56 protein-coding genes and 1 riboswitch (1 of these 57 only partly in view) are annotated in these 54,930 nt (G+C 63.5%); of the genes, 29 read left to right on the forward strand and 27 right to left on the reverse strand.

Annotated elements, in window-relative coordinates:
• Window positions 1-148 precede the first annotated feature (148 nt).
• Entirely contained in the window at window positions 149-679 is a 531-nt protein-coding gene (gene uraD / locus AC1DJW_RS10865) for a 2-oxo-4-hydroxy-4-carboxy-5-ureidoimidazoline decarboxylase (RefSeq protein WP_284752953.1), read from the forward strand.
• Window positions 676-1,017 (forward strand): hydroxyisourate hydrolase, encoded by a 342-nt coding sequence (gene uraH, locus AC1DJW_RS10870; protein WP_459342094.1) that lies wholly within the window; start codon window positions 676-678, stop codon window positions 1,015-1,017. Before uraD ends, uraH begins: the two co-directional genes overlap by 4 nt.
• A gap of 53 nt (window positions 1,018-1,070) precedes the next feature.
• Here uraH and AC1DJW_RS10875 read toward each other — a convergent pair whose 3' ends face one another.
• Genes AC1DJW_RS10875 through AC1DJW_RS10900 form a run of 6 tightly spaced genes read right to left on the reverse strand, consistent with a single transcriptional unit; the run spans window position 1,071 to window position 7,827 of the window.
• On the reverse strand, window positions 1,071-1,853 hold the full coding sequence (locus AC1DJW_RS10875; RefSeq protein WP_265979871.1) for a 3-oxoacyl-ACP reductase: 783 nt from the start codon (window positions 1,851-1,853) through the stop codon (window positions 1,071-1,073).
• Between the two features lie 43 nt (window positions 1,854-1,896).
• Window positions 1,897-3,261 (reverse strand): aldehyde dehydrogenase family protein, encoded by a 1,365-nt coding sequence (locus AC1DJW_RS10880; protein ID WP_476901413.1) that lies wholly within the window; start codon window positions 3,259-3,261, stop codon window positions 1,897-1,899.
• Entirely contained in the window at window positions 3,258-4,064 is an 807-nt protein-coding gene (locus AC1DJW_RS10885; RefSeq protein ID WP_390280121.1) for a gamma-glutamyl-gamma-aminobutyrate hydrolase family protein, read from the reverse strand. Before AC1DJW_RS10885 ends, AC1DJW_RS10880 begins: the two co-directional genes overlap by 4 nt.
• A gap of 3 nt (window positions 4,065-4,067) precedes the next feature.
• Window positions 4,068-5,492, reverse strand: a complete 1,425-nt coding sequence (locus AC1DJW_RS10890; protein ID WP_476901414.1) for a glutamine synthetase family protein — start codon at window positions 5,490-5,492, stop codon at window positions 4,068-4,070.
• Window positions 5,489-6,223: a FadR/GntR family transcriptional regulator gene (locus AC1DJW_RS10895; RefSeq protein ID WP_284752949.1), complete on the reverse strand. Its 735-nt coding sequence runs from the start codon at window positions 6,221-6,223 to the stop codon at window positions 5,489-5,491. The genes AC1DJW_RS10890 and AC1DJW_RS10895 overlap by 4 nt, the downstream gene beginning before the upstream one ends.
• A 59-nt stretch (window positions 6,224-6,282) precedes the next feature.
• Window positions 6,283-7,827 carry an amino acid permease gene (locus AC1DJW_RS10900; protein WP_459342090.1) on the reverse strand — a complete coding sequence of 515 codons (1,545 nt, stop codon included), beginning with the start codon at window positions 7,825-7,827 and terminating at the stop codon, window positions 6,283-6,285.
• A gap of 136 nt (window positions 7,828-7,963) precedes the next feature.
• Between AC1DJW_RS10900 and AC1DJW_RS10905 the strand changes: the two genes are divergently transcribed.
• The 3 genes from AC1DJW_RS10905 (at window position 7,964) to purM (ending at window position 11,183) form a co-directional block, all read left to right on the forward strand.
• Window positions 7,964-8,347, forward strand: coding sequence for a hypothetical protein (locus AC1DJW_RS10905; protein WP_284752947.1), 384 nt, complete (start codon window positions 7,964-7,966; stop codon window positions 8,345-8,347).
• A gap of 62 nt (window positions 8,348-8,409) precedes the next feature.
• Window positions 8,410-10,029, forward strand: a complete 1,620-nt coding sequence (gene purF, locus AC1DJW_RS10910; RefSeq protein ID WP_284752946.1) for an amidophosphoribosyltransferase — start codon at window positions 8,410-8,412, stop codon at window positions 10,027-10,029.
• Window positions 10,026-11,183 carry a phosphoribosylformylglycinamidine cyclo-ligase gene (purM, locus tag AC1DJW_RS10915; protein WP_390280114.1) on the forward strand — a complete coding sequence of 386 codons (1,158 nt, stop codon included), beginning with the start codon at window positions 10,026-10,028 and terminating at the stop codon, window positions 11,181-11,183. The genes purF and purM overlap by 4 nt, the downstream gene beginning before the upstream one ends.
• A gap of 67 nt (window positions 11,184-11,250) precedes the next feature.
• Here the strand turns inward: purM and AC1DJW_RS10920 are convergent, their stop codons facing one another.
• The 7 genes from AC1DJW_RS10920 to AC1DJW_RS10950 all read right to left on the reverse strand — a co-directional run bounded on the left by AC1DJW_RS10920 (window position 11,251) and on the right by AC1DJW_RS10950 (window position 17,182).
• Window positions 11,251-12,036 carry a VOC family protein gene (locus AC1DJW_RS10920; RefSeq protein ID WP_476901415.1) on the reverse strand — a complete coding sequence of 262 codons (786 nt, stop codon included), beginning with the start codon at window positions 12,034-12,036 and terminating at the stop codon, window positions 11,251-11,253.
• 29 nt (window positions 12,037-12,065) lie between these two features.
• Complete coding sequence (locus AC1DJW_RS10925; protein WP_476901416.1) at window positions 12,066-13,046, reverse strand: TIGR03086 family metal-binding protein; 981 nt, start codon at window positions 13,044-13,046, stop codon at window positions 12,066-12,068.
• Window positions 13,043-13,372: an ArsR/SmtB family transcription factor gene (locus tag AC1DJW_RS10930; RefSeq protein WP_390280108.1), complete on the reverse strand. Its 330-nt coding sequence runs from the start codon at window positions 13,370-13,372 to the stop codon at window positions 13,043-13,045. Before AC1DJW_RS10930 ends, AC1DJW_RS10925 begins: the two co-directional genes overlap by 4 nt.
• 64 nt (window positions 13,373-13,436) lie before the next feature.
• Window positions 13,437-14,237 (reverse strand): amino acid ABC transporter ATP-binding protein, encoded by an 801-nt coding sequence (locus tag AC1DJW_RS10935; protein WP_476901417.1) that lies wholly within the window; start codon window positions 14,235-14,237, stop codon window positions 13,437-13,439.
• Window positions 14,234-15,220: an amino acid ABC transporter permease gene (locus AC1DJW_RS10940; protein WP_476901418.1), complete on the reverse strand. Its 987-nt coding sequence runs from the start codon at window positions 15,218-15,220 to the stop codon at window positions 14,234-14,236. The genes AC1DJW_RS10935 and AC1DJW_RS10940 overlap by 4 nt, the downstream gene beginning before the upstream one ends.
• A complete protein-coding gene (locus AC1DJW_RS10945) occupies window positions 15,217-16,161 on the reverse strand; it encodes an ABC transporter substrate-binding protein (protein ID WP_476901419.1) in 945 nt (314 codons plus the stop codon). The genes AC1DJW_RS10940 and AC1DJW_RS10945 overlap by 4 nt, the downstream gene beginning before the upstream one ends.
• Window positions 16,148-17,182 carry a succinylglutamate desuccinylase/aspartoacylase family protein gene (locus tag AC1DJW_RS10950; RefSeq protein ID WP_476901420.1) on the reverse strand — a complete coding sequence of 345 codons (1,035 nt, stop codon included), beginning with the start codon at window positions 17,180-17,182 and terminating at the stop codon, window positions 16,148-16,150. Before AC1DJW_RS10950 ends, AC1DJW_RS10945 begins: the two co-directional genes overlap by 14 nt.
• A gap of 112 nt (window positions 17,183-17,294) precedes the next feature.
• Here AC1DJW_RS10950 and AC1DJW_RS10955 point away from each other — a divergent pair, with 112 nt between their 5' ends.
• A complete protein-coding gene (locus tag AC1DJW_RS10955; protein ID WP_284752937.1) occupies window positions 17,295-17,921 on the forward strand; it encodes a GntR family transcriptional regulator in 627 nt (208 codons plus the stop codon).
• A 156-nt stretch (window positions 17,922-18,077) separates the two neighbouring features.
• Here AC1DJW_RS10955 and AC1DJW_RS10960 read toward each other — a convergent pair whose 3' ends face one another.
• Window positions 18,078-18,311 carry a DUF3073 domain-containing protein gene (locus AC1DJW_RS10960; protein WP_028265518.1) on the reverse strand — a complete coding sequence of 78 codons (234 nt, stop codon included), beginning with the start codon at window positions 18,309-18,311 and terminating at the stop codon, window positions 18,078-18,080.
• 221 nt (window positions 18,312-18,532) lie between these two features.
• Here AC1DJW_RS10960 and AC1DJW_RS10965 point away from each other — a divergent pair, with 221 nt between their 5' ends.
• Window positions 18,533-19,153, forward strand: coding sequence for a septum formation family protein (locus tag AC1DJW_RS10965; protein WP_476901421.1), 621 nt, complete (start codon window positions 18,533-18,535; stop codon window positions 19,151-19,153).
• On the opposite strand, the gene clpB is transcribed toward AC1DJW_RS10965, so the two are convergent.
• Complete coding sequence (gene clpB / locus AC1DJW_RS10970; RefSeq protein ID WP_459342081.1) at window positions 19,154-21,823, reverse strand: ATP-dependent chaperone ClpB; 2,670 nt, start codon at window positions 21,821-21,823, stop codon at window positions 19,154-19,156. It lies immediately after the preceding gene.
• 225 nt (window positions 21,824-22,048) lie between these two features.
• On the opposite strand from clpB, the gene AC1DJW_RS10975 reads away from it, so the two are divergent.
• From AC1DJW_RS10975 to AC1DJW_RS11010, 8 genes are all read left to right on the forward strand, one after another.
• Window positions 22,049-22,387, forward strand: a complete 339-nt coding sequence (locus AC1DJW_RS10975; RefSeq protein WP_284752934.1) for a YciI family protein — start codon at window positions 22,049-22,051, stop codon at window positions 22,385-22,387.
• Between the two features lie 104 nt (window positions 22,388-22,491).
• Window positions 22,492-22,959: an SRPBCC family protein gene (locus AC1DJW_RS10980; protein ID WP_459342079.1), complete on the forward strand. Its 468-nt coding sequence runs from the start codon at window positions 22,492-22,494 to the stop codon at window positions 22,957-22,959.
• A 16-nt stretch (window positions 22,960-22,975) separates the two neighbouring features.
• On the forward strand, window positions 22,976-23,845 hold the full coding sequence (locus tag AC1DJW_RS10985) for a DUF4031 domain-containing protein (RefSeq protein WP_459342078.1): 870 nt from the start codon (window positions 22,976-22,978) through the stop codon (window positions 23,843-23,845).
• Window positions 23,842-24,621 (forward strand): 2-phosphosulfolactate phosphatase, encoded by a 780-nt coding sequence (locus AC1DJW_RS10990; RefSeq protein WP_476901422.1) that lies wholly within the window; start codon window positions 23,842-23,844, stop codon window positions 24,619-24,621. Before AC1DJW_RS10985 ends, AC1DJW_RS10990 begins: the two co-directional genes overlap by 4 nt.
• Window positions 24,622-24,721: 100 nt before the next feature.
• On the forward strand, window positions 24,722-25,051 hold the full coding sequence (locus tag AC1DJW_RS10995; RefSeq protein WP_459342075.1) for a PadR family transcriptional regulator: 330 nt from the start codon (window positions 24,722-24,724) through the stop codon (window positions 25,049-25,051).
• A gap of 2 nt (window positions 25,052-25,053) precedes the next feature.
• Window positions 25,054-25,434 carry a DUF1048 domain-containing protein gene (locus tag AC1DJW_RS11000; RefSeq protein ID WP_476901448.1) on the forward strand — a complete coding sequence of 127 codons (381 nt, stop codon included), beginning with the start codon at window positions 25,054-25,056 and terminating at the stop codon, window positions 25,432-25,434.
• Window positions 25,431-26,231 (forward strand): ABC transporter ATP-binding protein, encoded by an 801-nt coding sequence (locus AC1DJW_RS11005; protein WP_476901423.1) that lies wholly within the window; start codon window positions 25,431-25,433, stop codon window positions 26,229-26,231. The genes AC1DJW_RS11000 and AC1DJW_RS11005 overlap by 4 nt, the downstream gene beginning before the upstream one ends.
• Window positions 26,228-26,989 carry an ABC transporter permease gene (locus AC1DJW_RS11010; RefSeq protein ID WP_476901424.1) on the forward strand — a complete coding sequence of 254 codons (762 nt, stop codon included), beginning with the start codon at window positions 26,228-26,230 and terminating at the stop codon, window positions 26,987-26,989. Before AC1DJW_RS11005 ends, AC1DJW_RS11010 begins: the two co-directional genes overlap by 4 nt.
• A gap of 66 nt (window positions 26,990-27,055) precedes the next feature.
• On the opposite strand, the gene poxB is transcribed toward AC1DJW_RS11010, so the two are convergent.
• The 7 genes from poxB to AC1DJW_RS11045 all read right to left on the reverse strand — a co-directional run bounded on the left by poxB (window position 27,056) and on the right by AC1DJW_RS11045 (window position 32,693).
• Entirely contained in the window at window positions 27,056-28,792 is a 1,737-nt protein-coding gene (gene poxB / locus AC1DJW_RS11015; RefSeq protein ID WP_476901425.1) for a ubiquinone-dependent pyruvate dehydrogenase, read from the reverse strand.
• Between the two features lie 109 nt (window positions 28,793-28,901).
• Window positions 28,902-29,303 carry a YccF domain-containing protein gene (locus tag AC1DJW_RS11020; protein ID WP_390280083.1) on the reverse strand — a complete coding sequence of 134 codons (402 nt, stop codon included), beginning with the start codon at window positions 29,301-29,303 and terminating at the stop codon, window positions 28,902-28,904.
• Window positions 29,304-29,367: 64 nt separating this feature from the next.
• On the reverse strand, window positions 29,368-30,444 hold the full coding sequence (locus AC1DJW_RS11025; RefSeq protein WP_476901426.1) for an ATP-dependent DNA ligase: 1,077 nt from the start codon (window positions 30,442-30,444) through the stop codon (window positions 29,368-29,370).
• A 64-nt stretch (window positions 30,445-30,508) separates the two neighbouring features.
• Window positions 30,509-30,724 (reverse strand): hypothetical protein, encoded by a 216-nt coding sequence (locus AC1DJW_RS11030; protein ID WP_284752923.1) that lies wholly within the window; start codon window positions 30,722-30,724, stop codon window positions 30,509-30,511.
• Between the two features lie 400 nt (window positions 30,725-31,124).
• Window positions 31,125-31,586 carry an SRPBCC family protein gene (locus tag AC1DJW_RS11035; protein ID WP_476901427.1) on the reverse strand — a complete coding sequence of 154 codons (462 nt, stop codon included), beginning with the start codon at window positions 31,584-31,586 and terminating at the stop codon, window positions 31,125-31,127.
• On the reverse strand, window positions 31,583-31,933 hold the full coding sequence (locus tag AC1DJW_RS11040) for an ArsR/SmtB family transcription factor (RefSeq protein WP_284752921.1): 351 nt from the start codon (window positions 31,931-31,933) through the stop codon (window positions 31,583-31,585). Before AC1DJW_RS11040 ends, AC1DJW_RS11035 begins: the two co-directional genes overlap by 4 nt.
• Window positions 31,934-32,096: 163 nt before the next feature.
• The gene (locus tag AC1DJW_RS11045; protein WP_476901428.1) at window positions 32,097-32,693 is read right to left on the reverse strand and encodes a phosphoribosylanthranilate isomerase; all 597 of its coding nucleotides are present in this window, start codon (window positions 32,691-32,693) and stop codon (window positions 32,097-32,099) included.
• Window positions 32,694-32,826: 133 nt separating this feature from the next.
• Here AC1DJW_RS11045 and AC1DJW_RS11050 point away from each other — a divergent pair, with 133 nt between their 5' ends.
• From AC1DJW_RS11050 to AC1DJW_RS11070, 5 genes are all read left to right on the forward strand, one after another.
• Entirely contained in the window at window positions 32,827-33,483 is a 657-nt protein-coding gene (locus AC1DJW_RS11050; protein ID WP_476901429.1) for a HutD/Ves family protein, read from the forward strand.
• A 78-nt stretch (window positions 33,484-33,561) separates the two neighbouring features.
• Window positions 33,562-33,627: riboswitch (guanidine-III (ykkC-III) riboswitch) on the forward strand.
• Between the two features lie 9 nt (window positions 33,628-33,636).
• Complete coding sequence (locus tag AC1DJW_RS11055) at window positions 33,637-33,951, forward strand: DMT family transporter (protein WP_284752918.1); 315 nt, start codon at window positions 33,637-33,639, stop codon at window positions 33,949-33,951.
• Window positions 33,952-33,953: 2 nt separating this feature from the next.
• Window positions 33,954-34,319 carry a DMT family transporter gene (locus AC1DJW_RS11060; protein ID WP_390280071.1) on the forward strand — a complete coding sequence of 122 codons (366 nt, stop codon included), beginning with the start codon at window positions 33,954-33,956 and terminating at the stop codon, window positions 34,317-34,319.
• A 69-nt stretch (window positions 34,320-34,388) separates the two neighbouring features.
• Window positions 34,389-35,408: an aldo/keto reductase gene (locus AC1DJW_RS11065; protein WP_476901430.1), complete on the forward strand. Its 1,020-nt coding sequence runs from the start codon at window positions 34,389-34,391 to the stop codon at window positions 35,406-35,408.
• Window positions 35,409-35,444: 36 nt separating this feature from the next.
• Complete coding sequence (locus AC1DJW_RS11070) at window positions 35,445-36,095, forward strand: MBL fold metallo-hydrolase (protein ID WP_476901431.1); 651 nt, start codon at window positions 35,445-35,447, stop codon at window positions 36,093-36,095.
• A 2-nt stretch (window positions 36,096-36,097) separates the two neighbouring features.
• Here AC1DJW_RS11070 and AC1DJW_RS11075 read toward each other — a convergent pair whose 3' ends face one another.
• Window positions 36,098-37,831 carry a DEAD/DEAH box helicase gene (locus tag AC1DJW_RS11075; RefSeq protein ID WP_284752914.1) on the reverse strand — a complete coding sequence of 578 codons (1,734 nt, stop codon included), beginning with the start codon at window positions 37,829-37,831 and terminating at the stop codon, window positions 36,098-36,100.
• Window positions 37,832-38,160: 329 nt separating this feature from the next.
• Here AC1DJW_RS11075 and AC1DJW_RS11080 point away from each other — a divergent pair, with 329 nt between their 5' ends.
• Window positions 38,161-38,883 (forward strand): SAM-dependent methyltransferase, encoded by a 723-nt coding sequence (locus AC1DJW_RS11080; RefSeq protein WP_476901432.1) that lies wholly within the window; start codon window positions 38,161-38,163, stop codon window positions 38,881-38,883.
• Here the strand turns inward: AC1DJW_RS11080 and AC1DJW_RS11085 are convergent.
• Complete coding sequence (locus tag AC1DJW_RS11085; RefSeq protein ID WP_476901449.1) at window positions 38,880-40,361, reverse strand: MFS transporter; 1,482 nt, start codon at window positions 40,359-40,361, stop codon at window positions 38,880-38,882. The genes AC1DJW_RS11080 and AC1DJW_RS11085 overlap by 4 nt on opposite strands.
• 507 nt (window positions 40,362-40,868) lie before the next feature.
• On the opposite strand from AC1DJW_RS11085, the gene AC1DJW_RS11090 reads away from it, so the two are divergent.
• Together AC1DJW_RS11090 and mgrA are read left to right on the forward strand one after the other, a co-directional pair.
• Window positions 40,869-41,771, forward strand: a complete 903-nt coding sequence (locus tag AC1DJW_RS11090; RefSeq protein ID WP_390280063.1) for a helix-turn-helix transcriptional regulator — start codon at window positions 40,869-40,871, stop codon at window positions 41,769-41,771.
• A gap of 85 nt (window positions 41,772-41,856) precedes the next feature.
• A complete protein-coding gene (gene mgrA / locus AC1DJW_RS11095) occupies window positions 41,857-42,903 on the forward strand; it encodes an L-glyceraldehyde 3-phosphate reductase (protein WP_476901433.1) in 1,047 nt (348 codons plus the stop codon).
• A 190-nt stretch (window positions 42,904-43,093) separates the two neighbouring features.
• Here the strand turns inward: mgrA and AC1DJW_RS11100 are convergent, their stop codons facing one another.
• Window positions 43,094-43,996 carry a LysR family transcriptional regulator gene (locus AC1DJW_RS11100; protein ID WP_476901434.1) on the reverse strand — a complete coding sequence of 301 codons (903 nt, stop codon included), beginning with the start codon at window positions 43,994-43,996 and terminating at the stop codon, window positions 43,094-43,096.
• A gap of 133 nt (window positions 43,997-44,129) precedes the next feature.
• Here AC1DJW_RS11100 and AC1DJW_RS11105 point away from each other — a divergent pair, with 133 nt between their 5' ends.
• From AC1DJW_RS11105 to AC1DJW_RS11120, 4 genes are read left to right on the forward strand one after another with little or no spacing between them, the layout of a single operon-like run.
• A complete protein-coding gene (locus tag AC1DJW_RS11105) occupies window positions 44,130-45,542 on the forward strand; it encodes an MFS transporter (protein WP_476901435.1) in 1,413 nt (470 codons plus the stop codon).
• 40 nt (window positions 45,543-45,582) lie between these two features.
• On the forward strand, window positions 45,583-47,214 hold the full coding sequence (locus AC1DJW_RS11110) for an amidase (RefSeq protein ID WP_476901436.1): 1,632 nt from the start codon (window positions 45,583-45,585) through the stop codon (window positions 47,212-47,214).
• An 8-nt stretch (window positions 47,215-47,222) separates the two neighbouring features.
• Window positions 47,223-48,629 carry a dihydroorotase gene (locus tag AC1DJW_RS11115; RefSeq protein ID WP_476901437.1) on the forward strand — a complete coding sequence of 469 codons (1,407 nt, stop codon included), beginning with the start codon at window positions 47,223-47,225 and terminating at the stop codon, window positions 48,627-48,629.
• Window positions 48,626-50,056: an amidase gene (locus AC1DJW_RS11120; protein WP_476901438.1), complete on the forward strand. Its 1,431-nt coding sequence runs from the start codon at window positions 48,626-48,628 to the stop codon at window positions 50,054-50,056. Before AC1DJW_RS11115 ends, AC1DJW_RS11120 begins: the two co-directional genes overlap by 4 nt.
• A gap of 31 nt (window positions 50,057-50,087) precedes the next feature.
• On the opposite strand, the gene AC1DJW_RS11125 is transcribed toward AC1DJW_RS11120, so the two are convergent.
• Entirely contained in the window at window positions 50,088-51,143 is a 1,056-nt protein-coding gene (locus AC1DJW_RS11125; RefSeq protein ID WP_476901439.1) for an Lrp/AsnC family transcriptional regulator, read from the reverse strand.
• A gap of 143 nt (window positions 51,144-51,286) precedes the next feature.
• Between AC1DJW_RS11125 and AC1DJW_RS11130 the strand changes: the two genes are divergently transcribed.
• Together AC1DJW_RS11130 and AC1DJW_RS11135 are read left to right on the forward strand one after the other, a co-directional pair.
• A complete protein-coding gene (locus AC1DJW_RS11130; RefSeq protein WP_390280061.1) occupies window positions 51,287-52,507 on the forward strand; it encodes a M20 metallopeptidase family protein in 1,221 nt (406 codons plus the stop codon).
• A 27-nt stretch (window positions 52,508-52,534) separates the two neighbouring features.
• Window positions 52,535-53,827, forward strand: coding sequence for an MFS transporter (locus tag AC1DJW_RS11135; protein ID WP_476901440.1), 1,293 nt, complete (start codon window positions 52,535-52,537; stop codon window positions 53,825-53,827).
• Window positions 53,828-53,922: 95 nt separating this feature from the next.
• Here the strand turns inward: AC1DJW_RS11135 and AC1DJW_RS11140 are convergent, their stop codons facing one another.
• Window positions 53,923-54,930 carry the 3' portion of a carboxyl transferase domain-containing protein gene (locus AC1DJW_RS11140; protein ID WP_476901441.1) on the reverse strand. Its footprint extends 480 nt past the window's final position, so only the last 1,008 of its 1,488 coding nucleotides appear in the window; the start codon falls outside the window, past its right edge; the stop codon is at window positions 53,923-53,925.

A 54,930-nucleotide genomic window follows, 5' to 3' on the forward strand; every position in this document is an offset into this window, starting at 1 on the left:
GGATTCACTATTACGTATGCTGAAATAACAGTTCCATGATGTGGAAGGCCTGGAGTGCGGAGGCGCGCAGGTCCATCCGGCAGGAATCGCCGGAGTTCCGCATAGCCAACACCATGGATGCCAGCACTCGCACGAGGAATGAACAAGCATGCAGCTTGAAGTATTCAACAGCGTGGACCGTGCGGACGCCATCGACGTCCTCCGCCCATGCCTCGACATCCAGCGTTGGGTGGAGCACGTAGCAGATGCGCGCCCGTTCAGCGGCTTGGACTCCTTGCTCGATTTCGCCCGGGAAACCGCCGAGCCGTTCACGTCGGACGAAGTGGCGGCCGCGATGGCCCACCACCCTCGGATCGGCGAACGGCCCAAGGCACAGACCACCGAAGCCGCGATGTCCCGCTCCGAACAGGCCGGCGTCGACCCCGGCGATGACGGCGTCGTCACCGCCCTGGCCGAAGGCAACCGCGAGTACGAGGCCAAGTTCGGCCGCGTCTTCCTCATCCGCGCAGCAGGACGGACAGCCAACGACATCCTGGCCTCCCTCCACGAGCGCCTGAGCCATACCGCGGAAGAAGAAGACGTGATCGTGGCCGGACAATTGCGCGAAATCGCATTGCTGCGCCTTGCCGGCGTCATCAGCGAAGCCAGCGCGAGCAGCGAAGGAGTGCCCAGCAAATGAGCGTTTCCCAGATCACCACCCATATCCTGGACACCGGTTCCGGTCGCCCGGCGGCCGGCGTCGCCGTCGTTCTCTCCGTGCGCGACGGCGACAACTGGAGGCACGTGGCTAGCGGCACCACTGACGCGGACGGCCGGATCAAGGATCTGGGCCCTGAGCGGGTCGACGGCGGCAGTTACCGCCTGAGCTTCGCGACCGGTCCGTATTACAAAGCACAGGGCGTGGACACCTTTTTCCCGGAAGTGGACTTGAGCTTCACGGTGTCCGACGCCGGCGAGCACTACCACGTGCCGCTCCTGCTCAGCCCCTTCGCGTTCTCCACGTACCGGGGCAGTTAACCCATCGGTTCCCCACCCACCACTGGAGTGGGGAACCGACCTGGAAGCTTCCGCTAGTCGATCGGGGTGACGTACGCTCCCGAGATTCCGCCGTCAACCATGAAGGTCGAAGCGGTAATGAACGAGGCGTCGTCGCTCGCCAGGAAGGCGACCGCAGCGGCCAGTTCCTCGGGCTCCGCGAAACGGCCCAAGGGCACGTGGACCAAGCGCCGCGCGGCCCGCTCCGGATCGGAGGCGAAGAGTTCCTTCAGCAACGGGGTGTTGACCGGTCCTGGGCACAGCGCGTTGATTCGCACCCCCTTGCGCGCGAATTCGACGCCGAGCTCACGGGTCATGGCCAGCACGCCGCCTTTGGACGCGCTGTAGGAGATCTGCGAGGTTGCCGCACCCATCACAGCCACGAAGGACGCGGTGTTGATGATCGAGCCCTTGCCCTGCTCCAACATGTACGGCAGCGCGTATTTGCAGCAGTAATAGACGCTCGTCAGGTTGACCTCCTGGACCCGGCGCCAGGCATCGATGCCGGTGTCGAGGATGGATGCATCGTCCGGCGGCGAAATGCCCGCGTTGTTGAACGCGATATCCACGCTGCCGTAATGGCTCTTGGCGGCGGCGAAGAGGTCGATGACTTCCTGCTCGTCTGTGACGTTGACCTTCACGAAGATGCCATCGACAGCAGCCGCGGCTGCTTCTCCGGCAGCCGGATCGATATCGGCGATGACCACGTTGGCACCCTCCGAGGCGAAACGCTTTGCCGTGGCCAAACCGATCCCGCTGCCTCCGCCGGTGATGACGGCTGTGCGGTCCTTGAGTCGGTTTGAAATGAATTCGGTCATGGTGATCTCTCCTTGAATCATGGGGCTTCCAAAGTTGGTGGGTTCAGTGCGCGATGAAGACGTTCTTTACTTCGCTGAAGGAATCGAGGGCATCGGGACCCAGTTCGCGGCCCAGGCCCGATTGCTTGAAGCCGCCGAACGGCGTCGAATACCGGACTGAAGAGTGGGAGTTCACCGAGAGGTTTCCGGCATCCACTCCGCGGGCCACGCGCAAGGCCCGCCCAATGTCTTGGGTCCAGATCGATCCAGAAAGGCCGTATTCGGTGTCATTGGCAATCCGTACCGCGTCCGCCTCGTCGTTGAAGGGAACGACGACGACGACAGGTCCGAAGATCTCCTCACGCACCGCCGGATCGTCGAAGGAGTCGGGTGCCAGGACGGTGGGCGGGAACCAGAATCCCGGCCCTTCGGGCACCTCGCCTTGGAAGGCTATGGGCGCTCCCGAAGGCACAAAGCCTGCGACGGTTTCCCGTTGCCGGGCGGAAATCAAGGGCCCCATGACCGTGCTCTCATCCGCCGGGTCGCCGACTTTGACAGCCCGGACAGCAGGCTCCAGGAGCTCGAGGAAGGCATCGTAGGCCGATTTTTCCACCAGTATCCGGGATCTGGCGCAGCAGTCCTGGCCGGCGTTGTCGAACGCGCCGCCGGGTGCTGCGGCAGCAGCGGCGGGAAGGTCGGCGTCGGCGAACACGATGTTCGCGCTCTTCCCACCCAGTTCGAGGGTCACGCGCTTCACTTGGTCGGCACAACCGGCCATGATCTGCTTGCCGAGTCCGGTGGACCCGGTAAAGGCGACCTTTCGCACCGCGGGGTGGGTGACGAAGCGCGCCCCCACCACGGAGCCCTTCCCGGGGATGATCGTGAGCACGCCGTCGGGCAGGCCGGCCTCGCGCGCCAACTCGCCGAGCCTCATCGCGGTCAGCGGCGTAAGTTCCGCGGGTTTGAGTACCACCGTGTTGCCTGCCGCGAGTGCCGGAGCGAAGCCCCACGCCGCGATCGGCATGGGGAAATTCCACGGCACAATGATGCCGACCACGCCCAGCGGCTCGTGGAACGTCACATCGAGGCCTCCGGCAACGGGGATCTGCCGCCCGAAGTGCCGCTCGGGAGCCGCCGAGTAGTAGCTGATGACGTCGCGCGCATTGCCCGCTTCCCAGCGGGCGTTGCCGACCGTATGCCCCGCGTTGCGGACTTCCAGTTGCGCGAGGTTCTCCAGATCGGCGTCGACGGCGGCCGCGAACCGGCGCAGGAGCAGTGCACGGTCCGACGGCGACACTTTCCGCCAGGTCTCAAAGGCGGCGGCCGCGCGGGCAATCAGCGCGTCCGTTTCGGCGAGGGATGCCAGTTCAACGGTTTGAAGGAACTCTTCGGTTGCCGGATTGATGATGTCAAAAGTTGTGGCACTCACGCCCAGCTCTTTTCTGTCGCTTTGAATTCCGTCGATGGGTCGAGGCGCTCAGCGTAGAGTTCCCCGTCCCGGTACCTTCTGGCGGCCTCAATGAATCCTTCGAAGAGGCGCACGTCGGAAGGATTTTGTTCCGGATGAAACTGAACGCCCAACGCCCAACTTCCCTGGGTCGATTCGACGGCCTCGACCGTTCCATCCGCCGCACGCGCGGTGACGCAAAGGCCTTCGGCAACCCGGTCAAGAATCTGGTGGTGATAGACCGGAGCCGATGCCTTTTCGCCTAGTAGTTGCGCGCTGATGCTGCCCGGCTGCGTGCGGAACTCCACCTCCCCGTAGACTCCGGGAGCAGGTTGGTAGTTCGCCTCGGGCAGCACGTCCGGCACGTGCTGGATGAGGTTTCCGCCCAAGGCCACGTTGAGGATTTGCGCGCCGCGGCAGATCGCAAAGAGCGGAATGCCCTTCTCCAAGGCCGCCAACGTCAAGGCGATATCGTGCTCGTCCCGCTCGGGCTGGCTGCGAGTGCTCGGGTGGGGCTCGGCGTCGTAGTTTCCGGGGTCGACGTCGGCGCCCCCCACGACGATGAGGCCATCCACGAGGTCAAGGACCGAAGTGTCGGTGCCGATAGGCGGCAGCAGGAGAGGCGTTCCGCCGGCCGCTACGACGGCCTCCAAATATGTTGCCGGCAGCACGGCTGCCTGCGCGTCCCAAACCCCCCATTTCGCGTTCTGAAGATAGGTGGTCAACGCGATGCGGGGAGGCCGGTGTGAATCCGGTGCAGGAGCAGGTGTTTCGGTCTGAGTCATCGCCTACAGCCTTTCGAAGCCGCGGCGGAGCTCCCAGTCCGTGATGGCGGACTCAAAAGCTGCCAGTTCGACGTCGGCGTAGTTCACGTAGTGCCGCACCACTTCCTCACCGAAGACTTCCTTGGCGATCACGGAGTTGGCGAACAGATCCCGGGCTTCCCGCATCGTCGTCGGAACGGTGGGAGCGCCCGAAATGTAGGCGTTGCCGGTGGTTGCCGGTTCGAGTTCGAGCTCATTTTCGATTCCGTAAAGGCCGCCGGCAAGCATGGCCGACAGTGCCAAGTACGGGTTGACATCGCCACCCGGCAGCCGGTTTTCCAGCCGTGCGCTCTGCCCATGCCCCACGAGGCGCACGGAACAGGTGCGGTTGTCGAGGCCCCAGGCCACCGCCGTCGGAGCGAACGAGCCTTTGACGAACCGTTTGTAGGAGTTGATGTTGGGAGCGTAGAAGAGCGTGAATTCCCGCATCGTGGCAAGCACGCCGGCGATGAAGTGGTCGTAGGTCTTGGTGCGGGCGCCGGTGGCCTTGTCCCAGAAGACCAGCTCGTCGTCGAGCCCGCGAAGGGACAGGTGGATGTGGCAGGAATTGCCCTCACGCTCGTTGGGCTTGGCCATGAAGGTAATGGATTGGCCCATGTCATGGGCGATGTCCTTGGCCGCGGTCTTGTAGACGGAATGGTTGTCCGCCGTGGTGACCACCTCGTCGTACTTGAAGGCGATCTCGTGCTGGCCGAAGTTGCATTCACCCTTTGCGGACTCCACTGTCATGCCGGCCGCGTACATCTCGTTCCGGATCCGGCGAAGCAGGGGTTCAACACGGCCGGATCCCAGGAGCGAGTAGTCCACGTTGTATTGGTTGGCAGGCGTGAGGTGCTTGTAGTCCAGGTCCCACGCTTGCTCGTAGGAGTCGTTGTAGACCACAAACTCAAGCTCGGTTCCTGCAAGTGCCTTCCAACCGCGCTCAGCCGCCTTGGCCGTCTGGCGCTTGAGCATGGCGCGCGGTGAAACGGAGACCGGAGTGCCGTCGGTCGTGGACAGATCGCACTGGATCAGCGCACTCCCCTCGCGGTAGGGAAGGACACGGATGGTGTCCAAATCCATGTCGAAGAGCATGTCTCCATAGCCCTTTTCCCACGAGGAAATGTCATAGCCATCCACGGTGTTCATTTCGGTGTCAACGGCGAGGAGGTAATTGCAGCCCTCGGTGCCATGCTCCAGGACGGAATCCAGGAAGAATTGCGCGTGGAGGAGCTTGCCCTGGAGCCTGCCCTGCATGTCGGTGAAGCCGAGAATCACGGTGTCTATGGCGCCCTCGCCAATCTGCGCCTTGAGTTGCTCAACGGTGAGCATACGGTCATTGCGAGGGTGAACTGTGGTATCTACAGTTTTCGAAATGTCGTTCGGATTGTCGTTCATCGTGGTGCTCATTTCAGTAGTCCCTTGAGTAGTGCGGCGGTGGATTCGCAATGCAATTCCATGACGCTTCGGGCCGCTGCAGGCTCGCCGTCGAGGATGGCCTGCACTATCAATCGATGTTCTTGGTTTGAATGTTCGATGTTCCGTTGCAGGAAGGGGATTTCCGCCAGGAATTCGTGGATCTTGGTCTGGATGGTGGTGCTGGCTTTGTTCAGTTCGGACGACCCCGCAACAGCTGAAAAGGCCAGGTGAAGGCGGGCGTCCGCTTGCCTGTATTCCACCGGTGAACCCGCGTTTTCAACCTCGGCCAGGGAATCAATCAGGAGCTGGCGCTGATCCTCGCTGAGCCGCATCGAGGCCGCCCGCTGGCAGGCCCCGGGTTCAATCACGGAACGGAAGATGAGGATGTCGCTGATTTCCCCCTGCCGGTCCTTGTTGTCGAGGCGCTCCGGCGGCCGCGCGTTGCCAACCGGTTCCACGATGGTTCCGCCGCCCCTCCCCCGGACAGTCGTGACAAAGCCCGCTGCGCGCAACGCACTGATCGCTTCCCGCAGGGTGGCCCTGGAGACCTGCATGCGCTCGGCCAAGTCGCGCTCGGGCGGGAGGCGCTCGCCGGTTTTGAAGATCCCCAACTGGATTGCCGATCCCAAGTGCTCGACACACGATTCGAAGGCCATGTGTCCGCGTACGGGAAGCAAGACCGTCTCCAGCAGGGGGGATTCAATCGGTTCGGCGAACAACATGGTGGCCTTCCTTGTTGGGAGGCCACCGGCGGAGAACCGCCGGCGGCCCGCGAGTGTTGCTAGTTGAGCAGCTTATCCGCGTCGATCGTCAGGTGCTCCTGCTCGGCACTCGTCATGAACGTCCGACGCCCCGTGGTGTACCACAGCACGGTGGCAAGGAGGAAGACGACCACGACGGCGATCGGCGCGTAGTTGAAGGTGTCGATGGTGATATCTGCGACGGGCGGAAGAACGAAAAGAATCACAATGATGGCGACCCACACAATCGCTACCCAGTTGATGATGGGACTCCATTTCCCGAGGTGCCACGGGCCCGGTACGAAGTTCTTGTTGAGCCTGCGGAGCAACACCGGGGTGATGTACGCGATGTAGAGGCCAATGACGGCCACGCTCGTCACGGCAAAATACGCGGTTGTATTGAAAAGGGCGGGTGAAGCGAGCACAATCGCGCAGCCAACGCAGAGCCAGATTGAATTTGTCGGGGTGCCACTCCGGGCGTTGACTTTGGCCCAGATGCGGGAGCCTGGCAATGCATTGTCGCGGGAGAAAGCGTAGGTCATGCGTGAGTTGGCGGTCACTGACGCCATGCCGCAGAAGAACTGTGCTCCCACCACGATGGCGAGGAGGAACTTCGCTACGCCGGGGTTGCCCAGCGCATCCAGGAAAATCTGTGCGGGCGGCAAGCCGGTCGGCGTAGCGCCAAGGGTGGTCAGGCCGTCCTCTGAGCCGTTCGGGATCGCCGCGACGAGTGAGTAGAGCAGAATCCAGCCACCAATGATGGAGATGACGACGCTCATGACAATCCCCTTCGGGGCCGCAATGGCTGCGTTCTTGGTCTCTTCGGCAACGTGGGCCGAGGCATCGTAGCCGGTGTAGGTGTACTGCGACATGAGCAGGCCCATGAGGAAGACGTACGGCCCGAAGGTGAAGCCGGTTTCGTTGTGCCACGCGGTCATCGTCCAGTCGAAGGACTGGTGGCTCGTAGGCATGATCCACAGCGCCGCCACGATGATCGCGACGCCCACGATGTGCCACCAGGCCGAGACATTGGACAGGAAACTGACAATCTTGACGCCGAAACTGTTGAGCAGGGCGTGGATGACCATGAGGACGACGAACAGCGCGAACGTACCGCCAGGGGTGGGCTCGACGCCGAAAGTCAGGGCCGCGAAAGCCATCATTGTGGTGGCGCAGCCGAAGTCGATCGCAGCCGTGACGGCCACTTCACCGAGGAAGTTGAACCAGCCGACGTACCAGGCCCAGGCCCTCTTGTTACGTTTGGCGAGCCTGCCCGCCCAGAAATACAGGCCACCGGCTGTGGGGTACCGGGAGCAAACCTCGGCCATGGAAAGGGCCACGCACAGGACCAAGAGACCGACGATGGGCCAACCCAGGTTGATGGCAGCCGGGCCGCCGGACTTGAGCGCAATGCTGAAGGAGGTGATGCAGCCAGCCAAAATCGAAATGATGGAAAACGAGACTGCGAAGTTGGAGAAGCCGGACATGCCGCGATGTAGCTCTTGCTTGTAGCCAAGCTCGGCGAGGGCCGCAGCATCTGCGTCTTGCACAGCCTGCACCTTCGCTGCCGTAGAACGATCACTCATGATTATTCTCTTTCTAAACGGAAGGGGGGAACGGGCCGACACCGCTCGCATCGATAGTGACCCACTTCACACCAATCTGTCAATGGTCTGACTTCAGACCACAAACCAACCTTCTCGAAACGGTAAGCTGGAAGGCATGGTTTCTGAGGGTTCGAACGCCGACGGCACGTCACAAAACAGCACGTCACACAGCAGCACGGCACACAACGCCGCGCCACAGGACAGCGCCACCGCGGAACGCCGCGGGATCACGGTCCGCCGTGCGCCGAAGTTTGTTCCATTCATGGGACTGGGCGGGGTCCTCGGCATCATCGTCGCCGCATTCGTGGCCTACGGGATCCCGGGCGACGAGAGTTTCGACACCGGGGCGGTGTTCGGGTTCTTCCTTGTGAGCTTCGCCGCGGGCGGCGTGCTGCTGGGCGCCATCGCGGCCCTCGTCCTCGACAAGCTCAGCGTGCAGCGCTCCCGGCGTGCCGTCGTCGAGTCTGTACCCAACCCGACAGACGACGCCGAGGCATAGGATCCCGGTCACAATGTCGCGTGAGGGAAAGTACCACGCCAACATCATGCGACAATTGACCAGTGGCACGTGGCGACGGAAAACTTTCTCATGATCTTCTCCCCGACGAAAAAGGACCTCAGGACGCTTGTGGCGTCTTCGGGGTCTGGGCGCCGGGCGAAGAAGTAGCAAAACTCACCTATTACGGGCTGTATGCGTTGCAGCACCGCGGACAAGAATCGGCTGGTATTGCTACCAGTGACGGCAAACGCATCAATGTCTACAAGGACATGGGCCTCGTGTCCCAGGTCTTCGACGAGACAACCCTGAACACCCTCACCGGGCACCTTGCCGTCGGCCACTGCCGCTACTCCACCACCGGAGCAAGCCACTGGGCCAACGCACAGCCCACCTTGGGAGCAACGGCCACAGGCACTGTTGCCCTCGCGCACAACGGCAACCTGACCAACACCGCTGAGCTCCGGGAAATGATCCTCGAACTCAACGGCGGTCAGCTGACCGGAGAAATGAAGCAGGGCAACACCTCGGACACGGCCCTGGTCACCGCGCTCCTCGAAGGCGAAGAGGGCAAGACCCTCGAACAAACCGCGCTTGAACTGCTTCCCAAGATCCGGGGCGGCTTCTGCTTCGTGTTCATGGACGAAGGCACCCTCTACGCCGCCCGCGATACCTTCGGCATCCGCCCCTTGTGCCTTGGCCGCCTCGAGCGCGGCTGGGTTGTCGCCTCGGAGCAGTCCGCCCTCGCAACCGTCGGCGCGAGCTTCATCCGCGAGATCGAGCCCGGCGAGTTCATCGCCATTGACGAGAACGGCGTCCGTTCCCAGCGTTTCGCGGAAGCGACGCCGGCCGGTTGCGTATTCGAGTACGTCTACCTTGCGCGCCCCGACGCTGCGATTGCCGGGCGCTCCGTGTACGAGTCCCGCGTGGAGATGGGCCGCCAGCTGGCCCGCGAAAACACCCAGGTAGCGGACATCGTCATCCCGGTCCCCGAGTCCGGAACCCCGGCAGCGGTCGGCTACGCCGAGGAATCCGGCATCCCGTTCGCGCACGGCTTCGTCAAGAACTCCTACGTGGGCCGCACGTTCATCCAGCCCTCGCAGACCCTGCGCCAGCTCGGCATCCGGCTCAAGCTCAACGCCCTCGAATCCGTGATCCGCGGCAAGCGGGTGGTGGTGGTGGATGACTCGATCGTCCGCGGCAACACCCAGCGCGCCATCGTCAGGATGCTCCGCGAGGCCGGCGCCGCTGCCGTCCACGTCAAGATCTCCTCCCCGCCCGTCCAGTGGCCCTGCTTCTACGGCATCGACTTCGCGTCCCGCGCTGAACTGATCGCCAACGGTGCCACCATCGAGGAAATCTCCCAGGCCATCGGAGCCGATTCGCTGGCTTACATTTCCGAAGACGGCATGATCGGCGCCACCCAGCAGCCGCGCGAACGCCTCTGTACCGCCTGTTTCACCGGCCAGTACCCCATCGCACTTCCGGGTTCGGACAAACTAGGCAAGAACCTCCTGGAGCGCACCGACCTCGGCGGGCTGCCGACGTCGGGCATCTCCGCCGAAGCCGTAACCGCGGACTCGGACGACCCGGCCAACAAGCCCGGTGCCACGGGCTGTGATCCCGGACCCGACGCCGAGTTTGAGAACCTGCTGACCGACGCCGATAAGAAAGAGTCTGTATGACCTCCGCATCCTCCGCCGCTGAGAACACAACCGGCATCACCTACGCGTCCGCCGGCGTCGACGTCGAAGCGGGCGACCGCGCCGTCGAACTCATGAAGGACGCCGTCAAGGCGACCCACAACAGCTCGGTGCTCGGCGGCGTCGGCGGCTTCGCCGGCCTGTACGACGTCTCGAAGCTGCTCACGTACAAGAGGCCGCTGCTGGCCACGTCCACGGACGGCGTCGGCACTAAGGTTGCCATCGCCCAGGCCATGGACATCCACGACACCATCGGCTTCGACCTGGTCGGCATGGTGGTGGACGACATCGTGGTGGTGGGTGCAGAGCCGCTCTTCATGACCGACTACATCGCGTGCGGCAAGGTTGTCCCCGAGCGCATCGCGGACATCGTCCGCGGCATCGCCGCCGCTTGCTCCGTGGCGGGCACTGCTCTGGTGGGTGGCGAAACCGCTGAACACCCGGGCCTGCTAGGTGAGCACGAGTACGACGTCGCCGGTGCGGCTACCGGTGTTGTCGAAGCCGACGCCCTGCTTGGCCCGGACCGCGTCCGCGCCGGCGACGTCGTGATCGGCATGGCTTCCTCGGGCCTGCACTCCAACGGCTACTCCCTGGTCCGCCGCGTGATCAACCACGCCGGCTGGGCCCTGGACCGCCAGGTCTCCGAACTCGGCCGCACCCTGGGCGAAGAACTGCTGGAGCCCACCCGCGTCTACGCCGCCGACTGCCTGGACCTCGCCCGCGCGTTCCCGGTCAGCGGCCTGGCTACTGCGCCGGCCGTCCACGGCTTCAGCCACGTCACCGGCGGTGGCCTCGCAGCCAACCTGGCCCGCGTCCTGCCGCAGGGCCTCGTGGCCACGGTTGACCGCGCCACGTGGGAACTGCCGGCCATCTTCAAGCTGGTCTCCGAGCTCGGCAATGTGCCGCTGGCCGACCTTGAGCGCACGCTCAACCTCGGTGTCGGCATGGTGGCCATCGTGTCCCCCGAAATCGCCGACGCCGCCGTGGCCCGCCTCAACGAGCGCGGTTTGCCGTCGTGGATCATGGGTACCGTCGAAGCGGACTCCGACTCGATCATCAAGAGCGGCCCGGACTACGTCCAGGGCGCCAAGGGTGTCGACGGCGGGGCCGTGCGCCTCGTGAACGCCTACGCCTAAAGGTTCTTAAGCCAAAGAGTGCCCATTCAATTGCCGATCCGGCAGTTGGGTGGGCACTCGCTTTTGCTTAGGAGCTTTCGCCGGCCATCACGCTGAAGGCCGCTCCGGCAGGATCGCCGAGAACTGCCATGCGGCCGATGCCGGGCACATCGAAGGCAGGTGCGAAGACCTGGGCTCCGAGTTCAACAGCCTTCGCCACGGACTCGTTGACGTCAGCCACATTGAAGTAGGTCATCCAGAACGGCGGCATACCCTCCACGGGCTGCTTCATGGCGCCGGCCACGGACTTCCCGTCCACAACAAGCTGGGTGTATTCCTGCAGGTCGCCGGCCGCGGCCGTCTCGCTGGAGCACCCCGTCACGGATTCGTAGAACGCCACGGCCTTGGCGACGTCGTTTGTTTGCAGCTCGCTCCAGACCACCGTGCCCGGTTCATTGACCAACCCGGCGCCGTGGTGGTTTCCTGCCTCCCAAAAACCAATCTGAGCACCCGTCGGATCGGCGGCGAAGAACATCCGCCCGCTCCCGTTGGGGACACTGTCCGGCGGGAAGAGGATGTTGCCGCCTGCCGCCGTCGCGCGCTCAGCGGCCTCATCCACCGAATCGACGGCGAGGTAGTTGGCCCAGAAGGACGGCGCCCCGACCGCAGCCATGTCCGGCATCTGCTGCATCAGGCCCGCCACATAGCGGTCCTGCAGCTTGGCCATGTAGTAGGTCATGCCGTTGCCGGCATCCATCGCGTCCAATTCCCAGCCGAACAGATCACGGTAGAAGGCCTTGGAAGCCTCGATGTCCGACGACGACAGGTCCACCCAACACGGAGTTCCCTGCTTGTAGCTATCAACCTGCGGCATTGCTATCCCTTCGTTGAGTAGCCTTGAGCTTAGGCGTGAACTGCCCGGCCCGTGAAAGCGACCAAGCGCTCCAGGCTGGACGCCATCTCGGCGACTTCCTGGGCCGGGGCGAAGCTCCCGCTGGCGCGGACCTGCTCGCTGATGGTGTTCTGCGCGAGGACCTCGACGTAGTCGGTGAGCTCATCCGCCACCGACACCTCGAGGCCCAAGGCCTTGGAGAAGTCCCAAGCGTGCACCAGGAACTCGAGGTTGAGGATGGAGGCGACTATCGTGGCCGGCAGTTGTGCGAAGCCCATGTCGACCGTGCCTTCGAGCCCGCGGCGGTAGAAGGCTTCCAGCGTGGGCTGGGCGAGGTCGGCGATGCGCACCTCAGGCGACTTTCCGGCGTCGTCGGCTACTTCGGCGCCCAAGGCCTTGGCGATGTTGGCAATTGAGCCGGCAAGGTGGTCGAGCAACTGCGAGACGTTGAAATCGGCGCACGGAGTCTGGGTCCGCGCGTCGGCTTCCGTGACGCGCGCCAGCACTCGCTGCACGATGGCAAGCGTGGCGTCCGCGGAGGTGAGCTCATTGAGATCGGCAGGGGCAGCTGCCCATTCGTCGGCACCGGCGTCGCCCGTGGAGGCCTCGGCGAGGAGACGGTCGAGGTAGTGGTTCCAGCCCTCGGCGTGGCCTGCAAGAGCTTCCGGAGTCGGAAGGCCTTCGTGCACCAAGCGCACGGAGGTGCCGCCGTCGGCCGGCTCAAGGGTGATGGCTACCGTGGAGATGTTGTCCGCCGGCGCTTCGGGCTGCTCCCAGCCCCAGGTGAAGACGACGCGCTTGCCCGGCTCGATTTCGGTGAACGTTCCAGCCGCGTGGTGACCCGGGGTGATGGTCCAGCGGTACTCGCCGCCAACCTTCAGGTCGACGCGGGCGGCAACGGCCTGCCAGCGGCGGAGGCGTGCGGGCTGGGTGATGAGTTCGAACGCCTGGTCGACGTTGAGGGGAAGAAGAACGGTCTTGTCGTAAATCATGGTGATTCCTCTGTTGTTTGAAGGCGGTCGGTGGTGAAGTTTTGTGCGTCAGCGAGGAGCATGTCCAGCTCAGCGGTCCAGAACTGCTCAAAAAGCAGCCGGAGTTCCCTCATCCCGGCATTGTCCAAGCGGTAGAAGCGGTTGCGTCCCTCTTTGCGGGCAGCAACGAGGCCTACCTGCTCCAGCAACAACAAGTGCTGCGAGACGGCGGATCTGCTCACCGTGAATTCGCCGGCCAGCTCGGTCACGGTGCGCTCGCCCGCCGCAAGCAGGTGCAACAGACGCCGCCTATTCGGCTCCGCGGCAACTTCCAGTCGGTCGAGCATGATTAATACGTTAGCCATCACTAACGCATATTGTCAATCTTTTCCGAGAGCGCACTATCAACAACTACAGAACCGCGGACAAGAACGCCTTGGTCCGCTCGTGCTGCGGGTTGCCGATGACCTCTTCGGCGGGACCTTCCTCAATGATCCGGCCGCCGTGCATGAACACCACGCGGTCCGCCACGTCGCGGGCAAACCCCATTTCGTGCGTCACAACAATCATGGTCATTCCCGTCCGGGCCAGGTCCTTCATCACCCTGAGGACTTCGCCCACCAGCTCCGGATCCAGCGCCGACGTCGGCTCGTCAAACAGCATCAGCTTCGGCTGCATGCACAGGGCCCGGGCGATCGCCACCCGCTGCTGCTGCCCGCCCGAGAGGTGCCGCGGATAGGCCTCCGCCTTCTCCGACAGACCCACCTTCTCCAACAAATCCAACGCCCGACGGCGGACATCCGCCTTGCGCTGCTTGAGCACCCTGAGCGGGGCTTCCATGAGGTTCTCCAGCACAGTCATGTGCGGGAAGAGGTTGAAGTGCTGGAAGACCATCCCGATATCGGTGCGGTCCGCGCAGATTTCGTTGTGGGACTGTTCGTGGAGCTTGTCGCCTTTGATCCGGTAGCCCACGGCCCTGTCCGCTACCCACAACAGCCCGCCGTCGATCTTCTCCAGGTGGTTCACGCACCGCAGGAAGGTGCTCTTCCCGGAGCCCGAGGCTCCAATCAGGCAGACCACCTCGCCGCGTTGGACGTGGAGATCGATTCCCTTGAGGACCTCGTTGTCGCCGAAACTCTTGCGCACGCCTTCCGCGCGCACCAGCGGAAGCGCTTCCGGCGCCTTCCGGCTTTCCTTCGTCTCGATGGTCATGACTGGCCGCCCTTTCCTGAGCGTTGTTTTCCTGAACCCTGTTTTCCTGCGTCCTGCTTTCCGGTGCCCTGCGCGGAGTGGACCCTGAAGAATTTCCGCAACCGCTCGGCGGCGGTCGGCGGGACGGAACGGGACGTTCCTCGCGCGAAGTGCCGCTCCAGGTAGCCTTGGCCCACCGTGAACACCGTGGTGACGATGATGTACCAGATGCTGGCAACCAAGAGCAGGGGGACAACCTGGAGGTTCTTCGAGTAGATGATCTGGGCGGAGTACAGGAGCTCGGGGACAGCCAGGACACTGACCAGCGACGTCATCTTGAGCATGCCAATGAACTCGTTGCCCGTGGGCGGGATGATGACCCGCATGGCCTGGGGCAGGATCACCCTGGTGAGGGTCTGGATGCGGGACATGCCGAGGGCACCGGCCGCCTCGCCTTGGCCTTGGTCGATGGACTGGATTCCAGCCCGGACGATCTCCGACATGTAGGCGGCCTCGTTAAGGCCCAGGCCAAGGATCGCTGCGGCGAGGGGGGTGATGATTTGGTTGGCGTCCAAGCTGACGCCCGGGATACCAAAGGTGATCTCCGGGTACAGCGCCGACAAGTTGAACCAGAACAACAGCTGGACCAAGACGGGCGTGCCACGGAAGATCGTCACGTAGGCGCTTGCCGAGGCCTTGACCACGGGGTTTGCCGAAAGCTGCATGACCGCAAGCACCACGCCAAGCCCCACCCCGACAGCCATGCAGACAACCGTGAGGAACAGGGTGATGCCGATCCCATTGACGATGGCGACATCGCGGAAATACAGGGCAACCTTGTCCCAGCCGAAACGGGGATTGCTCACGGCGGAAACAAGCAGCAGGATCACGACGGCGCCTACCGCAATGCCAGCGACCCATCGCCAGGGGTGCCTGGCCGAAACCACAGTGAACTGGCCACGGTCTGTTGTTCCACTCTTGGGGACAGTGATCACGTTGCTCATTTCGCACCACTCTCGTCCACGGCATCAGCGCTGATGGTCACCGAGTCCGGGATTCCGTACTTCGCGTTGATCGCCTTGTACGTGTCGCCAGCGATCAGCGCCCTGACGGCCGCGACGATCGCCTTGGTCAGTGGCGAGCCCTTGGGCATGGCGATACCCACCGGCGTCGGTTCGAAGTCCTGGTTGCCGGCCAGCTCGAAAGCACCGCCGGAAAGCTTGCTTGCGTAGCCCATGCCAACAAGGCCTGAGAGGACGCTGTCCACGCGGCCGGAGATGAGTGCCAGGTTGGCTTCGTTCTGGGAGGGAAACAACTGGATGTCGATCGGCGCTTTGCCAGCGTCGACGCACTGCTTCGAAAACGCCGGAAGGGTCTCGATCCCTTGCGTGGTTCCCTTTTCGCCACCCACCTTCGTGCCGCACAGCTTCATCGCGTCGAGGGCCAGCTTCTTGGGGTTGCCGGCCTTGACGGCAAGGCCCGAGCCGCTGCTTTGGTAGGAGGCGAAATCGGCATTCAACTTGCGCTCGGCCGTGACGTTGAAACCCGAGATGCCTACGTCATACTTGTTCGAACTCACGCCCGGGAGGATGGTGTCGAAGGTCGCAGGAACCATCTTCACTTCGAGGCCCAAGGTCTCGCCGACGGCTCTCGCAAAATCCGCGTCCCAGCCGACAACCGTCTTGCTGTCAGCCGCGTAGAACTCATAAGGCGCGAAAGTGGGGTCGGTGCCAACCACTAGCATGCCTTTGGCCTTGACGTCCGGGGGCAAGAGATTCGCGGCGGACTGGTTGAACGGCGCCGCCGGAATCGCGGCGTCTTTACCGGGAATCGAACTGACCGCGGCTTCCTTGCCGGCGTCGAGTGAAGCCGTGGTGCAGCCGCTGAGCCCGACGGCGACGGCCAGCAGCAGGGCGCCTGTGGAGATGTAACTAGGACGGTTCATGATTGCCTTTCTCATAGCTTGTTCCGTGGTCAACGGCGATGTTGACCACGGTGGTGCCAACATTGACGAGGGCGGGATGCCGAACGATTGCGACCACCCCGTCAATGGGTGCAAAGAAGTCTTTTGGTGGACGCTCGAGTTCTTCCACTGAGTGAACGCGGGCCACGAGCTCTCCGGCCGCGACCTTCTGGCCAAGTTCGACCACCGGCTCGAGGATGCCTGCCATGGTGGAATGGACAGCGGACTGGGCAGTGAGTTCGACCCACTGGATCGGGGCTCCGGTCTCCGGAAGCCCGGCGTCCTTGAGCACGCCCCAGTGGCCAAGCAGCGAACGTAGCCCCTTCCGGGCCCTGTTGAGGATCGCCAGGGACACGGTTCCCCTGCCGCCGAGTTCGGTCGAGATCATCGGCACGCCCGCCTGATCGGCCGCGCCGCTGATGGAGCCCGCCTTGAGCATGGGTTTCACCGCGACGGAATAAGGGGCATTGAACGCGGCCACCGCCGCCGTCTTCTCAGCCCACAGCTCCGGCGTCGGTCCTTGGTAGACGAACGCGGACGGAACATACTCCGAGGCAATTCCACCGGAGTGGATGTCCATCACAAAGTCAGCCATGGGGATGAGTTCTTCGGCCACAATCGAGGCGATCTGCAGGGCCGGTCCGCCGTCGGCACGGCCCGGGAGGGCACGGTTCAGATTGACCCGGTCCACGCTGGAAACACGTCTTCCTTCGCGGACAGCAGCGATGTTGAGGGCAGGCAGGATCATCAACCTCCCGGTCACCTCATCCGGGTTCAAGGTGCGGATGAGTTCCTGGAGCAGGATCTGGCCTTCATATTCGTCGCCATGCGTACCGGCGATCAAGAGGACCGTGGGGCCGTCCCCACCGCTCAGGACCGCGATCGGCGAGGGGATGACAGCGGCGTCGTTCTCGTTGTCCGAGTGTTCGATCTCCAGGTAACCCAACTGCTTGCCGACGGCGGCAAAATCAATGCCGGGTATGCGTGGAATGTGCAGGCTCATAGGGCAACTTTCATCGGGGCTGGTAGGATTGGATTCACTGTATACAGTGAATCCTGTGATGTAAAGCACGTAGGATTGAGCAAGTTTTGATACCGAAAAGGGGATGAGGCGAATGGCCGCGCAAGCTGCCAAGGGGATGCGGCCACTGAGCGAGCACGTCTACGACAGGATCAGCAATGAGATCGTCAACGGCGTGGTCGAGCCTGGCGCTCCCCTGGTCCAGGAACAACTGGCCGAAGAATACGGCGTTTCCCGGACGCCCGTCCGTGACGCCCTGAACCGCTTGGTGCACGAAGGACTCGCCACTTTGGTCCCGGGCGCAGGGTATTTTGCGACGACGCTGACCCGCTCAGCTGTCGAGGAAGTCTACGAGGTGCGCAAGGCCCTTGAGATCATGGCCATCAGGCAGTGCGGGGCCAAGTACACAAACCTGCAGCTTGCCCGGCTTGAGCTGCTTATCGCCGAGGGCGCGGCAAGCGCTGACCCCGAGGAACTCTTTACCGCTACGCGGGCGTTCCATTTGGGCCTGGCGGCGCCTGCGCCCAACGGATTCCTGCTGAAAACGCTCGAATCCGTCTGGGACAACCCCGTTCAACGGCTCATCAGCCGCTCGTATCCCCTAGACGACGCCAAGCTTGAGCGCGTGGCGGATGCCCACCGGAAGATCCTGGCCGCAGCCCGCGCCAACGACCTCGAAACACTGATCCCCTTGCTGGATCTGTGCCACGAGAAGGACTGACCGGCAGAAGGAGACGAAAAAGGCCCGTAGCGCACGCCGATTATGGCGCGCCCTACGGGCTAGATCGTTTTGGGTGGCATCCGGGGATGCCAAATGACTTCGTGTACGACGGCGGTACGCAACTCGATGCCGAAAGGCACCTGATTGTTGCTACAGCTATCCGATGCGGCGGGTGTCTACCTCGTCGTCATCGTCTTCCAAGTCCTGTGCGTACTTGTCCTCGTAAGCCGAGTAGTCCGGCTCCGGCGGATCATCCGCGAATCGGCTCGTCGCACGACTTGATGGCCCGGTCAGCTCGCGCTGAAGGGCCGAATAGTCAGTGTTCGGGGAGTAGTACTTGATGTCCCGAGCCTGCTTGGTAGCTTTTGCCTTTTGACGGCCGCGCCCCATGGCGTGACCCCCTTTTGTACTTGGACCGGAGGTGGTCACCTTGGCTATCGGTGAGGCCCCGGAATGTTTGGTCAATTTGTCGTATGTCTAGATTACATGCTTTCTGGAGCAACTGCTTGCCACGACCTTCGCGAAAGCGGCGTCACAGTTCCACCTGGCAGCATCACCGTTCATTGGCATGGAAAACTTGGGTAGAGTCGCCCTAATATCGGGCCGCACGCATGAAAGGCGCAATCTCAGACATGGGCCAGGACAACACCATCCCGGGCAACAACGGTACAGGCGACAACGAGTCGCCGGTAGACGCTGGTTCCCCCCTGCGGAGCGCCCTGGACGCCATAACGCGGTATCGGCTCATCATTGGCGGAATTGTGCTGGCCGTGCTGATCCTCATCGGCGTAGTGATCTGGATCCTCGTCGGGGCCTTGGCCAACCGCCCGGCGGCCGCGCCCGTCCCGGCACCGTCCACGTCCACCAGCCGCGGCCCCCTCCCGGCTGACATCGAGGCAAGGGATTACCAACTGGGCGATTGCTTCGCCGATTTCGACTCCAATGCCACCAAGTCCAGGGCGGTGGACTGCACTACCGACCATTCGGCCCAGCTTGGCGCCATTTTCCGGTACAAGGCAGAGGACACCTTCCCCGGTGCCACTGCCTTGCGGGACAAAGGCCGCGAAATCTGCCGCGATGTGATGCTCAACGAGGCCTCCACCAAGTACGCACTCCTGCAGCAGAACGTGTACCCGAGCGCCACCAGCTGGGACAACGGCGACCGCCGCGTGGACTGCTTCATCGTGGTGAACTCGGGAAACACACTCAAGGAATCCGTGCTGCAGAAGTAGCTAGTCCTTCCGCCTCACCGTCAGGCCGCTACCCGCCGGAGCCCCGCCGTCGGGACCCGTCAAAGCTTCGAGCCCCTCGATGGTGAGTTCGTCGACGTCGGCCGCGGTGTCCACCATGACCGTGTCGCCGTCGGCGATCTGTCCGGCGAGGATCTCCTTGGCCAAGCGGTCGCCGATCTCGCGTTGAACCAGCCGGCGCAGCGGACGGGCACCGTAGGCCGGATCGTAACCGGACATCGCGAGCCAGGCCCGTGCGCCGTCGCTGACCTCAAGGGTGAGCCGACGGTCGTGCAGCCGCTTGGTCAGCTCGTCCACGTGCAGCTCGACGATCCTCGCGAGCTCGTCCACGGTGAGTGCATCAAACAGGACAATCTCATCGAGCCTATTGAGGAACTCGGGCTTGAAGGACGCGTTGACCACGGCCATGACCGCATTTCGCTTCGCCGTGGCGTCCAGGGTTGGATCCACGAGGAACTGGCTACCGTGGTTCGACGTCAGAACCAGGATGGTGTTCCGGAAGTCCACGGTGCGGCCCTGCCCGTCGGTGAGGCGACCGTCGTCGAGCACTTGCAGGAGGATGTCGAACACTTCCGGGTGGGCCTTCTCCACCTCGTCGAGCAGGATTACGGAGTACGGGCGACGGCGGACGGCTTCAGTGAGCTGGCCGCCTTCCTCGTAGCCCACGTACCCGGGAGGGGCGCCGACCAGCCGGGCCACGGAGTGCTTCTCCCCGTACTCGGACATGTCGATCCGCACCATGGCGCGTTCGTCGTCGAAAAGGAAATCGGCGAGTGCCTTGGCGAGCTCGGTCTTACCGACGCCGGTGGGGCCAAGGAACAGGAACGAACCCGTGGGTCGGTTGGGGTCGCTGATGCCCGCACGGGCGCGGCGGACGGCATCTGAGACGGCGGCCACGGCCTTGGACTGGCCGATCAGCCGCTTTCCGATCTCCTCTTCCATGTGCAGCAGCTTCTGGGATTCGCCCTGCAGCATGCGGCCGGCGGGGATGCCCGTCCAGGCCGAAATAACCTCGGCGATATCGTCCGCCGTGACTTCGTCCGCGACCATCAGGGCGGGCTTCGCTTCACCCCGCGCTTCCCGGGCGGACTCTTCCTCGGCTGCTGCGCTGAGCTCGCGCTCCAACGCGGGCAGTTCGCCGTAGAGAATACGCGAGGCAGCCTCAAGGTCGCCCTCGCGCTGGTACTTTTCGGCGGCCGAGCGCAATTCGTCGATCTTCGCCTTGAGGTCGCCAACACGGTTGAGCCCGGCCTTCTCGGATTCCCAACGGGCGTTCAGCGCCCCCAGGGCTTCCTTCTTGTCCGCCTTGTCCGCGCGGAGCGCAGCGAGGCGTTCGATGGAGGCCGCATCAGTCTCGCGCTCGAGGGCCAATTCCTCCATCGTCAGACGGTCCACGGCACGGCGAAGCTGGTCGATTTCCTCGGGAGCCGAGTCGATTTCCATGCGCAGCCGTGACGCAGCCTCGTCCACGAGGTCGATCGCCTTGTCCGGCAACTGGCGGCCCGAGATGTAGCGGTTGGAGAGCGTGGCGGCGGCTACCAAGGCGGAATCTGCGATGGCTACCTTGTGGTGGGCCTCGTAGCGTTCCTTGAGGCCGCGGAGGATACCGATGGTGTCCTCCACGCTCGGCTCGCCGACGTAGACCTGCTGGAAGCGGCGTTCCAGGGCAGGGTCCTTCTCGACATTCTCGCGGTACTCGTCCAGGGTGGTGGCCCCGATGAGCCGCAGCTCGCCGCGGGCCAGCATCGGCTTGAGCATGTTGCCCGCATCCATGGCGCTTTCACCGGTGGCACCGGCACCCACCACCGTGTGGATTTCGTCGATGAAGGTGACGATCTGCCCGTTGGAGTTCTTGATCTCCTCCAGCACGGCCTTGAGCCGTTCCTCGAATTCGCCGCGGTACTTCGCGCCGGCCACCATGGACGCGAGGTCCAGCGCGATCAGGGTCTTGCCCCGCAGGCTTTCCGGGACGTCGCCGGCCACCATGCGCTGGGCGAGCCCTTCGACGACGGCGGTCTTGCCGACACCGGGTTCCCCGATGAGTACGGGGTTGTTCTTGGTGCGCCGGCTCAGGACCTGGACGACTCGCCGGATTTCGCTGTCCCGACCGATCACGGGATCCAGCTTGCCGGAGCGAGCGACGGCTGTGAGGTCCATGCCGTATTTCTCGAGCGCCTGGAAGGTGTTTTCCGGGTCTTGCGAGGTGACTTTCCGGTCGCCGCGGACACCCGGCAGGGCGGCGAGGAGCGCTTCATGGGAGGCACCGGCGTCGCGCAGTAGCTTCCCCACGGCATCGCTACCGGCAGAGAGCCCCAAGAGGAGGTGCTCTGTGGACACGAAGGAGTCTCCGAGTTTCTCGGACTCGTTCTGGGCGGCCTGGATGGCCTGCATGGAAGGACGCGAAAGCTGCGCTTGCTGCACGGAACTGCCCGACGACGACGGCAGGGCCTTGATGGCCGAACTCGCCTGCACGCTCACGGCATCCGGGTCCGCTCCAGTAGCGCGCAAAAGTGCTACCGCGACGCCCTCGCGCTGGTCCATGAGCGCTTTGAGCAAGTGGGCTGGCTCCAGCTGCGGATTTCCGGCGGTGGAGGCGTTCATGGCCGCCGCGGAAAGAGCCTCCTGGCTCTTGGTGGTGAATTTGACGTCCATGGAAGAGCTCCTCTCGGGAAAGACGACTATTTCTCAAAGTTGAGTCTACTATGCTCAACTTTGGCGAATCATCCCTCCTGCTCCATGTTTGCCGACGGCGAAACTGCTGTCCATAGCCTTCTCCGCTTACCTTGAAAAGCCCCTCGCTGTTTGCGATCCCTAACCCTAGGATCAGGTGTGACCGGGTGGAACACCGCCTGGCGAGCATGAGGAAAAGGACACGTAATGAAGAAGTTCGTAGTTCTCTACAATGCACCGCAATCGGCGGAATCGATGATGGCTGACAGCACCCCTGAGGCAGCAGCCGAAGGCATGAAGCTGTGGATGGACTGGGCCGCGAAGGCTGGCGATGGGCTTGCCGATCTTGGCACACCCCTCGGTGGCGGCAAGGTGGTCGGGAACTCTGGAGTGTCCGATGCAGAGACCGGCGTGGGCGGTTACAGCGTCCTGCAGGCAGAGGACATGGACGGAGCCCTGAAGCTCCTCGAAGGCCACCCGCATTTCCTCATGGCACCCGAAGCCTCGATCACCGTCTACGAAGCGCTCGACATCCCAGGCATGTAAAGCTGCACCCGCCGTCGAAATCGTGGGTCCGGGCCGCGCGCTGCGTGCCGGAACACAGCACGCGGCCCGCACCCACTCTCGACAAAGCGCCGTACGATATGCACATGGCACCCTTCACAGTCACTCGCAACGCACTGATCCCCGCCGCCCCCTCCGACATCTTCCCCTTCGTCAACAACTTCCACGAGTGGACCAAATGGTCTCCGTGGGAGGCCGTTGACCCCCAGCTGAGCCGCAGCTACTCGGGCAACGAGTCCGGCGTCGGAGCAAAGTATGCCTGGAGCGGCAACAACAAGGCCGGCACCGGAACCATGGAAATCGTCGGCTCGGAGGAGCCCGGCAAGATCGACATCCGCCTCGAATTCACCAAGCCCATGAAGGCCGTCAACCCTACAGGGTTCACGTTCGTGCCCGAAGGGGACGGCACCCGCGTCACCTGGACGATGACCGGTGAGAACAAGGGCCTCGGCAAAATCTTCGCGTTGTTCTTCAACATGGAGAAGATGGTGGGCGGCGACTTCGAAAAGGGCCTGACCGCACTCTCCGCGGTAGCCACCCGGAAAAACTCCTAGTTCCCTGGCGCTGGCCATGGCCGTCTACGTTGATCCGCCGCTGTGGCCCGCGCACGGGACCGTGTTTTCCCACCTCGTCTCGGACACATCGCTCGAGGAGCTGCATGCCTTCGCTGAGGCCGCGGGAATTCCCGAGCGCGCCTTCGACGGCGACCACTACGACGTCCCGGAACGCCGCTACCAGGATCTCCTCTCGGCAGGCGCCATCCCCGTGGAGGCCCGAATTTTGGTGCGGAAACTGATTGCGAGCGGCTTGCGGATCCCCGCCCGCCAACGCAGCAAGGCGCTCACCGTGCCCTTGCTGGAGCGCTGGAATTCGACACTTCCGGGACACGAGGAGCTGGGTTTTGAGCTCCTCGAACGCTGGGGCGAGGACCATCGGAAGTACCACAGCCGCACGCATTTGCTGGCGGTCCTGGAAGCCTTGGACCTCCTCAGCGAACCCGCTCTGCCTGCGCGCTCAGTGACGTTGGCCGCGTGGTTCCATGACGCCGTCTACGAGGGAATCGCCGGGCAGGACGAAGAGCAATCGGCCATGCTGGCCGAGGACCGACTGGCCGTTGCGGGGCTCCCCGGGCCCGTGATCGACGACGTTGCCCGGCTGGTCAGGCTGACCTCCACCCACAGCCCCGAACCGGGAGACCAGGCCGGCGCCCTCTTGTGCGACGCCGATCTCTCCATCCTCGGAGCGGAACCAGCGACTTACGCCCGCTACCTGGCTGCTGTCCGCGAGGACTACGCCCACGTCAGCGATGCCGACTTCGCTGCCGGCCGGGCCGCCGTCGTCCGCCAACTGCTCGCCCTGGATCCGCTCTTCCACAGCGAACGCGCGAAAAGCCTGTGGCTGGATGCCGCCCGCCGCAACCTGGAGGCCGAACTGTCATGACCATGGCGGGGACGGTGCACCGGCAGCTTCCGTTCAGGGTGAGGTTTGAATGGCGGCTCGACGGCGCCCGTTCGGTTGCGTCCGGAGTGGACCTCGCCGTCGTGGTCGACGTCCTCACCTTCACTACCTGCGTCAGCGTCGCCGTCGATCGGGGGGCCATGGTGTTCCCGTACCCGTGGAAGGACGCCGGGGCCGAGGATTTCGCCGCCCACCATGATGCCCAGCTGGCTGGTCCACGCGGTGGCGGCGGACTGAGCCTCTCGCCGTCGAGCCTGCGGGAGGCGCGCCCGTTGGGCCGGGTCGTGCTGCCTTCACCCAACGGCTCTTCGATCGCGCATGAGCTCGCCCCGGAAGTCCCGCTCATCGCGGCCGTGTCACTTCGCAACGCAGCCGCCACCGCGGATTGGGTGGCGGCCGAACTCCCTCCGGACGCAGTGGTGGCGGTGATCGCGGCCGGGGAGCTATGGCCCGGCGGTTCGCTCCGGCCCGCAGTGGAGGATCAGATCGGAGCCGGCGCGTTCATTGCCGGGCTCGCTGCCGCAGGCTGGGGCGGCTTCACGCCGGAGGATGGCAGGGAAGGTTTCGCGCCGGAGGCAAATGCCGCGATGGCCGTGTTCAACGCCGCCGAACCCCGGCTCCATGACGCTCTGCGAGGCTGCTCAAGCGGCCGTGAGTTGATAGGCGCAGGGTACGCGGACGACGTCGAGATCGCCGCCGAACTTGACGCCGGGACTGCTGTGGCCCTCTTGAGGGACGGCGCGTTCCGACGTCCTTGAGTTCGCTTCGGCGCAGTTCCATTGAGGTCTTGCGCATCCACTACTTAGCGGTACTATGTACTAGTAGCTAGTAACACTGAGTAGTGAAAGGGGGTGTCCAATGGGCAAGCAGATGACGGAGATGCTCAAGGGGACCCTGGAGGGCATCGTTCTCGCTCTCCTGACCGGGAATCCCGCGTACGGGTACGAAATCACGACGCTTCTCCGGGGGCAGGGCTTCACCGAGATCGCCGAGGGCACCGTGTATGCACTGCTCGTCAGGATCGAGCAGAAAGGCCTTGTCGACGTCGAGAAGCGGCCGTCCGAGAAGGGCCCGCCGCGCAAGGTGTATTCGCTCAACGAGCAAGGCAAGAAGGAATTGGACGAATTCTGGAGCACGTGGAGTTTCCTGTCCGAACGACTGGAACACCTCCGAAAGGAAGGAAAGTGAACATGGCCGCAGGGTGGATCGAGCAGCTCACGGGATCGCTCGAACAGAAGAAGCAATACCGGCAAAACAAGACACGCGTGGAACAGCTTCCCGCGGACTATCGCGCGGCGGCGACCGCGCTGGAGCGCTACCTGATGTACTTCGGGGCCATCACCAAGGGCGATGTGCTGCTGCGGATGCTCGGGGACCTCACCGATCTCTTCGAACAGAGCGCCGCGGACGGAACGCCGATTCGCGCGATCGTCGGTCACGACCCGGTGGAGTTCGCTGAAACGTTCATACGCAACTACACGGGCGGGCAGTGGATCAACAAGGAGCGTGAACGCCTCGTCAAGGCAATCGACGCCGCTGCCGGGGACGATGGGAGGGAGGGGGAATCATGAGCAATGGCTCCACCACCCGCGAACCCGCGATCCGCGTGCAGGGCATGGAAAAGTCCTACAAAGAGCTGCACGTGCTGCGCGGCGTGGACTTCGACGTGGAACCGGGCAGCGTCTTCGCCCTTCTCGGCTCCAACGGAGCGGGAAAAACCACGATGGTGAAAATCCTGTCCACACTGCTGAGTCCGGACGCCGGCACGGCCACCGTCAATGGATTCGACGTCGTAACCCAAGCGCTGCGGGTCCGGGAATCCATCAGCCTCACCGGACAATTCGCAGCAGTCGATGAAATCCTCTCCGGCCGGGAAAACCTGGTGCTTGTTGCCAGGTTGCGGCACCTGAAGGACCCCGGCCAAGCGGCGGATGATCTTCTGGCGCGCTTCAACCTCTCCGAGGCAGCATCCCGAAAAGTGTCCGCGTATTCGGGGGGCATGCGCCGTCGCCTTGACATCGCCATGAGCCTGATCGGCCAGCCTGAGGTGATCTTCCTCGATGAGCCGACCACCGGGCTCGACCCCGAAGCACGCATCGAAGTGTGGCAGGTAATCCAGGAGCTCGCGAATCAGGGCACCACTGTTCTGCTCACCACACAGTATCTCGACGAGGCCGAACAACTCGCGGACCGGATCGCCATCCTTCATCAAGGGCGCATCATCGCGAACGGGACTCTCGCCGAGCTAAAGCAACTACTCCCACCGGCGAAGGTCGAGTACGTCGAAAAGCAGCCCACCCTGGAGGATATCTTCCTTGCACTTGTGGGGAACCAGGGCAAGGTCGCGTCAAGTAAGGACCAGTCATGAGCACACACTTCTTTGGAGACACGTCCGTCTTGCTGGGCCGCTCCATGCGCCACATTTTCCGCAGCGCGGACACCATTATCACCACCGCGATCACGCCGATCGCCCTCATGCTGCTGTTCGTCTACGTGTTCGGCGGAGCCATCAAGACCGGCACCGAGAACTACGTCAATTACCTGCTGCCGGGAATCATGCTGATCGCGATCGCATCAGGCATCGCTTACACCGCCGTTCGCTTGTTCACCGACATGAAGAGCGGCATTTTCGAGCGGTTCCACTCCATGCCGATCGCACGATCATCCGTGCTGTGGGCACATGTGCTGACCTCCATGGTGGCCAACGGTCTCTCCCTCGTGATCATCGTGCTGGTGGCCTTCCTGATGGGATTCCGCACATCGGCAAGCCTGCTGGAGTGGCTCGCCATCATCGGAATCCTGGCACTGTTCACCCTCGCACTCACGTGGCTCGCCATCATCGCGGGCCTGACAGCGAAGTCCGTGGACGGCGCCGGCGGGTTCTCCTATCCGCTCATCTTCCTGCCGTTCATCAGTTCGGCTTTCGTCCCCACGGCCACCATGCCGGGTCCCGTGCGCGCCTTCGCCGAGAACCAACCGGTCACTTCGATCGTCAACACGATCCAGGATCTGTTTGAACAACGGCCGATCGGAAACGACATATGGGTCGCCCTCGCATGGTGCCTCGGCATCCTCGTTCTCGCGTACTTCTTCGCCGCAGCCGCCTACCGACGCAGGATCAGCTAAGCAACTGCGACGGCTGAAGGCGGATCTCGGAACCGTAACGGCTGGCCCCGCCGGTAGCGGTTCGGTTCAGAATATCTGGCGGATATTGGTCTTCGCGAGGTCGATGAGCTGGTCGCCGCGGCCGGAGAGTACCGTCCGGATCGCGTAGAGCGTGAAGCCCTTGACCTGTTCGGCACTGATCGCCGGCGGAATGGACAGTTCCTGCCGGGCCGTGCGGACGTCGATGAGGGCCGGACCGTCGTACGCGAAGGCTTCAGCCAGCCCCGCCTTCAACCCGGACGAGTTGTCCACCCGGATTCCGCGGATGCCCAGCGATTCTGCCAGTTTGGCGAAGTCCGGATTCTCGAGCTCAGTGCCGAAATTGACGAATCCGGCGGCCTTCATTTCGAGCTCCACGAAGTTCAGCGAGGAGTTGTTGAAGACCACCACTTTGACGGGGAGCTTGTTCTGCACCAAGGTGATCAGCTCGCCGAGAAGCATGGTCAGGCCGCCGTCGCCGGCCAGGGCCACCACCTGGCGCCCGGGGTACGAGGCGGCCGCACCGATTCCGTGGGACAGGGCGTTGGCCATGGTTCCGTGGTTGAACGAGCCGAGCAGCCGGCGTCGGCCGTTCATGCTCAGGTACCGGGCGGCCCACACGGTGGGGGACCCGACGTCGCACGTGAAAACCGCGTCCGGGGCCGCCACCTCATCCACGAGCCTGCCCACGAACTGCGGATGGATGGGCTGGCCGTCTTTGGCCGGAGAGGCCAGGTCGTCGAGTTTTGCACGGGACTTGGCGTAGTGCTTGAGGGAGGCTTGGAGGTGCGTTCGTCTTTTTTTGGGCTCGATCAAGGGCAGGAGCGAGGCCGCAGTGTCCTTGACCGTGCCCACAAGGCCAAGATCGATCCGGGAACGCCTGCCGAGTTGCTCGCCCCTGATATCCACCTGGATGATCTTGGCATTCTCCGGGTAGAACTGCTGGTACGGAAAATCGGTGCCCAGCATAAGCAAGGCTTCGCAGCTCTCCATCGCGCGGTAGCCGGAGCTGAACCCCAAGAGGCCCGTCATGCCGACGTCGAAGGGGTTGTCGTACTCGATGTGCTCCTTGCCGCGCATCGCGTGGACGATCGGCGCGCCCAGCGCGTCCGCCAGGGCCATGACCTCGGCGTGCGCACCCGCGGTGCCGGCGCCGGCCAGGATAGTGACTTTGCCTGCCGCGTTGAGAATGTCAGCTGCTTCGGCGAGCTCCCGGGGGTTGGGCCGGATCTCCGGCCGGGCGGCCCGGATCACCGCTGTCCGGTTGCTCTGCGCCTCCGCGAGGGCGACATCGCCGGGAATCACGACGACGGCGACGCCCCGCTTCTCGACGGCCGTCCGCATGGCGATTTCCAAGACCCTGGGCATCTGGGAAGGATGGGCGACGTGCTCGACATAAACGCTGCACTCCTGGAACAACTCCTGGGGATGTGTCTCCTGGAAGTACTGGCTGCCGATCTCTTCGCTGGGAATGTGGGCGGCGATGGCCAGCACGGGAACCCTGGACTTGTTGGCATCGTAGAGGCCGTTGATCAGGTGCAGGTTGCCCGGGCCGCAGGATCCGGCGCACACCGCGAGTTCATCCGTGAGGCCCGCCTCGGCCGCGGCCGCCAACGCCGCGGCTTCTTCGTGCCGGACATGCACCCAACGGATGCTCTCTTCCTCCCTCAGCGCGTCCGTAAATCCGTTCAGCGAATCCCCGGGGATCCCGTAGACGCGCTGGACGTTGTTGGCTTTGAGGGTGGCGACGATGTTCTTGGCAACGGTGTTCCTGGCGGCGGACATGGACTGTTCCTTTCGAGGGGAGGCAGTGCAGACACGGCCTACGCTACTCCGGAACAGTCCATGGCGTCTGATACCCGACGCGGGGTTTCGGGTGGCCGGCGTTGCCGCGCTAGCGGTAGGTGCTGACGAAGGGGCGGTTGCTAGGCACGATCTGCTTGCCCAGCGGCATGAGCGATACCGGAATGAGCTTCAGGTTGGCGATGGCCAGCGGGATCCCGATGATCGTGATGGCCATGGCGAACGCAGTGACTACGTGCCCGATCGCGATCCAAATGCCGGCAACCAGCAACCAGATGACGTTGCCCAGGAGCGTAAAGACGCCCCCGCTTCCCGGCTTGTCCACGACCATGCGGCCGAACGGCCACAGGGTGTACGAGGCAATCCGGAACGACGCGATGCCCCACGGGATGGTGACGATCAACAAGCAGCAGATAATTCCGGCCATGAAATAGCCCAAGGCAAGGACGAAGCCACCGAAGACGAGCCAGATGATGTTGAGCAGCGTTTTCATATTTCCCATTGTCCCTTGCGGGACGCGGGCGGGGCCTAGGGGTTCGCCCTGAAATCCCCCTGATTTATGGTTTCCCGGCGTCCAGGACCGCTGACAAATCGAACTTCACGGGTTCCTCAAGCTGCTCATAGGTGCACGACTCCGGATCCCTGTCCGGCCGCCACCGCACGAACTGCGTTGTGTGCCTGAACCGCTCCCCTTCCATATGGTCGTAAGCCACTTCCACAACGAGTTCTGGCCGCAGGGGCGTGAACGACAGGTCCTTCCCTGCGCTCCAGCGGCTGCCTTCGGCGTTGCGGGGTGTCCGGCTGCCTTCCTCCTGCTCGGCCGATGCCCAGGGATGCCCATCGAACCCAGTCACGAGGGGTTGGAGTTCGCCGAACAATTCCTTGCGCCGCTGCATCGAGAAGGAACCCACTACCCCCACGCTTGCCAGCCGTCCGCCGTCGTCATAGAGCCCCAACAAGAGCGAACCAATAAGGTCGTCACCGGTCTTATGAACCCGGTAGCCGGCCACGACGCAGTCGGCGGTCCGCTGGTGTTTGACCTTGAACATCACGCGCTTGTCCGGTTGGTAGGTACCATCCAGCGGCTTGGCGAGCAGGCCGTCCAGGCCTGCGCCCTCGAACTGGCTGAACCACTGCTCCGCCGTTCCCTTGTCCCGGGTTGCCGCGGTGAGGTGGATGGGAGCGGCGGCGCCTGCGAGTGCTTTTTCAAGCGCTGCCCGCCGTTCGGCGAAGGGCCGTCCCGTGAAGTCCTCATCGCCAAGGGCGAGCAAGTCGAAGGCCACGAATTTCGCCGGCGTCTGCTCGGACAACAGCTTGACCCTGCTGGCTGCCGGATGGATTCGTTGCTGGAGGGCTTCAAAGTCCAAGCGGTCACCGGATCTGCCGACCAGGATAATCTCGCCGTCGAGGACGCAGCGTTCGGGCAGGTTTGCCTTCAACGCCTCGATGAGCTCCGGGAAGTACCGGTTCATGGGCTTCTCGTTGCGACTACCGATTTCGACGTCGTCACCGTCACGAAAAACGATGGAGCGGAACCCATCCCATTTAGGCTCGTAGCTCATGGCTCCGTCCGGGATGGCGCCAACCGCCTTGGCAAGCATGGGTGCGACAGGGGGCATGACTGGCAGCTGCATGAAGCCATTCTTGCCGCGGCACCGGGACCGCGCTACCTGTTCATTCGCTTAAGTGGATAAAGGATTACTTGCAGTTGGCGCTCAGCCAGGTCGTAACGGGAGCCATCGCTTTTTCGAACTTGCCGCTCGAGTAGACGGTTTGGTCCTTCAAGCCTGCAATCGCAGTGTCCTTGAGGTTGGTGAAATCAGCCTTGAGCGCTTCCGGGACCCGATCCGCCGTGGCGGTGAGCTCGGCCTTGTATTGCTCCAGCTCGGCGGTCTTCCCCTGCGCCGCCGACATTGGAAGCAACGAAGCGCCCGTAGCTTCTTTGGAGATGGTGGAGCACATTTCGGCCGCAGACGCGAAGCCCCCGAATGGCCCCGATGATGGAGTTGGGCTTGCACTTGCGGAGGCCGAGTCGCCCGCAGAAGGGGACGACGGCGTGCCCGCCGCGGCGGAGCCCCCTCCCTGTGTGGAGCAGCCGGACAGCGCCAGTGCGGCGAAGAGGGCGGCTGTCAGGTATCGGATAGGGCCGTTAAGAGGTTTGGAAAGGATTTTCAAAAGGTCGCATTCTGCTTGATCGTCTGTCTCCGGAACCGTTCGGTCTCCGGAGCAATGGCATTCTGTCCCCGTCGTGGAGTGTAGCCCGAATGGGCACCGACCTTCCAAGTTGACTTCGGGCCCCTTTTGGACCGCTCCCCTATTCCCGCACCAACAAAGCGTCCAGTTTGGTGAACGAGGTGCCCCATCCCTCTCTGGTCATTTCCACCCATTCGTCAGAGTCGAAGGGGCCCTGGGTGAGATGAAGCCTCGTGCGGCCGCCATCCAGTACCTCGAACTCAAGGCGCATTTCCAGCAAAAGGGTAATCCCGGCGTCGGGCTCTGCTTTCTGGGTGGCGACCAGCAAGGCGGGCGGGTCGTATCCGGTGATGACCGCGTCGATGGGTGATTCCTTGGCGACGCCGTCCTCGTCCCAGGTCATGACGAGCTGCCAGGCTCCGCCCACCCGGGGGTCGACGATTATCCGGTCGCGCGGCGAATCCACCCCGACCGGCCCGAACCATGCGGCTAGCTGATCGGGGTCCACGAAGGCTTGGAAGACGAGCTCGCGTGGGGCATCGAAATCGCGGGTCATGGTGAGGATGTGCTGTTCCGTGTTCATTGCTTGGCTCCTGGATCCTTCGAATCGTGCTGAATCTTGCGCAGGTGGGCGTCGAGGCGGATAAAACTGGCATCCCAGAAGCGCCTGTATTTGTCCATCCATTCGGTGGCTTCGCGCAGTGGTTCCGCTTCCAATTTGGAAGACCGCCATTGCGCATTCCGGCTCCGGCTGATGAGCCCTGCGTTTTCCAGGACCTTGAGATGCCGGGAGACGGCGGGCAGGCTGATGTCGAACGGTTCGGCAAGCTCGTTCACTGTGGCCTCACCCTCCGAAAGCCGGGCCAGAATGGCCCTTCGGGTGGGGTCGGCCAGTGCCGAGAAGATGAGACTGAGCCGGTCTGTGGACATCGCTAGCGCCTTCGTATTTAACGCATCGACTAATTAGCCGATGTGTTAAATATGCGACCCCGGATGGCGGCTGTCAAGGGTTTCTTGCGACGCTCGCTCACATTCGGGGGCAAAACCGCGGACCCTCGCTCACATCATCGGAGCGAGCGTTCGGGCGGGGGCGTCAGGCTTTTGCGGCTCGGACGAAGGCGCGCACGAGGTCGAGGTCCTTCACGCCACGCGAGGACTCCACGCCGCTGGACACGTCGACGCCCCAGGCCTCGGCTTCGGACGCCGCGGCCCCGACGTTGGACGGGGTCAATCCTCCAGCCAACAACCAGTGGCGTGCACCCAGGCCCAGATTCCGGACCGAGGAATAGTCCCACGCCTCGCCTGAACCTGGTACTGCGGCGTCGATCAGGAGAAGTTCCTCGCCCCACTCCTCGAACTCGTCCGGAGCGGCACCCATGGTGACGGCCCGGATGAGCCGCATGCCGGCGTCGTGCACGGTCTTAACGTCTTCCGGGGAACGGCTTCCGTGCAGCTGAACCCATACGAGGCCGGCCTCGCGCGCGGTTGCGACGGCATCGGCCGCTGCCTCGTGACGGAAGACTCCGACGGCGGTCACACCTTCCGGTACATGGACCAGCAAGTCTCGGGCACGGTCAGGCGATACTTCGCGTGGACTCTTCGTCAGCACGAAACCCACGGCGTCCGCGCCGGACTCGACGGCGGCCTGTACGGATTCAGGCGTGCTCAAACCGCACACTTTGACGAACATTCCGCGCCTCCAACCGTTTACCTCCCTACGACGTTAGCAAGGGCCCGCGGGATTGGTGAACCGCGTCAAGATTGCACCGATGTTACGCAAGCGCTCAGCCTGCCGACGGCGGGCTCGGGCTAGGCTGGAGCGCATGGAGATCATCCGCTTTGCCGAGCTTAAACCCGAACCATGGCGCAACGGGGGCGGGGTGACCCGCGAACTCGCCAGCCATCCGAAAGCAGCGTCCGCGCAAGACGGAGCGTGGGACTGGCGGGTCAGCATCGCCGACGTCGGATCGGCCGGCGATTTCTCGACGTTCCCTGGCATGGAGCGAGTCCTCACAGTGATCGACGGCGAATTGCTGCTGCTCACGGTGGATGGCGAAGAACACCCGCTGGAAAAGTATCGGCCTTTCCGGTTTTCCGGCGAAGCGGCTTCGGCCAGCGCACTCCCCACCGGCAACATCCGGGACCTCAACGTGATCGCCCGGGCCGGCGAATTCAAGGGCTACACGTCCATCATCGAGCTCTCCAAGAAGCGCGCACACCCGGTATTCGAAGGCCAGTTGGCAGTCCTTTTGGAGGGTAAGGCTTCGGTGAGTCCCGGCGCGGAGCCTGCGGAATCGGCTGCGTCTGCGGAGGTCTCGGACGGCTCCGAGGGTGGAACCGCCGCCGTCGCGCCTGCGGAGTCCGTGGAACTCGCCCGCTACGACGCAGTAGTGGGTTCCGACACCCGCAGCCCGGAAATCCTGGGCCGTGGATTCCTCGCCGTCATCTCCATCGACCGCGTGGAGCACGCGCACTCCTAGATCCCAGCACTGGACATGTCCCTTGGTGAGGCTCGCCACCAAAGCTGGCCACCCGGCGTCGGGCTTTGCTAGCCTCGAAGGAAGGCCCGCACAGGGATCTCCGGACGACGGTTCAGTACCCGGCACGCGACAAGACTGGCCAAAGGACCTGTCATGTCGTGGTTAATCCTCATTCTGTCCGGAGCGCTCGAGGCCGTCTGGGCGGCCGCACTCCACCGCTCCAAAGGCTTCCGCAAACCGCTGCCCTCCGCCGTCTTCCTCGTCACCGTGGTCGCGAGCACCGCAGGCCTGGCCTTCGCCATGCAAACCATTCCCACCGGAACCGCGTATGCGGTGTGGGTAGGAGTCGGCGTCGTTCTCACAGCGGCTTACGCGATGATCACCAAGGTTGAGCGCCCGACGGCGGCTCGGCTGCTCTTGCTCGCCGGGATCGGCGTGTGCGTGGTCGGCTTGAAGGTGGTGGCGTAGCGATGAACGCCAAGTTTGCATGGGCCGTTCTGCTGGCCTCCGCCGTGCTCGAAGCTGTGTGGGCGACGGCCCTCGGCCTGTCCGACGGATTCAGCCAAGCCGTCCCCACCGTGGTCTTCGCCGTCACCGCGACCCTCAGCATGATCGGCCTCGGCATCGCGGTGAAGTGGATTCCGCTGGGCACGGCCTACGCCGTCTGGGTCGGGATCGGCGCGGCGCTGACGGTCGGCTGGGCGATGGCCACCGGCGTCGAACCAGCCAGCCCGCTCAAGCTGCTATTCATCGCGGGAATCGTGGGTTGCGCAGCCGGGTTGAAGGCCCTTCCCACGGAGAAGCGTGAAGAAGTGGCCGAGCCCGCCCGGCGATGAGCGCGGAATACTCCCCCGCCCGACGGAGTTGCCAGCAGTGAGACGAACACTCGGCGAAGGAGAAGCACGATGAGCCCGGAAACCACGAATGTACAACTCGGCGACGGCCTGGCCGTGAGCCCCCTTGGTTTCGGCGGGATGGCATTGACCCCCGTGTATGGCGAAGTGGATCCCGCCGAATCCCTCAAGACGCTGCACCACGCCGTGGATGCCGGCATCAGCTTCATCGACACCGCGGATATTTACGGCGCGGGCGACAACGAGGAACTGATCGCAAAGCTGCTGAAGGACCGACGCGACGAGGTCCAGTTGGCCACCAAGTTCGGCATCGTGGGCAACCCGCGCGAGGGCTACACAGATGTCCGGGGAGACACCGCGTACGTGGCCCAGGCGGCGGAAGCAAGCCTCCGTCGCCTGGGCGCCGATGTCATCGACCTCTACTACATGCACCGCCGCGACCTCCGCGTTCCGATTGTGGAAACCGTGGAGGCCATGGCAGAGCTTGTCCGGGCAGGCAAAGTCCGGCACCTTGGCCTGTCTGAAGTGACAGCCGAGGAGCTGAGGGAAGCCAACGCCGTGCACCCGATAGCCGCCGTGCAGAGCGAGTGGTCAATCTGGAGCCGGGACGTTGAGCGCAACGTCGTCCCGACTGCGGCAGAGCTCGGTGTGGGCTTCGTGCCCTATTCGCCGCTTGGCCGGGGCTTCCTCACCGGAACCGTCAGCGCCGATCAACTCGGCGAGAACGATTTCCGGCACCGCATCCCCCGTTTTGCGGACGACGCACTCGACGCCAACCAGGCGGTTGTTGCCGCGGTGCGTTCCGTGGCCGCCGAGCTGTCCGAGAGCACCGGCCGGGATGCAACTCCCGCCCAGGTAGCTCTGGCTTGGCTTTTCGCCCAGGGCCGCCGCCTTGAGCTCAGCGTGGTCCCCATCCCCGGCACGCGCAAAGCGCACCGGATCGATGAGAACCTGGGTGCCTTGTCGCTCGAGTTGAGTGCCGCCCAACTGGACGTGCTCGACGGCGCCGCGGACGCCGTCGTCGGCTCACGGTCCGCGGATCCCACCTGGGTTTCGCAGGGCCGCGAGTAGTCGGTGAGCCGCAGGCGGCTTCCGTAGAGTGGACGAATGGACTCACTCATTCATTCACTGCGTGACATCACCATCCGGCGAATCTCGGTCAGCGAGATGAACAACAACGTGTACCTGCTCACCGCAAAGGCAAGCGGCGCGCAGCTCCTGATCGACGCCGCGGACGACCTTCCGGCGATCCAAGCAATGCTTGCGGAGTCGGTCGCCGACGCCGCATCGCCGCCGAAACTGGCCCTCATCGCCACCACCCACCAGCATTGGGACCACGTCCGTGCGCTTCCCGGGTTGGTGGAAGCTACGGGCGCGAAGACCTCGGCCGGAGTGGACGACGCCGACGCGCTGCCTGTGCCCGTGGATGTTCCGCTGCACCATGGCGATGTGGGGAACTTCGACGGTTTCGACATCACCGCGGTGCACTTGCGCGGCCACACTCCGGGTTCGATCGCCTACGTGTACCTGGACCCGGAAGGGCCCGCGCACATCTTCAGCGGCGACTCGTTGTTCCCCGGAGGCGTTGGCAACACGCAGAACGACGCCGCCCGCTTCACTTCGCTGTTGAACGACGTTAGCGAACGGCTATTCGAGGCCTACCCGGACGACACCGTGGTGCATCCGGGCCATGGAGATCCGACCACACTCGGTGCGGAGCGGCCACACCTTGCGGAATGGCGCGAGCGCGGGTGGTAACCTTAGCGGCCGCGGCGCTCGTTCGACGCGGGAGCCGAGGCACGGCGCGGGCCGCTGCGGGCCGGACGGCCGGAACCCGAGTTGCCTGAGCCAGAACCGTACGAGCCGCCGGAGTTGCCGCCCGTGTTCGAGGACCACACAGCCTTGTTGCCACTGCTGCGCGTTGAGGTTGCGGACTCGGTGCGCGGAGCCGACGCCGAGCGGTTGCCAGCGGCAGCACGCTGACCTGTCGCCGGACGGCCGCTGCGACCACCCTGCGCACCTTGGCCACGAGCACCAGGAACGTCGTTGCGGTGACCGGCTGCTGCGTTGCCGCGTCCACGTGAGCTGCGGGCGACGTCGTCGTTCGCGGCTGCGCGGCGCTCGGCGCGGTTGATGTCGGTGCGTACGGGCTCGGCCGAAACCTTGCCGCGGCCACCGCGACCACCACGGCCACCCGCAGTGGGTGCAGCCTGTGTGGAGCGACGGGCGCGTTTGCGCTGGGCATTGGCACCTGTGGAGGTACCGCCGCCCGGCTGCTGGGTCTTCGCTGCGAGCAATGCCGCACGGGTGCGCGGGTCAACCTTGTCGGCGACCTCGCCCACGAGCTCGGCAACCAGCGGGGAGTTGGCCGTGACGCGTTCGAACGAAACGTCGACGCCGGCAGCCTTCATGAGCTTCTTGACGTCGGACTGCTGCTCGGGGAGCGTCAGCGTGACAACAGTGCCGTCGGAACCTGCGCGGGCCGTACGGCCGGAGCGGTGCAGGTAAGCCTTGTGCTCTGTGGGCGGGTCAACGTGGATGACGAGTTCGACGTCGTCTACGTGCACGCCGCGGGCTGCGACGTCGGTGGCCACCAGGACCCGGACCTCTCCGCTGGAGAACTCGGCGAGGTTGCGGTCACGGGCATTCTGCGACAGGTTGCCGTGAAGGTCGACAGCGGGGATGCCGCAGTCGGTGAGGGTCTTGGCGAGCTTGCGTGCGTGGTGCTTGGTCCGCATGAAGAGGACGCGGCGGCCAGCGCCGGAGGCCAGCTCCACGATCAGCTGCTTCTTGACGGTCTGGTCGTTGACCACCAGGACGTGGTGCTCCATGGTGGTCACCGCGGCCTGCGGGTCGTCCACGGAGTGGGTCAGCGGGTTGGACAGGTAACGGTTGACCAGCTTGTCAACACCGTTGTCCAACGTCGCGGAGAAGAGCAGGCGCTGGCCCTGGGTGGGGGTCATGTCCATGAGCTTCTTGACCACCGGGAGGAAGCCGAGATCGGCCATGTGGTCGGCCTCGTCCAGCACGGTGATCTCGACGGCTTCGAGGGTCAGGATGCGCTGGCGGATGAGGTCCTCAAGGCGGCCCGGGCAGGCGATGACGATGTCGACGCCGGCGCGCAGCGCCTTTTCCTGGCGGGCCTGGGAGATGCCACCGTAGATGACCGTGGTGTTCAGGCCCATGGCCTTGGCCATCGGTTCGATGGTGGCGTTGATCTGTGTGGCCAGCTCGCGGGTCGGCGCGAGGACCAGTCCCATGGGGCGGCCGGGCTTGCGGAAGTGCTTGGCTTCGCGCTCGGCGAGACGCGCCACGAGCGGGATAGCGAAAGCGATGGTCTTGCCGGAGCCGGTGCGGCCACGGCCCAGGACGTCGCGGCCAGCGAGCGTATCCGGGAGGGTCTTGACCTGGATGGGGAAAGCCTCTTCGATGCCATCTGCAGCGAGGGACTCGGCGATGGCCTTGGGCGTGCCAAGGGCAGCAAAAGTAGTCATGTGTTTCGGGTCTTTCTGGCGGTGTCCAACGGACATCGTCCCCCGACGCCGGTTGGGCCAAGGGTTCGCCGAGGAAAAAGTCAGTGATCGACCGGTAGGCAATAAGCCGTGGCCGGGACCAGAGAAAACGCGTTCATCGACGCAGGATGTGCCTCTCACATGAAAAAAGCCCACTTCCCAAGTTTGGAACTACGCCAAATTCGGGGACTAAGCGGGCATCACTGCACATCAAGTAGATCCATTCTAGCATCCGCGAGCAGCCCGCCCTTCCACAGGGGTCTTCTGGCCTGGCCGTTGCCTCGCGGCGCACGTCAGGGCAGGCTTGAGCCATGACGCACCAGCACGACGGCGGAGCCCACCTTCACAGCGAAATCCACGACAGCGGAGCCCACCTTCACAGCAACCCTGACCAGGACGCCGACCCGGCGCAGTTTTGGGACGAGGTCTACCGGGAAAAGGCGAAGAGGTGGAGCGGTAATCCCAATCCGCAGCTGATCGCCGAAGCCAAGGGACTGGCTCCCGGCACCGCCCTGGACCTGGGCTGCGGAGAGGGCGCGGACGCCATCTGGCTCGCCGAGCATGGCTGGACGGTGACCGCGGTGGACGTCTCCGCCGTCGCTCTTGAACGGGCAGAAGCCCACGCCGCCGACGTCGGGCTACAGGGCCGGATCACGTGGCTGCAGCGGAACTTCGGCTCGTGGCACCCCGAAGGGGGCTTCGACTTGGTGTCCTCCCAATTCCTTCATTCTCCGCTTCTTCCGTGGCGCGATTCCCTTGCCTCTGCCGCGGCAGCGGTGGCTCCCGGCGGCGCTTTGCTGGTGGTCGGGCATCATCCGGATGGCCTGACTCCGTGGAGCGGGCACAAGGATATGAAGGACAAATTCTTCACTCCCGAGGACTTGGTGGGGGCGCTCACGCGCGGCCCGGGCTCGTGGAGGATCAATGTTGCCGATTCCAGGGAGCGCGGGGTGACGGGCCCTGAGGGCCAGCACGCCACCACCATCGACAGCGTGCTCCGGGCCACCCGGACGTCCGAGGCCCGCACGCCCTAGGCCCGCACGTCGTCCGCCTCCGCGGCGGGGTGGGCCTCCGCGTCCCCCACACGTTCAGCGCCCGTAGAGCGCCGAACGGCAACCCGCGGCGAAATGATGAGTCCGACTATGGCGATGCTCGACGTCAGTACGAACACCCCCGCGAACGAGCCCGCCGTCGTCGTCAGCGCACTGAAGACGAGACCCGTCACGGCGAGCGAGAGGGCGCCGCCGAGGGAATCGGCGATGGACATTGCAGAACTGTTGAAGCCTTGATCCACCGGCTTGGAGAGCGCCAGGGTCATGACGCTCAACCGCGGGTACATCAGGCCCATCCCGGCGCCCGCGAACAGCCAGCCCGCAATCGCCACTGCGGCAGGCCACGAAAACACCGTGGTCACGAGGACGATTGCCACCGAACCGAGCACCAGCGCAGACCCGATCTTGACTGCATGGGCATTGCCAAGCCGGGAACCCATGCGGCCCTGGACGGCGGATGCCCCTGCCCAGGCGATCGCCGATCCCGTCAGCGCGAGTCCGGCAAATGCCGGAGAGAACGAGTATCGCTCCGTGAGAAGGTACGGCACGTAAACCTCGGTACCGAAGAAGGCTGCGGAAGCAACGCCTCGCATCAAAATGACGCTCGGCAATCCGCGGTGCGCGCCGAGCGTGCCGTGCGGAACCAGCGGCCGCACTGCCAGCATTGCGATGACGAGCGCGACGGCGGCAATCACCCAGCCGACGCCGGGCACCTGCCCGGAGAGGTTCAGGCCGAGAACCGCAAGGGCTGCGAGCGCGGCCCATCCCATGCGGCCGAATGCCCAGGGAACGTTGGCGCCCTCAGGCTTTGCCTCACCGGCGGCCTTCTTCGGGGAGTCCGCCGGTGAGCCTGCCTCCCGTGGGTCCGGCGTGGAACGCATGCCCCGCATGGCGGGGAGGATCATTGCCAAGGCCGGAACAACGAGGCCCACGACGCCGAGGAACACCCAGTGCCAGCTGCTCAACTGGGCAACCACGCCGGCGGCGAAGGGACCAATCATCGAAGGAACGACCCAGGCCGCCGAGAACGCGGCAAAGACCTGGGCATGCAATCGGGCGGGGTACACCCGGGCGATCACCACATACAGCGCCACGGTCATCGCGCCTCCGCCGAGGCCTTGGACGAGCCTGCCGGCCACGAGCATCGGCATGGAAACCGCGGTACCGGCGATGAATAGCCCGGCCGCGAACAGGGCCACGGATGCGTACAGCGGGGCGGCCGGACCACGCCTGTCCGCCCAGTTTCCTGCGGCGACCATGCCGATCACACCCGTGGCGAGCGGCCCGGCGAACGCCAATGCATAGAGTCCGGCACCGTCCAGCTCGCGGCTCACTAGCGGCATGATGGTGGTGACGGCCATGGATTCGAAAGCTGCCAGGAAGACCAACGCGCAGGCACCTGCTGTCGCCAGGAGATAGGGGCGTTGCAGTATGCCGGCTGTCGCGTCGTGGCTTGTCATCATCCCAGCCTAGAACTACGGTCGCGTTTACACAGTCGTGTTTATTTTGTGTCCCGTCGGCGTCTTGGACAGCTCAATCGCCCATGCTGCTCGGTGTAGAACGCTGGCCAGCGTCGCCTGGAGACGGACCAGTCGCCTGCGGGTGCGTCCGGGTGGTCGTGGAGCGATAACGGGGGCATTGGGCAATGCGCTGAGTGCTTCATGGTTGATGGAGTTGACGACTACGCAAGCCATCATGAGGGAAAAATCCATGGTTCTCTTCTGTCGTTTGTTGCACCGAAATGCCCGTTCTTGCCTGGCATCTTTCGGGTCGCGGTTACTTTCGGGTGGCGGTTAGTGGGTTTCTGGAGCGATTCATCCGGAAACCGGTTTCGTCGAGTCCCTGCAGACGACGTTATGCGGCGCCGGGAACCATGTCAGCAGCTGTGCCGCTCCCTGGTTTTCCTAGGACTGAGCGACCTACCTTCCCTATGGAAAGCCCGAATCCGGCGGCGGAGAATTGAAGGCATGGGTCAGAGTGCAGAGTTTGGAAAATTCCTGAAGGCAATGCGGTCACGGCTGACGCCCGAGCAGGCCGGAATCAGCGCCAGTTCCGGTGCCCGCAGGGTCCCGGGTCTGCGCCGTGAAGAGATCGCCCGGCTTGCTGATGTGAGTACCGACTATTACACGAGGCTGGAGCAGGGCCGCAACATCCACCCCTCCCGATCGGTGCTTGACTCCGTGGCGCGGGCGCTGCACTTGGATCCGGGCGAGCATGCGCACATGATGGACCTCTTGCAGAATTGCGCATTGTCCGAGCGTCCGCCCGTTTCCGGGCAGCGAGTACGGCCTGCCCTGCACCAGCTTCTCGACGCCGTGGGCAATGTGCCCGCCCTTATCCTCGGCCGACGCACTGATGTTCTGGCCGGAAACCGTCTCGCCATCCTCCTGCTTGCCGATTTCCCCGCGATGCCCCCAACGGAACGGAACCTGACCCGGTGGATCATGCTGGATCCGCTCGCACAATCGCTCTTCCGGGATTGGAAGACTGTGGCATCTGATGCAGTGGGGTCCCTTCGCGTGGACATCGGGCGCCACCCCAACGACGCGCAGGCAAGTCAACTCGTTGGCGAACTCGCGGTGTCCAGCGAGCACTTCCGCAAGTGGTGGGCAGGGCACCGGGTGGCAAAAGCATCGGCGAGCATTGTTCGGCTCCACCACCCCGTCGTCGGGGACTTGGAACTGAACGTCGAAGACCTCACACTGCCCGACGATCCGGATCAGACGCTAAGGGTGTATTCCGCCCCGCCGGGTTCCTCGTCGGCGGATTCACTCGCGTTGCTCGGCAGCTTCGGCGCCGGAACGGGCACTCCTGAAGCTGCACAAGCAGCCGAAGAAAGACGCGGGTCCGACGCCAGCAAAACCCCCTGAACAAACGCCTGCACATAAGCCCCGGGTCCGATGTCCCGCGCCCGATGTCCCCTCTCCATCTCCGTATCCAAGGGAAATTAGATTGATGAATTACAACCCCACGCAGGACCGCTATGCTCCGATGCCGTACCGAAGGGTGGGGCGAAGCGGTCTGAAACTTCCGGCGGTCTCACTGGGCCTCTGGCATAACTTCGGCGACGACAAGCCCTTTGAGACACAGCGCGCCATCCTTCGCCGCGCTTTCGACCTCGGAGTCACACACTTCGATCTCGCCAATAACTACGGTCCGCCCGGTGGCAGTGCCGAAACGAATTTCGGCCGGCACCTCAGAGACGACTTCAAGCCGTACCGCGACGAACTCGTCGTCTCGACCAAAGCTGGATACCACATGTGGCCCGGCCCGTACGGGGAATGGGGATCCAGGAAATACCTGCTCTCAAGCCTGGACCAGTCTCTCGAGCGCATGGGCCTGGACTACGTGGATATCTTCTACAGCCACCGCCCGGACCCCAACACTCCCCTTGAGGAGACCATGGGAGCGCTCGACACCGCGGTTCGATCAGGCAGGGCGCTGTACGCGGGCATTTCCTCATACTCCCCGGAGAAGACGCTCGAAGCAGCTGCCATCCTCCAGGACCTTGGAACACCATTGCTGATCCACCAGCCCTCGTACTCAATGCTCAACCGCTGGACCGAACACGGCTCCCCCAACTTGTTCGAAACCCTTGAGCAGGTGGGCGCAGGAGCCATCGCGTTCTCGCCCCTTGCGCAAGGATTGCTGACCTCCAGATACCTGCAGGGCGTCCCGGAGGACTCCCGCGCGGCCGCGGGCAAGTCGCTCGTGGACACCCAGCTCTCGGAGGAGAACCTGGCCCGGATACGGGGCCTCAATGAGATCGCGGCGCAGCGTGGGCAGACGCTCGCCCAGATGGCCATTGCCTGGGTGCTGCGCCCGCAGAACAAGGGAATCCCTGTCACATCGGCTCTGATCGGCGCCAGCAGCGTCCGGCAACTGGAGGACAATTTGGCGGCAACCTCAGGTCCCGACTTCACCAACGACGAGTTGGACAATATTGACCAGTTCGCCGTCGAATCGGACATCAACCTTTGGGCCAAGGCCCTCCAGGCCTAGCTGTCGGGCTCCGCAAATCGTCCCTGGAGGATGGCGTGAGGGTTCGCCACGTCGTCCTCCAGAGACGGCGCAATTCGCAACGTCGCCCGATGTGTGAACCAACGACGCCGCGCCGCTGACGGCGCCAGTTCTGACACCGTCGCCATGGCCATCCTATGGATCGGCCGGCCCAAGCGCCGAGGAGTCAGCGCTAGGTTTCGGGTGTTTGAGGCATCGTAGTGGAGCTTAAGAGAAGGGCATGGCTAACGAACGCGGCGGCTGCTCGTGTGAGTGGCTTTGAGCGGTGGATGAGGTAAACGTCGTAACTGATCTGTGGTTGCAACGAGGACGCGACGGCTCCTCGTTTCTGGGCTTCCCGGGCTACATAGCTGGTAACAAACGCGCTTCCGACCCCTTCCAGGACCAAGGGCACAACGGCTTCACGGTGTGGAGTTTCAACGACGATCCTGAGATCGATCCCGCTCTCCCTCGCATCATTCAGAACTGTTCGGGTACGGGTTCCTGGGAGGCTGCTGATGAATGAGCGCCCAGTGAGGGCTTCCAAAGGAATCTGCGTGGGCTCCTCGTGTCCGGTCCCTGGCGGTGAAATGACCATGATCTCGTTGCGGGCGATGACGTGCGCGACCAAATCCGACGAGTGAGGTTGACGATCGACAATTCCGATCTCGCATGCAGCGGACAGTACGGCTTGAGTCGCCAGGTTGCCGTCCTCTGCAGGCAGCATGGACAACGTTACGGCGGGGTACTTATCTCGAAATCTGCCAACGATCTGGGCGAGCGGGTCGACACTAAGACCGGGAGGCGAGGTTAGACGAACGTGGCCGCCCTGGAGCCCCCTAAGGGCAACCATCGCTTCGCGCGCTTCGTCCAGGTCCCGAAGAAGGTTTCGGGCCATCGGAAGAAGAACAAGACCGGACTCGGTCAGCACAACTCCCTTGCCCACACGATGAAAAAGGGGCGTTGCGAGTTCGCGTTCCAATCGCCGGATGCCCTCCGAGAGAGACGGTTGGCTGACGTACAGCGCCTCCGCCGCCGCGGTGAAACTCCCCGCATCTGCTGAGGAGACGAAGTATTGAAGCCCTCGTAGGTCCATAGACAAATCCTATGGCTATCCAAAGAAAAATAGGCTACCCGGAGGGCAAGTAATGCGATTCAGTAGATCTAACAGCCGCCACCGTTCAGATTCCCCCTTTGATCACGGTGCCCGGCCCAACATAGGAGAGGCTATGCCCACTGAAGCAACAATCATTCGCTCGAAGGACGATGTTGTCCGCGAAGTCAATGAGACCCCCCGGCTAGGCGGCCGAACGCGGATGATCGGCACCATCGCACTTGGCGGTTTCTTTATCGACGCCTACGACTTCACCAGCCTGAGCGCAGGTTCTGTCCAACTTCAGCAGGAGTTCCATCTCGATGCCCAGACTTTGGGCCTGGTTACTGCAGTCATGGCCTTTGGAGCCATCCTGGGAGCCTTCTCAGGCGGCTACTTTGTCGATCGCTTCGGCCGGCTGAAGATGTTCATGGTGAATATACTGCTGTTCGTCGTCGCCACGATCGGTGCAGCTCTATCTCCCAACTACGGGATGCTCGTGTTTTTCCGCCTCCTCATCGGCATCGGCGTCGGGTTGGACGTGCCCGTCGCGATGGCATTCCTCGCTGAATTCATGGCCGTGAAGAAAAAGGGCAAATGGGTCGAATCGGCAGCGGCCATGTGGTCCGCCGCCACCATCGTCGGGCTCCTCGTCGCACTCGGCATGAACCACGCCGGTGTCGGAACTGAACTCTGGCGCTGGGCAGTTGGCCTGGGCGCTGTACCCGCCATCGTTATCCTTGCCCTCCGGTTCAAGTACATGTCGGAAAGCCCCATGTGGGCAGCAAACCGCGGCGATCTTCCCGAGGCGGCACGAATTCTTAGCAAAATGAACAACCGCCCTTATTCCGTGGATGAGAATGCCGTACTCAACATCATCGAAGCTAAGGACTCACCCGGATTCTTCAAGGTCATGAAGATGCTGTTCGCCAAGCAGTACCGGAACCGCAGTATCCTCATCGTCCTCATCAGCGCGGCCCAAAGCGTTCAGTTCTCCTCTGTCGGTTTTTACCTGCCATTGATCGTTTTCTCTTTCATCTCCAAGAGCGTCGACGTTTCTCTCACGGCGTCCATTGCAGCCAACGCATGCGGATTGGTAGGAGCTCTACTCGCCGGCTCGATGGTCAACCGTCTGGGCTTGCGGAGGCTCTCTATCATCGGCTTCGGCGCTGTCGGCGTTATCCTCCTCATTCTCGGAATCTGGGGTCAGTCGCTGCCGGCTCTGCTCGGGGTCGCACTCCTGGCGCTTTTCATTGGCTTCCACACCTTCGGCCCTGGTTCGACTGCCCAATCCTTCTCGGCCTTGTCGTACCCGACGCAAATCCGCGGTGCAGGCGCTGGTCTTTCCCAAGCGGCCAACCGCACCGGAAGCCTTACCGCGCTGTTCCTGGTACCCATTCTTCTCGCAACGTTTGGCCTTTACGGAACACTGTTCACTCTTGTTATCGCCCCCGTGGTGGGTCTGATTGCTCTTGCGATCGTCAAGTGGGAGCCGATCGGTAAGAACACGGAGGAGGAGGTCGAGGAGTCCTTTGTCCCGATGCACTGAGGCAACCGTGAAGCAGTCAAACCAACAACTACGAGGACCCTTGAAACCACGAGCGGAATTGCTTCAATGGCTCAACCCAAATCTCGACGACGTCACCGCAGAGGGTGCCGGGGACTTGCTGGATGCGGTTGCGGCCAGCCTGCAGGGCCACGGTCCTACCAATCTCTTTGATGATCCGCCACCGCTGATCTTCGATCCTGTGGAAGCATCGGCTTATCGGCCCGACCCGGTTGAGCTCCCCGGTTCCAGCACCGATCAAGCCCGGGAACCAGACCTCGACAGCCTTCCCTGGATTCCCGGACATGTGCTGGCCGATCTTACAGCGCGGGGTGTCCTGACACGCTCCGAGGTGTTTAAGGCTTTCTCCTACCAGATGGACACGTGGGACTCTTCTCTCAACGCCTTTATCCGCGTGACCCCTGACCTCCAGACTGACTTCGGTGATTCGCGCGGTCTTTTGGCAGGCATCCCCATAGGACTGCAAGACATGGTCTGCACGTCCGGGATCCCTACGACTGCGGGATCGAGTATTTTGCGTGATTTCGTTCCTGACAAAGATGCGGCGGCGTGGAAGCGGTTGAAAGGCGAGGGAGCGGTTCTAGCCGGCAAGCTCAATACTCAGGAGTTCGCAGCAGGAACGACCGGAACGAACGATCACTATGGCAGCATGCGCAACCCCTGGGACCTGGCACGCACGGCCGGAGGGGCCGCGGGCGGTGCCGGAGCCGCTGTCGCTGCGGGCCTCGTCTCTTCTGCCGTTGGCACCGATCCGGGAGGATCAATCAGGGTTCCGGCAGCACACTGCGGAATCGTGGGTCTCAAGCCGACATTTGGTGTCATGGATCGAAGCGGGGTCGTTCCCCTTACGTGGACTACCGAAACCATGGGCGTTTTGGCACAGACAATCAGCGGTACAGCGAGTATCGCGGACATGCTTCTGGATGGTCGGGCACGGCAGAGGTATGGAATGTCCTGTCAAGAAGCGTCGGCCCGTGGGTCTGCCCGGGATCGGATTGATCTCCGCATTGGCGTGCCGACCAACTGGCTTGAGATGGGCTTGGACGAAGGGGTGCAGCGCGCTTATCTTCAGGCCCTGAGTGAGCTGGCCAGCTTGGGCGCGACCATCCATGAGGTGGTGCTGCCGGACGCAGCTGCCATAGCGCCAGTTCACCGCGCTATTGCCTTTTCGGAAGCGTCCAGTATTCATGAGGAGCTCATCAGGGATCGAGCGGCTGAGTATGGCGAGGACATCCGACAGCGGCAGGAAGCAGGTAGGGGGGTCATGGCAAGTGAGTATCTCAAGGCCGCTCGGCTGCGAGGGTTCTTTGCGCGCCAATTCTCGGAAGTCTGGAAAGACGTGGATGTCATCGTGACGCCGACGACGCCGGTCCCCGCAGCTCCGGTGGATACCCTTTCCATCAGTACTGGATCCAGGGGCGAAGAAGCGGCTCACACTGTTTACACGCGCTATGCGGCTCCTCTAAATACTTTGGGATTACCTGCGCTCTCGGTGCCGTGCGGGTTCACGAAGGAAGGGCTCCCTGTCGGGCTGCAGCTGTGTGGACCGCCGCACAGTGAACCGATGCTCTTCTACGTTGGTGCTGCGTACGAAAGCAAGACGCCTTGGCATCTGCGTCATCCGAGCCACCCTGTAACTTCCGGCGGAAAGTGAACAAGCCCGTGTACAACATCGAACCCTTCGACGTCGTCATTGTCGGCGGAACTGTCGTTACCCCTGAAGGCACCAGACGGGCCGATATCGGAATCCGAGGCGAAACGATCGCCGCGGTGGAACCGGATCTGAGCCAGAGGGCAGCGAAGAAAGTTGTGTCAGCCGTAGATCGAATCGTTCTTCCTGGCGCCATTGATTCGCATGTGCATTGTAGGACTTGGACGGATCACTCGGATGAAATCGGGGACAGTCATCGTTCCGCGGCCTTTGGAGGCGTAACAACGGCCATTACCCAAATTCGGGCACCAATCGACATGGCTCCGTCGGCTGCCATCGAGCATTTCATCGACCTAGGCAGCCGTACATCGGTCATAGATTTCGGACTTCACACGATTGTGCGGCCTGAGCACGACTTGGACAAGGAAATTCCCAAGCTGATGGCGCTGGGAAGCGCCTCGGTCAAGTTCTTTATGTCCTATAAGGACATGGGAATCATGATGCCCGACAATCTTTTGCTCCGCGGTTTGGGTTTGATCCGCGACGCCGGTGGCCTTGCCATGGTGCACGCTGAAGACGGAGAGATGATCGGCCACCTTATTGCGGGAAGCCGCGCAGCAGGCAAGACCTCCATCAGCGATTTCGCGGCAGCGGAACCGTCAGCAGCAGAGGATCTGGGAACCATAAGGGCGTTGACTTACGCCGCGATGATGGATTGCCCGCTCTACGTTCTTCATATGACAACGAGCGGCGCCATCCGGGCGCTGCGGGAGGCGCAGAAGGCCGGGCAGAGGGCGTGGGGGGAGACTTGTCCCAAGTATCTCACCCTGAGCAATGACGACCTCATCGCCAAGGGTCCTTTGGCGAAAGTTGGGCCGCCTTTGCGGACTGCCTTCGACAACGACAGTCTTTGGCAAGCACTTTCTGATGGAACGCTTTCCGTGGTCGCAAGCGATCATGCACCGCGTGATCGTGAAAGCCTGACAGAGACGACAGACATTTTCGCGGAACCCTACGGGGCGCCTGGAACTGAGACCCTGCTGCCCATCATGTTTGATGAGATGGTCAGTCGCCGGGGCCTTGATCCGGCGGAGCTCGCTGCCGTTCTGAGCAGCAATCCTGCGAAAATCTATGGGCTCTACCCCAAGAAGGGGGCCATCCAAGTAGGATCCGACGCTGATTTGGTCATGGTCGATCCCAAGCGGACGGAGACAATTCAGGCTCGTACTCAGCACACCCGTGCGAGCTACAGTCTTTACGAGAACCGCTCGGTTACGGGATGGCCTACACACTCCTTCCTCCGTGGGCGGGCTCTTTTGGTGGACGGTTCTTTGGTTCAGGAACCTGGCTATGGCAGCTATCTGCCGAGGAAGGCCGCGGATCTCATGCAGCTGGCACCGGCGCAGAAGACAACGTGAGAAAACCCATCCTTTGGCAGCTCTCAGCGGTTGAACAGGCTGCAGGAATCCGGGACGGCCGGTGGTCCGCAGAAATGCTGACCACCGCCGTCCTGGAGCGGATCACCGCCGTCAACCCCGAGCTGAACGCATATGTCACCATGAATGATCGAGCAATGGATGAGGCTCGGGCCGCAGACCGCAGGCAAGCCGCGGGAGAGCCGATCGGTCCATTGCACGGCGTACCGTTTTCCGTGAAGGACCTCATCCCTACGAAGGGGTTGCGTACAACACTGGGAAGTTTGGCCCATCAGGACTGGGTTCCGGATCAGGACGAAATCTCGGTGGCAAGGCTCCGCGACGCCGGAGGCATACTGATCGGCAAGACGAACACGCGAGAGCTGGGGTACGGCGTCGTCACAGATAACGAGCTGTTCGGCCCGACACGCAACCCGTGGGATGTTGGCATGACGGCGGCAGGCTCATCGGGGGGTGCCGCAGCCGCCGTCGCGGCGGGCATGGGATCGATAGCGCTGGGTAGTGATGGGGGTGGATCCTTGAGGGTTCCTGCAGCCATATGTGGCGTTTTTGCACTAAAGCCCACATTCGGCGTGGTCCCGTTGTACCCGTCGTCGCGCTTGCCCCTTCGGACCGGTCTAAATAGCTGGGAATCGCTTGAGTGCATCGGGCCGATCACGCGCACAGTTGCTGACAGCGCACTGGTCATGTCGGTTATTGCCGGGCCCGATGTTCGGGATCGGCATTCCGTGCCGCTGGGCACCGAACACAGAACATCTCGGCAAAGAGATCTCGTCCTTGCGTACAGCCCAAGTCTTGCTGGGGCGGAGGTTGACTCCGAAGTGGCACAGATAGCCGAGGCGGCCGTTAGGGCGGTGGCTTCGCGGCAGTCATGGATCGTCCGGGAAGCGTCCCCTCAGTTGCCGGCATTGCCGGACCTCCGGGAAATATTCGCGGCAACCGTGGCGATGGACACGGACCTTGAGGAACTTCGCAAGCTCGCAGATCGCGTGGCCGTTTCTCCGGATATCCGGGAGCTTGTCGATCGGCGGTGGAGCAGCGATGAGCTGACCCGGGCGCGGAGGAATCGGCAGATCGTCTATGACACGATGCGAAGATTTGGTGAACTCTACGACGTTCTCCTTACGCCTACAACAGCCACTCCGGCCTTTCCCGTCGGGATGCGATTTCCCCAGGACGGAGACTGTGGAATTGCTGACGGGCGCCAATGGTCACCGTTCGCATTTCTCTCCAACCTCACAGGGCAGCCTGCGGTGAGCATCCCGGTGGGACGTACCCGCAAAGGGCTTCCAGTAGGCGTGCAGGTGAGCGGCCGACATTTTGCGGACGATACATTGCTGGACGTCGCGAAGGCATTTGAGCAAGTGCATCCCTGGCAGCACAGCTTCCAACATGGAGGCCCTGAATAGCGCTCCGACGCCGCGCCGCGCGCACGGCGAGTCACGCCGTCGTCGTCCATTCGATCGCGGGGAGCAGTCCGCCGGCGGCGGTGGGTACGACGGCGCCCGTCGCCGTCGAGTCCGGGTTCAGCATCCACCCGACTCGCTTGGCCGTGCTCAGCATCACGACGCTTTCAACCAGTTCGATCCTCGGGATGCGCTGCTGGATGGCGAGTTCCATCTCCATGACCTCAGCCAGCGAGCGCAGCCACATGATGATCACAAAGTTGGTACTGCCAGTGGTGGAGGCCGTGAACCTGACGTTCCTGACGGCCCGTAGTTCGGCGGCCGCGGCCTCGTGCTGGCCTGCTGGAACGTTCGCGAACCACTGGCACGTAATCGGATAGCCCGAGAATTGCTGGGCGATTTCGCAGCGGAAGGACAGCATCCGGCTCGCGAGCACCCGGCCTAGCTGCCGCTGCACCGTGGCTGGGTGCCGTCCCAGGGCGCGAGCGATCTCCGCGGCGGAGGCCCTTCCGTCCCGGGCGAGGAACGGAAAGAGTGCCATATGGCTCTCCGGCAGCGGGGTGACCTGGGCGTAGGGGGCGGACGGATTGAGCGCTTCCGGCCCGGCGAGGGCGCGCAGCGCCTGCTGCTCCGCCCTGCTCAGGACGTTGAGCCGCCACGCATAGCCGCTCGTGTGGATCCGGGTGCAGAGCGAGGTCCGGTACTTGGTGAGCCCCCGGATTTCCTTGAGCTGGGGCAATAGCCGGCTGCTGAACTCCCCCAGGTCCTGGGTGATCACGGTCAGCATGAGGTCCCGGTTGCTGGCGGCCTCCTCAACCGTGATGATCTCCGGGATGGCAGCGAGCGCGGCCGTGACCTCGGGCCGGAGGTGCATTTCGCAGTCCACGTCCAACAGGGCAAGGCAGGCATGCTTGGGGTCCCCCATGAGGTGCGCCGTGGTCCAAGCGGCTCCGGATTCGCGCAAGCGGTCCCATCGGGAGGCCAACGTGGTGGCATGGACGCCCAGGACCTCAGCGGCGTCGGACCAACTGATCCGCGGCGAGATCTGGAGGGCGTTGATCAACCGGAGGTCCTCTTCACTGAGCTCCATCAGCGATCCCTTCCTAAATGATGCGTGATTCCTGTTAATTCTGGCACAATCGTGAATTTTTTCAGGGCTTTGGAAGATTGTGAGGCTAGTCACTCCACAATGGCTATGGATACCTACCAATCGTTCAGGAAACAGGAGAACAGATGTCGATCGCCTCAGACGCCAAAGAGATGCAGGGAGAAATCGCCCGGTTCCGCCACGAGCTCCATCAGGAACCGGAAATCGGCCTGGACCTCCCGCGCACCCAGGAAAAGGTGCTCAAGGCGCTCGACGGACTCCCGTACGAAATCACCCTTGGCGAGAGCACGACGTCGGTCACCGCGGTCTTGCGCGGCGGCGCGGCGCACGCTTCAGCGGACAAGCCAACTGTGTTGCTCCGCGCCGACATGGACGGCCTTCCCGTCCAGGAGCGCACCGGCGTCGAGTTCTCCTCGAAGATCGACGGCGCTATGCACGCCTGCGGCCACGACCTGCACACGTCCATGCTCGCCGGAGCGGCAACCCTCTTGGCCGAGCGACGCGATCAGTTGGCGGGCGACGTCGTCCTGATGTTCCAGCCGGGCGAAGAAGGCTTCGACGGCGCGGGCCACATGATCCGCGAAGGCGTCCTGGACGCCGCAGGCCGCCGTGTTGACGCCGCGTACGGCATGCATGTCTTCTCATCCTTGGAGCCGTACGGCCAGTTCTGCACCAAGCCGGGCGTCATGATGAGCGCCTCGGACGGACTCTTCGTCACGGTCCTCGGTGCCGGCGGCCATGGCTCGGCGCCGCATGCGGCAAAGGACCCCGTGACCGCGGCCGCGGAAATGGTGACGGCCCTGCAGGTCATGATCACGCGGCAGTTCAACATGTTCGATCCCGTAGTACTGACGGTTGGCGTGCTGCAGGCAGGTACCAAGCGCAATGTCATCCCCGAATCCGCGCGCTTCGAAGCCACCATCCGCACGTTCTCGGAAGCCTCCCGCAACCGGATGATGACCGCGATTCCGCAGCTTCTCAAGGGCATTGCCTCAGCGCACGGCCTGGAGGTGGACGTCGACTACCGCGGCGAATACCCCATGACCGTCACTGACGAGGACGAGACCCACACGGCCGAGAACGTCATCTCGGACATGTTCGGCGATTCCCGGCTCTCCCGCTGGGCCACGCCGATGAGCGGCTCGGAGGATTTCTCCCGGGTCCTGGCCGAGGTTCCGGGAACCTTCGTGGGCCTCAGCGCCGTGCCGCGGGGCGTGGACCACACCACCTCACCGTTCAACCACTCCCCTTACGCCACGTTCGACGACGGCGTCCTGTCCGATGGTGCGGCGCTCTACGCAGAGCTCGCGGTCTCCCGCATCGCCACCCTCGCCGCCGCCAACTAACCACCACCCCAAACCTTGGAGCAAGACATGACCGCAACCGTAGGCGCTTCAGCCACAGCCCAGGTTCACAAGTCCCATCTGCGAACCCTCGTCGGTACCGGCATCGGCAACGCCGTCGAATGGTACGACTGGGCCATCTACGCCACGTTCTCGCCCTTCATCGCCAGCGCGCTCTTCAGCAGTGCCGACCCCACCTCCGCGGTCCTCTCCACCCTGGCGATCTTCGCCGTCGGATTCGTGGCCCGGCCGTTCGGCGGCTTCGTCTTCGGCTGGATCGGCGACCGGATCGGCCGCAAGACGTCCATGACCATCGCCGTCGGCCTCGCGGCCGTCGGAAGCCTGTTGATCGGTATCGCCCCGACATTCCAGGCCGTTGGGGCCCTGGCATCCGTCATGCTCTTGGTGGCCCGCCTCATCCAGGGCCTCGCCCACGGTGGCGAGCTGCCGTCGTCGCAAACGTATCTGTCCGAAATGGCACCCAAGGAAAAGCGCGGCTTCTGGGCGACCCTCATCTACACCTCCGGCACGGCCGGCATCCTTGTCGGAACCCTGCTGGGCGCCATCCTGACCGGAGTGCTGAGCAAGGCCGACATGAACGCCTGGGGCTGGCGCGTCCCGTTCCTGGTAGGCGGCGCCCTGGGCATCTATGCCTTGGTCATGCGGGCCAAAATGAAGGAGACCGAGGCGTTCGAAGCCGAAGCACCGAAGGAAAAGCGCGAGCCCATGTGGCCGCAAATCGTCAAGTACCGCAAGCAGGCCTTGCAGGTTATCGGGCTGACCGTCGGCCTCACCGTTGTCTACTACATCTGGGGCGTCGTGGCACCGAGCTACGCGGCCAGCACGCTCAAGATGGACCGCGGCGCAGCCCTGTGGGCGGGCGTCATCGGCAACGTCGCATTCATCGCGTCGCTGCCGTTCTGGGGCAAGCTGTCTGATCGGATCGGCCGCAAGCCCGTGCTGATCATGAGTTCCGCAGGTGCCGCGTTGCTGCACTTCCCCATGACGTGGCTCCTGAAGGATTCGCCCTGGCAACTGGCTGTTTCGATGTCCGTTATGTTGTTCTTCATCGCCGGCAGCGCGTCGATTGTCCCTGCCGTGTACGCCGAGCTGTTCCCGACCAAGATCCGCACCGTGGGTGTCGGCGTCCCGTATTCCATCTGCGTAGCGGTCTTCGGCGGGACGGCCCCGTACCTGCAGACCTGGCTCGCCAGCATCGGCCAGGCCAACCTGTTCAACGTCTACGCCGTGATCCTGTTGGCCATCGGAATCGCGTTCGCCTTCATGATCCCGGAAACCAAGGGCAAGGACCTGACGCACTAACCGCCCGCGTTCGGACCCAACTAACTCGCAGTTAATGTCGTTTAGAGGCCTGATAACGACAACAACTGCGAGTCAGTTGGGCTTGTGGGGACGAGTTAGGTGAGCTGCGCCGAGATCTGCCGGGAGGCGGCTTCGGCGAGGCGCTTCAGGAAGCCGTCGCCTTCGCCTACCACCTCGTCCACGGCACCATCTTCGAGGAGTGCGCGCGCTCCGATCCTTTGCCGCTCGCTCAGCTCGGCCGCCAGGGACGTGTCCCCGTGCACGATGATGCTGGCACCCTCCGGCGGCAGCGGAGCGAGCCAGGCGTGCTCGGCCGCAACCGTGCGGCGGGCAGCCGCAAGAGCGAGCGCGCCGCCACCGGTCCCCTCGCCGAGGAGCACGGCAACGCTTGGCACGGTCAGTCCGAGCATTCCCGCAATGCAATCGGCGATCCCGCCCGCGATCGCGGACTCCTCGGCCCGGACCGAAAGCTCGGCCCCAGGAGTATCCACCACCGTCACGAGCGGCAGACCCAGTTCCTCCGCGAGGCGCATTCCCCGCCGCACCTGCGCCAAACCCGCCGCGTCGAGGACGCTCCCCGCCCGCTGGGCTGCGCGGTCCTGGCCAACGACGACGACCGGCCGGCCCTCGAGTTCAGCCAGCACGACGGCGGTGCTCGCCGAAGCTGCCCCTCGGCCCGTGCCGTGCAAGCGGACGAGGCGGCCGAACCCGCCGTCGAGCAGTTCCACCAGCCCGGGACGCCCAGAGTCGCGTGTCCTCAGGACGGAATCCCAACTGGACATGTCCCCCGGGTTTGGGTCCCCAGTGGACATGTCCCCCGGTCTAGGCGCAAAACCGACGCCTTCCCACGATCCCCGGGCAGCAAGAATCCCCAGCACCTCAGCGGCAAGGTTCCTGAATCCCGGTGCGTCCAACACGGCGTCGACAGTTCCACGAGCGAGAAGATGCTCGCTCCTCTGGACGCCCTCCGGGAACGCTTGTCCGGTGAGTCCGGCGTAGACCTTGGGACCCAGGAAGCCAACGAGCGCACCCGGTTCGGCCACTGTGACGTGACCCAACGATCCCCATGAGGCGAAGACGCCGCCTGTGGTCGGGTGCCGGAG

This window comes from Arthrobacter sp. 05L417 (genome assembly GCF_056397865.1).

Excerpts from the sequence above, each read along its gene's own strand:
- AC1DJW_RS11030 (WP_284752923.1), bottom strand. The coding sequence starts at position 30,724 with ATGTCGGCGGCGCAGGGGAAGACCGCCGAGCTGGAGCAATACAAGGCC.
- AC1DJW_RS10935 (WP_476901417.1), bottom strand. The coding sequence starts at position 14,237 with ATGACCATCGAGACGAAGGAAAGCCGGAAGGCGCCGGAAGCGCTTCCG.
- AC1DJW_RS10975 (WP_284752934.1), top strand. The coding sequence starts at position 22,049 with ATGAAGAAGTTCGTAGTTCTCTACAATGCACCGCAATCGGCGGAATCG.
- mgrA (WP_476901433.1), top strand. The coding sequence starts at position 41,857 with ATGAATTACAACCCCACGCAGGACCGCTATGCTCCGATGCCGTACCGA.
- AC1DJW_RS10980 (WP_459342079.1), top strand. The coding sequence starts at position 22,492 with ATGGCACCCTTCACAGTCACTCGCAACGCACTGATCCCCGCCGCCCCC.
- AC1DJW_RS11045 (WP_476901428.1), bottom strand. The coding sequence starts at position 32,693 with ATGTTCGTCAAAGTGTGCGGTTTGAGCACGCCTGAATCCGTACAGGCC.
- AC1DJW_RS10960 (WP_028265518.1), bottom strand. The coding sequence starts at position 18,311 with ATGGGGCGCGGCCGTCAAAAGGCAAAAGCTACCAAGCAGGCTCGGGAC.
- AC1DJW_RS11070 (WP_476901431.1), top strand. The coding sequence starts at position 35,445 with ATGGACTCACTCATTCATTCACTGCGTGACATCACCATCCGGCGAATC.
- AC1DJW_RS11100 (WP_476901434.1), bottom strand. The coding sequence starts at position 43,996 with ATGGACCTACGAGGGCTTCAATACTTCGTCTCCTCAGCAGATGCGGGG.
- uraD (WP_284752953.1), top strand. The coding sequence starts at position 149 with ATGCAGCTTGAAGTATTCAACAGCGTGGACCGTGCGGACGCCATCGAC.
- AC1DJW_RS11060 (WP_390280071.1), top strand. The coding sequence starts at position 33,954 with ATGAACGCCAAGTTTGCATGGGCCGTTCTGCTGGCCTCCGCCGTGCTC.
- AC1DJW_RS11090 (WP_390280063.1), top strand. The coding sequence starts at position 40,869 with ATGGGTCAGAGTGCAGAGTTTGGAAAATTCCTGAAGGCAATGCGGTCA.
- AC1DJW_RS11105 (WP_476901435.1), top strand. The coding sequence starts at position 44,130 with ATGCCCACTGAAGCAACAATCATTCGCTCGAAGGACGATGTTGTCCGC.
- AC1DJW_RS10990 (WP_476901422.1), top strand. The coding sequence starts at position 23,842 with ATGACCATGGCGGGGACGGTGCACCGGCAGCTTCCGTTCAGGGTGAGG.
- AC1DJW_RS11130 (WP_390280061.1), top strand. The coding sequence starts at position 51,287 with ATGTCGATCGCCTCAGACGCCAAAGAGATGCAGGGAGAAATCGCCCGG.
- AC1DJW_RS10905 (WP_284752947.1), top strand. The coding sequence starts at position 7,964 with ATGGTTTCTGAGGGTTCGAACGCCGACGGCACGTCACAAAACAGCACG.
- AC1DJW_RS10925 (WP_476901416.1), bottom strand. The coding sequence starts at position 13,046 with ATGATTTACGACAAGACCGTTCTTCTTCCCCTCAACGTCGACCAGGCG.
- AC1DJW_RS11075 (WP_284752914.1), bottom strand. The coding sequence starts at position 37,831 with ATGACTACTTTTGCTGCCCTTGGCACGCCCAAGGCCATCGCCGAGTCC.
- AC1DJW_RS11005 (WP_476901423.1), top strand. The coding sequence starts at position 25,431 with ATGAGCAATGGCTCCACCACCCGCGAACCCGCGATCCGCGTGCAGGGC.
- AC1DJW_RS11020 (WP_390280083.1), bottom strand. The coding sequence starts at position 29,303 with ATGAAAACGCTGCTCAACATCATCTGGCTCGTCTTCGGTGGCTTCGTC.
- poxB (WP_476901425.1), bottom strand. The coding sequence starts at position 28,792 with ATGTCCGCCGCCAGGAACACCGTTGCCAAGAACATCGTCGCCACCCTC.
- AC1DJW_RS11085 (WP_476901449.1), bottom strand. The coding sequence starts at position 40,361 with ATGACAAGCCACGACGCGACAGCCGGCATACTGCAACGCCCCTATCTC.
- AC1DJW_RS11125 (WP_476901439.1), bottom strand. The coding sequence starts at position 51,143 with ATGGAGCTCAGTGAAGAGGACCTCCGGTTGATCAACGCCCTCCAGATC.
- AC1DJW_RS11025 (WP_476901426.1), bottom strand. The coding sequence starts at position 30,444 with ATGCAGCTGCCAGTCATGCCCCCTGTCGCACCCATGCTTGCCAAGGCG.
- AC1DJW_RS11035 (WP_476901427.1), bottom strand. The coding sequence starts at position 31,586 with ATGAACACGGAACAGCACATCCTCACCATGACCCGCGATTTCGATGCC.
- AC1DJW_RS11010 (WP_476901424.1), top strand. The coding sequence starts at position 26,228 with ATGAGCACACACTTCTTTGGAGACACGTCCGTCTTGCTGGGCCGCTCC.
- AC1DJW_RS11000 (WP_476901448.1), top strand. The coding sequence starts at position 25,054 with ATGGCCGCAGGGTGGATCGAGCAGCTCACGGGATCGCTCGAACAGAAG.
- AC1DJW_RS10965 (WP_476901421.1), top strand. The coding sequence starts at position 18,533 with ATGAAAGGCGCAATCTCAGACATGGGCCAGGACAACACCATCCCGGGC.
- AC1DJW_RS11080 (WP_476901432.1), top strand. The coding sequence starts at position 38,161 with ATGACGCACCAGCACGACGGCGGAGCCCACCTTCACAGCGAAATCCAC.
- AC1DJW_RS10920 (WP_476901415.1), bottom strand. The coding sequence starts at position 12,036 with ATGCCGCAGGTTGATAGCTACAAGCAGGGAACTCCGTGTTGGGTGGAC.
- purM (WP_390280114.1), top strand. The coding sequence starts at position 10,026 with ATGACCTCCGCATCCTCCGCCGCTGAGAACACAACCGGCATCACCTAC.
- AC1DJW_RS10985 (WP_459342078.1), top strand. The coding sequence starts at position 22,976 with ATGGCCGTCTACGTTGATCCGCCGCTGTGGCCCGCGCACGGGACCGTG.
- AC1DJW_RS10895 (WP_284752949.1), bottom strand. The coding sequence starts at position 6,223 with ATGTTGTTCGCCGAACCGATTGAATCCCCCCTGCTGGAGACGGTCTTG.
- AC1DJW_RS11040 (WP_284752921.1), bottom strand. The coding sequence starts at position 31,933 with ATGTCCACAGACCGGCTCAGTCTCATCTTCTCGGCACTGGCCGACCCC.
- clpB (WP_459342081.1), bottom strand. The coding sequence starts at position 21,823 with ATGGACGTCAAATTCACCACCAAGAGCCAGGAGGCTCTTTCCGCGGCG.
- AC1DJW_RS10940 (WP_476901418.1), bottom strand. The coding sequence starts at position 15,220 with ATGAGCAACGTGATCACTGTCCCCAAGAGTGGAACAACAGACCGTGGC.
- AC1DJW_RS11135 (WP_476901440.1), top strand. The coding sequence starts at position 52,535 with ATGACCGCAACCGTAGGCGCTTCAGCCACAGCCCAGGTTCACAAGTCC.
- AC1DJW_RS10950 (WP_476901420.1), bottom strand. The coding sequence starts at position 17,182 with ATGAGCCTGCACATTCCACGCATACCCGGCATTGATTTTGCCGCCGTC.
- AC1DJW_RS10875 (WP_265979871.1), bottom strand. The coding sequence starts at position 1,853 with ATGACCGAATTCATTTCAAACCGACTCAAGGACCGCACAGCCGTCATC.
- AC1DJW_RS10930 (WP_390280108.1), bottom strand. The coding sequence starts at position 13,372 with ATGCTCGACCGACTGGAAGTTGCCGCGGAGCCGAATAGGCGGCGTCTG.
- AC1DJW_RS11065 (WP_476901430.1), top strand. The coding sequence starts at position 34,389 with ATGAGCCCGGAAACCACGAATGTACAACTCGGCGACGGCCTGGCCGTG.
- AC1DJW_RS10900 (WP_459342090.1), bottom strand. The coding sequence starts at position 7,827 with ATGAGTGATCGTTCTACGGCAGCGAAGGTGCAGGCTGTGCAAGACGCA.
- AC1DJW_RS11055 (WP_284752918.1), top strand. The coding sequence starts at position 33,637 with ATGTCGTGGTTAATCCTCATTCTGTCCGGAGCGCTCGAGGCCGTCTGG.
- AC1DJW_RS10945 (WP_476901419.1), bottom strand. The coding sequence starts at position 16,161 with ATGAACCGTCCTAGTTACATCTCCACAGGCGCCCTGCTGCTGGCCGTC.
- AC1DJW_RS11050 (WP_476901429.1), top strand. The coding sequence starts at position 32,827 with ATGGAGATCATCCGCTTTGCCGAGCTTAAACCCGAACCATGGCGCAAC.
- uraH (WP_459342094.1), top strand. The coding sequence starts at position 676 with ATGAGCGTTTCCCAGATCACCACCCATATCCTGGACACCGGTTCCGGT.
- AC1DJW_RS10995 (WP_459342075.1), top strand. The coding sequence starts at position 24,722 with ATGGGCAAGCAGATGACGGAGATGCTCAAGGGGACCCTGGAGGGCATC.
- AC1DJW_RS10955 (WP_284752937.1), top strand. The coding sequence starts at position 17,295 with ATGGCCGCGCAAGCTGCCAAGGGGATGCGGCCACTGAGCGAGCACGTC.
- AC1DJW_RS10890 (WP_476901414.1), bottom strand. The coding sequence starts at position 5,492 with ATGAGCACCACGATGAACGACAATCCGAACGACATTTCGAAAACTGTA.
- AC1DJW_RS10885 (WP_390280121.1), bottom strand. The coding sequence starts at position 4,064 with ATGACTCAGACCGAAACACCTGCTCCTGCACCGGATTCACACCGGCCT.